The following is a 55,947-nucleotide window of genomic DNA, read 5'->3' on the forward strand; positions in this document are numbered from 1 at the left end:
TACATCTCCTGGGGCGGCCCGGGCGGACCCCGCCAGACCCGTGCCGCCGCCCGCGTCGAGCTGACCGGCCCGGACGACGGGGTGGACGCCCAGCGCCCGACCGTCGGCGACTTCAACGGCGACGGCCACCACGACCTGGCGCTGATCCGCGCGGACCGCCGTTCGCTGCTGGTGCTGTACGGACCGTTCAGCCGGGCGGGCAAGGCCGCCAGGACCGTTCCGTACCCGAGCCCGCTGGACGGCCACGGCGAGATCGGCGATCTCATCGCCGACACCATCGACGGCCACCGCGCCACCGATCTGGTGGTGCACGCCCTCAACGCCAACGAGCAGTCCGGCTCCGCCCTGCTCGTCGCCGGTCCCCACGGCCTCGGCCACAAGGCCCGCAAGCTGCGCGAGGGCAACTCGATCACCTTCGGCGACTTCGACGGCGACGGCCGCCGTGACGTCGCGGTCGGCGACAGCGGTACCCGCGACGACGAGCCCGGCGGTGAGACGGAGCGACCGGACATCGGCAAGACGGTGAGCGTCTACCCCAGGGGGGCGGCGGACACGGCGGGTTCCGTTCCCCGCCCCTTCAAGGTCCCCGGGATGTCGGGCGCGCTGGCCGCCGCCGACACGGACGGGAACGGCACCGACGAGCTGGCTGTCTCACTCGGCCGGGGCGGCGTCGAGCTGCTCACCCTGCGGCGGGACACCCGCACCGGCACGACCCGCGTCGCCGGACGCCACCTCCTGACCCGCACGGCACCCGCCGTCGTGGACGGCGAAACCGTCCGTAAGGGCGAGCGCGCGGCCCGGCTCTACGGCGTCGCGGACTTCGATCACGACGGTAAGGACGAGATCGTTCTGGCGTGGGGCCGCGGTCTGGCCTTCTCGCGGTACGGCGAACGTCCCGAGCGGTGGTGGATCACGGACGGCACCAGGGACAAGACGGCCTTCAGCAGCGAGCCCTTCGGGGCGGACGCGGGCTAGCCAGGCAGGCCGCCCAAGAACGCTGGTTACGACCGGACCGCCGGACGCCAACGACCGGACGCCAGACACCACCGGGCACCGACGCCGGACACCAGAGACACCGACGACGACCGGACGCCAGACACCACCAGACACCGACGACGACCGGACACCAGGCACCACCAGACACCACCAGACACCGGCATGACGCCAACGACCGGAGGACACCAGCTACCCCCCCAGCCACCCACCACGGGAAATCCCGTCAGGGACCCCCTAGGGGATGTCACAGCTCGGCCGCAATGCCCGGGACCGTCACACAGCTCCCGCACCCGGCCCGCGATGACCGGGTACGTTCACATGGTGGCTGGATTCAGGATCGGACGCGGACGGGACTCCCACTCCGCGCAACAGGGGCAGCAGCAGCGACCGCCGCAGCCGCCGTACGGGCAGCACGACCCGTACGGCGGTCAGCAGCAGCCGCAGTGGCAGCAGCCCGCCTCACAGGGAGAGCCGGAGTACTTCGGCGGCCAGGACCCGCACTACGGCCCCGGGCCCGGGCAGGGCCCCGGCCCCGGAGGCTATGGCCAGGGGCAGAGACCGTACGGACAGGGCGGCGGGTACGCCGACAACAACGCGGGCCATACGCAGCAGTTCAGCGTCGGCGAGGCGCCCGACGCGTACGACCCGTACGGCCAGGCCCCCGGCTCGTACGACGACGGCTACGCCGGGCAGACCTACCGCACCGGCTCCTCCACCGCCCCGCCCGTCGGCCCCCGGCTGCACTGGAAGCAGCTACTGAGCGGCATCGTGCTGCACCCGTCGGACACCTTCTGGCGGATGCGGGACTACGCGGTGTGGGGCCCGGCGCTGATCGTGACCTTCATCTACGGTCTGCTGGCGGTCTTCGGCTTCGACGACGCCCGTAAGGACGTCCTCAACGCCCCCATGTCCAACAGCATCCCGTGGGTCCTCACCGCCGGCGTCGCCATGCTGATCAGCGGGCTGATCCTGGGCGCCGTCACCCACACCCTCGCCCGCCAGCTGGGCGGCGACGGCACATGGGCGCCGACCATCGGCCTGTCGATGCTGATCATGTCCATCTCGGACGCGCCGCGGCTGGTGTTCGCGATCTTCCTGGGCGGTGACAGCTCGCTGGTGAAGGTGCTGGGGTGGGTGACCTGGCTGGCGGCGGGCGCGCTCTTCACCTCGATGGTGAGCAAGTCGCACGACCTGCCGTGGCCGAAGGCGCTGGGCGCGTCGGCGCTCCAGCTGATCGCGCTGCTGAGCCTGCTGAAGCTGGGGACGCTGTAAGGCCGACCCCGCGGTCGGCCGCGGTACGACCAACGCCGCAGACGACCGCGGCAAGGCCGTCACCACAGGCCGCACGACAAGGGGCCCGCACCGGCGGGCCCCTCATCGCATAGTCGTATCCCCGACGTCCCTGCGGCTGTATACCTGGCACCCCGGGCCGACCCCCTGGCACCCCGGCACCCCGGGCCCTACGGACCCTGGCGCCCCGGCCCTACCCCGGACCGTGTCTCACGCGTCCCGCACTTGCCCGTCCCGCCGCACGACGGGCGGTTCGACGCTCCACGGAAAGTTGATCCACTGATCGGTGCGCTGCCAGACGTACTCGCACTTCACCAGGGACTGCGGCTTCTCGTAGATCACCGCGCTGCGCACCTCGGCGACCGTGCCGATACAGAAGTCGCGGACGAGCTTCAGCGTCTTGCCGGTGTCCGCCACGTCATCGGCGATCAGCACCTTCTTGTCGGAGAAGTCGATCGCGTTGGGGACGGGTGCGAGCATGACGGGCATGTCGAGAGTGGTCCCCACGCCCGTGTAGAACTCGACGTTCACCAGGTGGATGTTCTTGCAGTCCAGCGCGTAGGCCAGCCCGCCTGCGACGAAGACCCCGCCACGGGCTATGGAGAGCACGATGTCGGGCTCGTACCCGTCGTCGGCGATCTTCAGCGCCAGCTCGCGGACCGCGACCCCGAACCGCTCGTACGTAAGGTTCTCCCGCTGCTCACTCACGGCGCTCACACCTTCGTCCGGTGGAAGTTCTGGAACGACCGCGAGGGCGTCGGCCCGCGCTGTCCCTGGTAGCGGGAACCGTAACGGGCGGAGCCGTAAGGATGCTCGGCGGGCGAGGTCAGCCGGAACATGCACAGCTGTCCGATCTTCATCCCCGGCCACAGCTTGATCGGCAGTGTCGCGACATTCGACAGCTCAAGCGTGACGTGCCCGGAGAACCCCGGGTCGATGAATCCCGCCGTGGAGTGCGTCAGCAGCCCCAGCCGTCCCAGACTCGACTTCCCCTCGAGCCGCGAGGCGATGTCGTCCGGCAGCGACACGACCTCGTACGTCGAGGCGAGCACGAACTCCCCGGGGTGCAGGATGAACGCGTCCTCGCCCTCGGGCTCCACCAGCCGCGTCAGATCGGGCTGCTCCACCGCCGGGTCGATATGCGGGTAGCGGTGGTTCTCGAACACCCGGAAAAACCGGTCCAGCCGCACATCAATACTCGACGGCTGCACCATCGCCGGATCGTACGGATCAATCCGCACCCGTCCTGCGTCGATCTCGGCCCGGATGTCCTTGTCTGAGAGAAGCACCCAAAGAGGATACGCACACCGGACCGGCCCCCACGGCACAGGCCCGGTCCCACCGGACCGGGCCCGCACCCTGCGACTTCATCGGCTGCCGCTTACCGCTTCCCGGCGGCCACCGGCACCGCGTGCCGGAGCCGGGCGCAACGCGGACACCGCAGCAGCCGGCCGGGGCCGATGCGGTCGACGGTGAGGTGCTGCATCGGGAACGAGGCGGTGCTGAACACGTGCCCTTCAGCACAACGGACGACGGTGCGCTCCATTGAGTCCCTTCCCCAAGAACGTGGACGGCGTGGACGACAAAAGCCACATTAGGGGATCAACCACCAGCCACTCCACGCGGCACTCCGCACCCTCACCGCACCCCCACCGTACGCCCAACTCCCGCACCCCAACAGCCGCTTCCGCCCCTCCCACACCACGGACAACCGCCCCCAAACCACCCGGAAACACCCCCGAATTCCGCCCCCATTCCACCCCGGACAACACAAAGACCCCACGACGAATGCGCCGGGGGTCAGCCATGGGGTAAAGTGTCCGACGATGCGGCGCCAGCGATCGGGCGCCTCTCGCGGGTGTAGTTTAATGGTAGAACATGAGCTTCCCAAGCTCAGAGCGCGGGTTCGATTCCCGTCACCCGCTCCACAGCGAAGGCCCAGGTCAGCGACCTGGGCCTTGTTTGTTGTCTAGACCTATTCAGCGCTTTCTAAGCGTCGCGCACCAGATCCGCACCAGATGCCGCCTCGGCGGCCTTCTGCCTGTCGGCGCGCACCCGGGCATCGATCCCGGCGGCGACCTCCTTCTGTCGCTCGATGGTCGAGTGCTGGTAGATCAGCGCGGCCCGCTCGGAGGACTGGCCGGCACGGACCATGGTGTCCTTGAGTGTCGCGCCGGACTGGGTCGAGAGGGTGTGCCCGGTGTGACGAAGATCGTAGAAACGGAAGTCATCGGGAAGTCCGACTTTCGCCCGCGCACGTCGCCATTTCCGCCCGAACGACGACCGTCGGAACGGGGCACCCTTCTCGCCGACGAACAGCAGCCCGTTCGGCTCCTTCTCGGCGAACCACTTCAGATGCCGCTCCAGGTCCTTCCGCATGAAGGCAGGAAGCACGATGAACCGCTTCCCCGCTTCCGATTTGGTCTCGCCGACGACGCGCCGCCCAGTCGTCAGCTCGGGCGCGGCCCGGCGGACCCACACGCCGACCGCATCGAGGTCCACGTCCGGCCGCCGCAGCTCGGCTTGCTCCTCGGGGCGGGCAGGGCCGTACGCGGCGATGTAGACCATGAGCCGCCACCGGGGCCCAATCGCGTCCGCCAAGGCGTCCACCTGCTCAACAGTGGCTATGGGCCGCTCACGGGCGGACTCCTTGCCCGCACCGCGTATCCGGCACGGATTGCGACGGATCAGCTCGTCCTCAACGGCCGTCTCCAGGATGGCCTTCAGCAGGCGGTACGACTTCGCCACGGTCGTCGCCCCGACCGTCCCCAGCCGCTCAGCGCGCCAGGTGCGGACGCGCGGAGGCGTGATCTCGTCCAGGTCCCAGGCCCGGAAGGTGGGAAAGATGTACAGCCGCAGGAGGCGCCGGTACAGCTCTTCGGTGGTGGGTGAAAGCCCGCGCTCCTTCACCCACCGCAAGGCGTACTCCTCGAAGTTGACGGCGCCCGCGTTGGGGTCCTGCCAGTCCCCGCGCGTCAGGTCCGCTTCAACCTGAGACAGCCACACCTCAGCGTCCTTCTTGGTGTCGAACGTTCCGGGCGAACGCCGCTCCTGCCCGTCCGGCGCCAGGTAGCTCGCGGTCCAACGCCCCGACCGGTACTGACGGACCGAGCCGAAGCGGCGCCGGGTGCCCTTCTTGTTGGCCATCAGGCAGCCCTCCCAAGGCGACGCCGCCGAGGCTGTACCGGCCGCACGGTGTTGGCGTCGATGTACTCCTGGATGACGCTCGCCGGGATACGGACGTGGCGACCGACCTTGACGTACGCGATGCGTCGCTCGGCGATCAGGCGCCGAGGGAAACGATCGCTGGTGCCCAGCAGCTCGGCGACCTCTCTGACGCTGAGGTACCGGTCACGCATGGGTGGGTTCTCCTTTCGTTCCAGGGGCGGGGGTGATGGTGGCGGCAAGCCATTCCTCGGCGGGGGTGAGGCCGGTCCCGGCGTAGACCCAATGGGCGAGGACCAACGTGGTCTCATCCGGGCCGGTGTCGGCAGCTTGGGCACGTCGCCAGGCGGCGCGGGCGTCGCGGAGTGCGCCGAGGGTGGTGGAGTAGCGACGCGACTTGGTGGAGAAGTGGCCCCGGAAGCCGAGCATGTGGGCCCAGGCGCGGAGCCGGAGGTGTTCGAGGTCGCTGCGGGCGCCGAGCGCCCAAGCGGTGCGGATGAGGCGACGGGCGTGCTCGCTGATGTCGAGCTGGGCGACTTCGGCGATGAGCCGTATCGGCCGATCCAGAGCCCCGGTCGCTGTCTCGGCACCCTTGGTCGCGTACTTGGCGATGTACGCGGCAACTGCCCGATCGGTCAGCTCCTTGCCACCGTTGAAGTCAGCGCCTCGGATGGGCCGTACGTCGAGCTGCCCGCCGAAGGCGAAGGTGTGAGCCCGGCCGTCGATGACCGGTCCGGGGACCTGTGCCTTGGAGGCAGCGGCCCGGATGGCGTCGGTCAGCAGCTCGACCGTGGCCCAGGCCGGGGGCGGGGTGTCTCCGCCGCCGGGGCCGTCGATGCGGGTTACGGCATGGAAGTGGACGGCGCCGCGCTTCTGGTACTCGGCGACCTTGGCGAAGGACAGCCGGGCGTGCTCGCGGAAGGCCCGTTGTGTGAGCCCGGCCCGCTTGGCGACCTCCCGCCGCAGGTAGATCGAGAACCGCCGCCACAGCAGGCCCGCGTGAGCGTTCCAGAGAACCGCGGATTCGTAGTCGTACCTGTCCGGGTCGAGCGGAGTACCAAGCGCGTCGTCGTCCTGGTCGTGGCGGACGCCGCACCGGCACGGACGGCGAACACCGGCCGGACCGGTGGGCCGGTTGTGGACCGGGCCGAAGCTGGGTGCGGTGAAGGTGGCGAAGACGCGAGGGTGTGTGGCGACCTCTTCCGGTGTGCCTTTGCCACCGCGCAGTCCGGCGGTGATCAGGTGGAAGGTGTCGCGGCGGTAGGTCTCGGCGCAGGCCGCACAGCGGGTGGTGCGGCGGTTGTTGCAGCGGACCAGGAGATGCCCGGCGGGCAGCTCGGCGGAGTCGAGGTGGTGGAGGACGCGGCCGATCTCGCCGGTGTCTTGGTTGAGGTGGTGTTCGGTGCGGTGGCCGTCGAGGCGGATGGGGTTGGTGCAGCCGCCGAGGCCGGAGAGTTGGCGGAGTAGTGCGGGCATGGTTCCGAGTGCTGCCAGGGTGCGGAGTTGGGGCAGCGGTGGCGGGGTGGTGCGGGTGATGATGGGGTCTCCTCTTTCGGCTCTTGGGTCGGGAAGGGGTTGGGCTGCCGGGGCGGCGGATGCTTGGCGGTATCGAGGCCGCCCCGGCAGTCGTGTTCGTGCGGGTCAGCGGCGGCGCTGGCTGGCCAGGAGCGAGCGCATGACGACAGCGGCCACCGCGACGGAGACGGCCGTCACGGCGACAGCGGCGAGCAGAGCGGTCAGGACGATGCCGACGGTGACCACGGCGCCGACCGTTCCGGCATTGAAGCCGCTCAAGGCCCCGGCCGGGTGAGCTGGGGCAGGCGCGGGGGCGTGCTGGCAGGAGCAGGCCGGGGCGTGGTTGTACTGGACAGTCGGGACGGGCGGTCTCCTCCCAGCTACTCGTCTAGTCGTGTTGCTCGTTGATGGAGTCGACGCCGGAGCGCGTACCGGACTCCACGGACGGCGCGATGGCGGTGTGGGCGAGCCAGAAGCCGAACAGCGCGATGACGACGGCGACCCACAGGCGGACGCCCATGAACTTGATCGCGATCCAGGCGATAGCGCCGAGGACGAGGACTAGGGGCAGGCTGACAGTCACGGGCGATCTCTCCTCTCAGTAGGCGGAGCAGCGGTGGGTGCGGGCCGCCAGCTCGGCGGCGGCGCGGGTGTCGTAGTCGGCGGAGAAGTCGCAGCGGGGAGCGGTGTACACGGCGGTGTGCTTCACCCGGCCACGCTGATCGTTAGCGGTGCCGACGCGGACCGGGCCGAGGCGGATGACGTTGCGGAAGCGGCGGAGCATGGTGGACTCCTGTCAGAGGCGGGAGGCGATGGCGTCGGCCAGCGGCGCGGGGACGCCGAGGCGGGCGCGCAGGATTTCGGGGTCGATGGGCGATCCGGTACGGGCGTGGTGGTCGTCGGCGAGCTTGCGCGCGTGAGTGACGAGCGCGGCCGGAACGTGCGGCGCAGGTTGCTTCGGCTCAGGCTCCGCGTCGTCGGGTGGTCCCGCGGTTTCCGGTGCCGGTACGGCTTCAGCGGGCTGGAGCGGGGCTGAGGCGGTTTCGGGTGTTGGTGTGGTGTGGGCGAGGAGCGTTCCGCCGAGGAAGGCGACGGCGGGCCATCCGGCGACGAGAATGCGCAGCCAGGCCGGTACGTCGGCTAAGTCGAGCAGCCCGGCCGTTGCTACGTTCGCCCCGAGTGAGGCAGCCAGGGCGACGACGAACCAGCACCAGCCCGCCGCCTTGGACACCCCCGACCGCAGCCGCTTCCAGGCCGCTACAAGCAGCAGGTCGACGGAGACCGGGTATGCCCACGCCTTCCACCCGTCCTGTCCGGCCGCCGAGGCCAGGTCATGCAGGTGGGCGAAGGACAACGCGGCAGCGATGACCGCTTGCACGAGCACCGCGTCAACCCGCGCCAGGTGAGCGCGCATGGGTGAATTTCCTTCCGGTTCGGTCAGCCGTCTGCGGTGAGTTCGTCGGCCCGTGCGCGAGCAGCGGCGGCGACCTCAGCGGCTTCGACGTCATCAGGCTGGGCGGCGGCGATGCGCTCCAGCAGGTTGGCTTTGCGGTTCATCAGCTCGGCGCGGCTCCCGGTCCCGCGTGTGCGGAAGTCGGCCAGGTCGGCCAGGAGCGCGGAGATCTCGGAGATGGTGGGACGGGACACAGGGACTCCCTTTCGGTTTCGGGCATGGCGGGGGTAGGGACACGGCGCGGGTACGGTCGCGCCAGCCGTCAGACGGGGTGGATTACTCGGCGGCCGGAAGCGGCTTGAGCAGGGAGGTTGGAGCGCTCACCGGTACGGCCGGCACGTCCGGCCGGAATAGCTCCAGCGCGGGCATGTCCGGAACGAGCTGGGCATGGTCGCGGCAGACGGCCGCAGCGTCGGCGAGCGAGAGATAGGGGGTGCGGATGCGGGACCAGCCGCCGGAGGTATCCCCGGCGACCGCGAGGCCGGGCCGTTCGGGAGCGATGGCGCAGGCCGCACCGACTGCCTCGGGGGCGATGTCGCCGAGCGCCATCTTGGCGGAGGCTTCATCGTTCACGCGGTGGCAGACCCGCCCGGTCAGCTGAGCCCGCAGCATGGTCGCGCCCTTGCCCAGCTCGGCGCCGAAGCGCTGCCCGCAGACCTCCAGGTAGATACCTGCCGCGCGGCCGAGTTGGGCGAGCCGGATGAGCTGGGTGACCATTTCGTCCCGCCGTTCCTCGTCCTTCCGGGTAGCGACGAGGAACAGCTCGGCCACCTCGTCCACGACCAGCACAACCGGCACCGGCCGCTCATCCTCCGGCAGGCCCCAGATGTCAGAGGTGATCTCCTCATCGGGCGTGCTGGGAGCGATGCCCTGCCGGGCCTTGATCAGGTCGTACCGGTCCTCCATCATCCCGACCAGCACCGGCAGCAGCTCCGCCGCTTGCACAGGATCAGTCGCCAACGCCGACAGCCGTGGAGCGAACGGCGCCAGCTCGACACCCCGCTTGCAGTCGATCCCGACCAACGCGACCGATTGCGGCGCGAGCCCGGCTATCAGATGCCGCAGGAACATCGACTTGCCCGACAACGTGGCGCCCAAGGTGAGCTGGTGCGGGATGGCCCGGTAATCCCGGACGAACGGCGTCGCGTCCTCCCGCAGCGCCACCGGCACCTTCAGGAAGCCGCCGCCGGTCTTGCGCGGCATCCGGACCTTCCGGAGCACGTCGAAGCCGATCAGCCGCAGCTCGACCACGCCCGGCTTGATCTCCTCTACGTACGCGCCGTGGACGCCCCAGGCGTGCCGCAGCCGCTCGCACGAGGCCGCCACGTCCGCAGGTTCCTGTCCCGGCGCCAGCCGCAACCGAACCCGCAGCCCCGTCGACGTCGGACGGATCAGCCCCCGACGCGGAGGCACCGGCCGGACCTCCCGATGCGTTAACGCTTGTACCGCCCAGGCCCGCAGTCGCGACGGCGGAACGGTCAGCCCGCACGCGTCCATCACGGACCCGTACGACCCCAGCAGCCGGGCAGTCGAGATGGGCATCCCAACGGCCGACCAGTAGGCGGCCGGGTGCCGGGCCCGGAGGTAGGCGGCCCCGCCGACCATTCCGACGACCGGACCACCCACCTCCATCAACGTCATCACGTCAGCCATCAGGCTCAGGCCCCCGCACCCACCGATATGGCAGCCGGGGCGATGGCCTCGGCCCGGAAGGCGATGCCGTGCCGCTGCTGCCCATTGAAAACGGTCTCCCAGGGCCGAGCGACCAGACCGATCAGCGTGACCGGCGAGCCGAGGGCCAGCCCCTCCGTCACGCCGCTCTCCGGCACAGTGACCTGAAGCAGCGAGGACTCCCCGCCGTCGATGTAGACGACGCCAAGCCGCATCAGCGCCTCACCACTCTGCGCGTCCTTGGCAATCTCGCCAGTCTGCCGATCCTTCACCTTCGGCTCCGGCGCCTCAGTCAGCAGAACCGTGGCACCGGAGGTCTCAACTCGAATGGAACGCAACTACTTCTCCTTCTCTCACAGACAACGCACCTAGTTGTGTAGATGAGTTGCGGTCTTCGAACCCGAACGGGCGGGAACGGGGACCACCATGCCACACAGCTTGCCCACTCGTCTATACGAGTATGCATCTTCGTGTGTACGAGTCAGAAGAAGCAGCCCGGGGCCACCACGCCCCGGTCATGCGTCAGTTGGCAGGAAGCTGGTAGGCGAGGACGTACGCGTCGGCGGCCATCACGGTGTCGCACACCTCCACCGCCCGCCCCTCAGCGTCGAAAGCAGTACGTACCAGGTGGATCACCGGCACCCCGGAGGCGAGCTGGAGCGTACGCACCTCAGCCGGGGAGGGCATCCGGGCGCGGATCTCCTCATCGAAGTGGTCCAAGCGGTGCCCCATCTCCTCCAGCCGGGCGTAGATGCCACCGGGGCCGGGGTTGGGCTGCGCGATCGGAGTGTTCCGCGCCAGGTCGAGCGGCAGATACGAGGTGGCGAACTCCACCGGCCGCCCGTCCAGCAGATACCGCCGCCGCCGGGCCAGCACCTTACGAGGCGAGCCCAGCCGGGCCGAGATGTCCTGCGACGGCCGCTCCTCCTTCACCTCCAGACTGTCCACCTCCGGACGGCTGCCCGCCGCTTCCGCCTCCACCGTGAAGGCAGCCTTCCCCTGATCCCGATGCCGCCGCGCGAACCGGTCCGAGGCCAGCCGCCGCACAGGCGGCCGGGGCCGCACGAAGACCCCCTTACCATGCTCGGACACGGCCAGGCCCTCTTGCTGGAGCAGCGACAAAGCGTTGCGGACGGTCATCCGCGAGACACCGAAGTGGTCGACCAGCTCCGTCTCGGAGGGCAGCTTGTCGCCCTCCCGGAAGCGCCCCTTGTCGATCGCTTCCCGCAGCGCGTCGGCGATCTGCCGGAACACCGCCCGGTCGCTCGTCGGGTCCAATACACCCAGGACGGAAGTCAGGGAAGGCATGTACACGTACTCCTTTAGGTATCTAGACGAGCGGCTGACCGGGATTGCTACGGTGGAGAGCCTAGCCAGTCGGGAGGGCCGAGGAACGTGAGCTATGAGCGCCCGCACTCCGTGAGCGTCGCCGGAGTCATCGTCGACGACGCGGGCCGTGCGCTGCTGATCAAGCGACGCGACAACGGTAAGTGGGAACCGCCCGGCGGTGTGCTCGAACGCGAGGAAACCATCCCCGAGGCCCTGCAGCGCGAAGTCCTCGAAGAGACCGGAATCAAGATCGCGCTTCCCGCGACCCTCACCGGCGTCTACAAGAACATGACCGGCCTGATCGTCTCCATGGTCTTCCGCTGCGAAGCGCTCGACGGCACCCCGACCACCGGAGCGGAAACCCGCGCCCTGCGCTGGGCCACCCGCGAGGAGGTTACCGAGCTGGCCGACGAGGCATACGCGATCCGCGTCCTGGACGCGCTCGACAACATCAGCCCGCCGGCCGTCCGCGCCCACGACGGCGTACGACTCATCTAGCACGCACCGACGACCCATAGCTCCTACCAGCACGAAGGAACTTGTATGGACGAGTATATGAGTGCTCCGCGAGTTTGGGGCCTGATGTGCCCAGGTTTCCGGGAAGAGGTCACCCGCGCCCGCCGCTGGACCCGCGACATCCTCAGCAACCACCCCTGCGCGGACGACGCCGAATTGATCGTGAGCGAACTCGGAAGCAACGCCCTCACCCACACCGCAAGCGGCACCGCCTACGGCACGTTTCAGCTCACGCTGTCGCTCTCCCCGCGCACTGTCGCGATCTCCGTCACCGACGAGGGAGGCCACCCCGAAGAAGTCAGCCCTACGGAGGCCGACGCAGACGACACCCACGGCCGCGGATTAACCATCGTCATGGCACTCGCCCGCCGCCTGGACATCACCGGCGGCCAGCACGGCCGCACCGTCACCGCCCAGCTCGTAGCAACCGAGCAGACAGGAGCCACCACATGCTGAGCCCCCTGCTACGCCCCGGCTACTGGTGCGAATGCTGGACGCGCTCACCAGCCACAGGACCCCGCTCAGTCCTACTCGCCTCCATCAAAACCAACAGCCCGAGCGAAGCCACCCGATGGATCCGCGTCACCGTGCGCACCATCGCCTCAGCACTCGACCGCGAAACAGCCCACAAGGCATGGGACTGGGTCACCTACGGCCACAAGGAAGCCGAAAACGCCCTCACCAACGGCGAAGCAGCCACGTTCGCCCTCACCCAGCAAGACACCCATATCGAATGGATCCTCCGGCCGGTCATCTTCCTACCGCTCGCCCACCGCGAGTCTCGACGTCTTCCGGCATGCGCCGAACAGTTCACATGCCCCACCACACACAAGATCGCCCGACACCAGCCCAACAGCCGCTGAGTTACAACCTTCTCTACGGGTTCAAGGCGCCGCGCAAGCGCGGCGCGCGCGGCCCGGCGGCGCGGGCCGCCGCTCCTGTCTCCGCCCCGCTCCGCCCCGACCGCCAAGCCGCGCGCCAACAGCAGGCACCTTGGCTGAGGAGAAGAGCACCGTCGTGGCTGGGGGTCGGCTCCACGGCTTTAGGCACCTCCCCGGTCCGGGTCCCGCGTCGGGCAAGGCCAGGGGGCCACTCGTGCTAATTGCGGGCAGGTCCAAAGCCTGCCCGAGTTGCCAACCAGCGTACGGCCCCCTGACCATGCCCGACCCCAGACCGGGCAGGCCACCGCCCAAACCCGCTCCGCCGACCTCGCATCCGTGCCGGAAGAGGACATGGCATGGGACGACCGAGAGGGTAGGTTAGCGTCACTCGACATGTGAACCGGAAGGTGTAATTCGTGGCCTGGAATGAGATACCTGCTAAAGACGACCCTAACCTGATGTTCCAGCCGTACTACGCCCGCACAAACATCCTCTATCCGCTTCTAGAGCCGACAGGGAAGATGATCTTTGACGCAATTGCAACTGCACCCGCCCGCGACGGGATGGCATCGTCCGAATTCAAGCAGAGCGCGCTGGTCAGCGTGATCGCATGCGAAATAATCCACGCACTCGCCCTTCGCGAGATCACGGAACACGAACCCGAAATTGGAGAGTGGTTCGTTCATTCTGGAACCACAATCTATCGCCCACTTGAATCCGGAACCAAGGAAGCTTCAATACCTCTGCCTGCTCGCACAATCGCAAGTACTGTGCGAGACGAGTGCAACATTACAGCCAGCGCTTATGCCAACATGACCGGCCACGATGATGTTTCCTTCGTGATCGGACGGTTGATCTCACATTCCAAATTTGACCTTGTAGTGGCCGGGTATCGCGAACCGTCACCTAACATAGCCAGGATTCACCAAGCAAAGACTCCACGGAACCGGTCCAGCTTGACAGACCTGGCGGCGCTCGCAACAGGAAATCATTGGGTCAACATGCTGCCAGAAGTTGACATCTTCGGAGCCACAGATCAGGACCTACTTCACCTGGCCATAATGGACACCATCTCTCGCTTCCAAACAACAATCGAGCATCAGGGGGGATGGAAGCTCCTTTACGACGACAACGGCAAAGTACTACACGAGCGCCAACACCAAGGAATGTTCCAAATCTTCTCGCGCCTAACCTTCGGCGCCTTGAGGATTCACCTGGACGCAAACCCCGATCACGGAAGCGGTCACACAGACTTCACAGCCAGACTCAATGACGCAATGGCGATTATCGAATTTAAGAAGGATGACAAAATTCAAGAAATACGTCACGGCATATTAACGCAGCTCCCCATGTATTTGAAATCAGCGCAAGCCACCCAGGGATACTACATCGTGATGTGCCACAGAAAAGATCCTGAGGAGGTTGCTGCGATCCTAAAAAGAGACTCAGAAGAGCATTTTGACCCAAGCTGCCCAGAAATCAAGGCAATTGTTGTGGACTGCCGACGCCGCGTCTCCGCTTCCAAAGCACTAACACGGTCCGGCATCGCCAATTAATCCCGACAATCTGCACGACGAGGAGCAGCAATGACCGCCAGCAGCAAACGCATCCACTTCCCGCCGATTCTCAACGGGTTGGACTACTTAGAAAGTACAGTCGATCTACTCGGCCCCAAGAACGGTGAACCGTCCGCATGAGATGTGAAGTACGCAGTCACCACTGCGCCTCACAACTTTTGAAGGGATCAGCTCACATTCCCCTTGCCTCCACGGTGGCCTCGTTGCTGGACAACTATGGAACTTGCCGCGCTGGTGGGAGGTAGAGCCCATTCGATGACATACAGTCCAGCCAGTTCTATAAGCTCTTCCGTCATACCTAGCCGATACAGGGGGGTTGCGGCATGCCGGCGAAGCCACTTCAGACGCCTTGCTTGTTCGGCTGGACTTACCTGAGCCCACACGTCAACGACGACTCCGACCGGATCGGTCCGAGCCGACCTAATACGAGACCGTGCCGATAAGCTGCGCACGAACGGAAGCTCCGCTGGATCGTAAGCGAGACTCACGAGACACCATGCTGTCCGGTAGTCGAGAGACGGACCGTGCGCAGCAATCAGGCGATACGTACGCCACTGACGCATCGGAGACAGCATCCATCGCAAGGCGCGAGCGTCCATCAGCCAGCTCGGTCTTCACGATTCGAGCTGGACTGCTCAAGCTGCAACTCCCGTTTTCGCTGCTCTTCCTTGAGTCTTTCCACATGTCTGGCGAAGAGGCGTAGCCGGTCGGCCTCCGGAAGGTGCCTGCCGTTTTGTGCAGCATACTCATCGAGCATGAATTGAGAGGCATTGTAGTGCTTCTCAATTTCATCGGCGCTGGATTGAAGGTTGTACCCACGTTCGCGGAATTTGAAGTAGCCGGTCACACCTGCAGAAATTCCGACTAAAGCACTAAGGGCTGAAGTGCCTATCCCGAGAGCTTTATTACTTCCCTGGTTCATCGCAGTCAGCGTTGAGGTGACAATGGATCCACTGATGATGGCCAGTTGAAAAAGGTTATGGATGCGCCTATTTCTGCCCGCACTTTTGCGATACTGCGCGATCAAATCGAGGGACGCTTCACGGTAAATACGCAGCCCGGAAGGTGAGTCTAGCGGTAGGCGCGCGGCGGCCGTTTGGCGGTCCTGCAGTGCGTTACGTAGGTTACCGGCCTGCGCCACAATCCTCTTACGATTTTTCCATATTCCCCAAGCCAGGGATATCCATAGGCCAAGAACGATGACGAGACTGGCCCATCTGGTAAATTCGGGTTTAGATTCCCATAACCCGACTATAACCGTATAACCCAAGAGAAAGGCGAGAACAATAGCGCCGACCAGGCAGAGTAAGAATATCCTCTGGAAAGTCTTTGACGCCCTAAGATCATCTTCGATCTCGTCAAATAACCTAACGCGCTGCCGATATTGCTCCTGCAGCCTTCTCTCTTGCTCTTCAGTCAAACCGATGGAGCTCGGGGCTGCTTGCCCCGTCACATTACCCAGGTCCCCTGAGTCGCTGGCTCCGTGTGTCATGGCCCCCCTTACACACTGGACACCCATACGGGTGCGATGCGCAGTGAGGGTAGAGTTTGCAGCCTTGGGGCCGCAATGCCGTGTTGGCACTGATGAGCTTTGATATGACTGATGTGTCTTGTGTTATCAAAGTTGCTTGAAGATGCCTGCATCTGTGCGGGTCCAGACCACCAAAATCGGCTCGTGTCAACCGCGCCTACTGCCGACCGAATCGGTTGCCGTACAACAGCGGAGCAGGGCAACCAGCTCGGCCAGTGCTGAGTGCCAGCCCCTCCAGTCAGTCAGCCGACCAGGCGAGGAGACCTCACCAACTGTGCCGCCTGTATCCCGGACTATGCGCAGCCCGCACCAGATGCGCACCAGATAGTGCGGTAAACAACGGTCAACGACGGGTGCTGCGGCAGACCCGGCAACTTGCCGCCAGTGCTCGTTTCCGCTGGTCAGCCGCGTAATCCGTGTCAGCCACCCCGTGATTCCCAAGCTCAGAGCGCGGGTTCGATTCCCGTCACCCGCTCCACCACAAAGCCCCAGGCCAGCGGCCCGGGGCTTCTTTGTTGCTCGGGACCGCTGGCGTCTCCGGGAACTCGCGACGACGCGCCGAGATCCGATTCAACGCGATCACACTTGGGCCAAAGCGAGCGAGACGGGTCGGGTGTGGTGTGGGGGACGAGGCGCGGGCGTAGGCTCAGCCCAGCGTCCGCAACAACGGCCATGCTCGTGGTGATCGCGTAGACCGCCGCCCAGGAGACGTTCCGATGACCGAGCAGCCCTCTGCCCCCGACGGGCCTCTGATCCCCATGCCGGCGCTCACTCCGGCAGCGCTCCGCGCAGCGGTCGCCCAGATCGCCCCCGCCCAGCTTCCGTCTTTCGTCGAGCGCCTCGACCGCGCGGTCGAACAAGCCGCCGCCCAGAGCACCATCGCTCCGCTGCGTACCTTCTTGCAGTGGTGGGGAGAGTTCGTCGCCATCCAGCGCTACCCGGCCCGCGCCGCGCGCCTGCGCGAACTGGAAGCCGAAGCGGAACAGGCCACCGACCGTGAGGCCGTGCGCTCCGCTCTCGCCGAGATGCGACAGATCACGGACTCGGCACAGCGCGAGATCTCCGCGTGAGCGATGCCTGGGACACGCCCCGATGCGGTCAGTGGCGACAACCGCGGAAAGGTCGGCGACTTGCAGCCAGCTCTCGTTTACGCTGGTCAGCAACCGCCTCAGCCCTTCACCGTGATTCCCGAGTTCAGAGCGCGGGTTCCCTTCCCGTTACCCGCTCCATGCCGAAAGCCCAGGTCAGTGACCTGGGCCTGGTTTCGTTTTCACGGGGCTGCCGTTCGCAGTCGACCCTAGGGCGAACATACTGGAGTATGCTCGACTCATGTCCGGCACAACACGCATCACCGTCACCCTGCCCACCGAGCAGGTCACCGAGCTGAGGAAGCTCACGGACAACGTGTCCGGGTATGTAGCTGAAGCGGTCGCCCGCCAGATCCGGCACCAACTCCTCGGCGACGATCTGCGGCGCCACCAGGAGGAGCAAGGCGCCTTCTCGGACGAAGAGCTGGCCGAAGCTCGCGCCAGGATCTTCGGCACCGTCGACGGTGCCGGTCATACGGACGCCGCGTGAGCACACGCCTTGAGACCGTCGTCCTGGACTCCCAAGGGTTGTCCGCATGGGTTGCCCAGGACCGGAAAGTTCTCGCGATGTTCCAGGTGTTCCACGAAATGGGAGCTGATCTCGTCGTCAGTGCCAACACCATCGTCGAAGTCAGCCATTCGCGAGTGAACCTCCCACGCCTGAACTGGACCCTCTCACGGGTCAAGGTCGAGCCCATCACCGAGCAGGCGGCCAAGGCTGCCGCCGAGCTGCTCAAGTCGGCAGGACTGCACGGGCACAAATACGCGCTCGACGCCACCGTCGCTGAGGCAGCACTACGCCAGCCGGCCCCAGTCGCCGTACTCACCTCCGACACCGACGACATGGCCAAGCTCTGCAATGACCGCGTGCGACTGATCGGCCTATGAGGTGCGGAGCTCTGACGACAGACAGATGCGCGGTGGACGACGCACCGGATGCGCACCAGATACGGCGGTAAACAGCGGTCAATGACGGGTGTGGCGGCAGGGAGCCCAACCCGCCGACAGCACTCGTTTACGTTGGTCAGCGGTATGAGCTGACCCCGGATTCGTGGAGTCCCTGAAGCCAGGCTTATGGTCCTGGCCCGAAGGAGAACTACGAGCAGTGCCAGCACCACGTAAATACCCGGACGAGCTCCGCGAGCGGGCCGTCCGCGAGGTCCGCGCCACGGGCCGGCCGATCGCGCATGTCGCCAAAGACCTGGGCATCCACAAGGAAGCCCTGCGTGGCTGAGTTCGCCAGGCCGAGGCGGACGCCGGCGAACGCGACGACCGGCTGACCACCGCCGAGCACGAGGAACTGAAGCAACTCCGCTAAGAGGGCGTGGAGTTGAGGCGGGCGAATGAAATCCTCAAAGCCGCGAGCGCGCTTTTGCGGCCGGACTCGACCGTCCCCGGACGAGGCCGACCAGGTGATCGAGCACCTCAAGGACAAGGGTCTCGGGGTCGGGTTCGCCTGCCGGATGCTGGGGCTGTCGGAGTCGGCGTACGACGCGCGCAAGACGAGTCACAGGCCGGGCACTACCGGCCGCGCCGGCCGCCGGACGGCGGTGGGCGCGGCTCCGCTGGCCTGGTTGGGGGTTACTTGCCGCCGGAGGCGCAGAGTGCCCGGTCGACCAGGGCGTTCTTGGCCTTTTCGGTGGACTGGTCGGGCGCCGTGTCGCCCGTCGTCGCCACCACGACGACCCGGCGGCCGTCGGCACTGGCGCCGGACCGGGTGGAGAAGCCCGGGATGTCCCCGCCGTGGGTGTAGTACGACCCGCCGCAGGACAGCGGGACCTCCTGCAGACCGAGGCCGTAGCGCGCACCGGGCCACACCGCGTCCAGTCCCTCGGCCCGTACGGTGGTCTTCATCTCGGACAGCTGAGCCGGGCGCAGCAGCCTGCCGCCCAGAAGTGCCGAGTAGAAGCGGGACAGGTCACCGGGCGTGCTGACCATGGCCCCGGCCGCGCCGGCCGCCGAGGGGTTGAGGTCGGTGACGTCCATCCTCTCGCCGGTGCCGTAGAAGTTGGAGTAGCCACGGAGGTGCGGGCCGGGGATCCGCGACTGGGTGGTGGGGGCGAGCGTGTTCCGCAGGCCCAGCGGGTGGATGATCCGCCGGGTCACCTCCTGCTGCCAGCTGTGGCCGGTCGCCTTCTCGATGATCAACCCTGCCAGGACGTAATTGGTGTTGGCGTACGCCCAGTTGGTGCCGGGCGCGAAGTTCGGCTTGTGCCGCGTGGCGATCGCCACGAGCTGCTCGGGGGTCCAGGTGGTGTACCGGTCGGCCTGGAAGCCGTTCGCGGTGGTCATTTCCGGGAAGTCAGCGGTGTAGTCGTACAGGCCGCTGGTGTGTTGCAGGAGCTGCCGCACGGTGATGTGGCGGCCGTCGTTGCCGTTGCCGGACACCACTCCCGGCAGCCAGTGGTCCACGGTGTCGTCGAGCGAGACGCGGCCCTCACCGACGAGTTGGAGCATCACCGTCGAGACGAACGTCTTGGTCGCGCTGCCGATCCGGAACCGGTCGCCGACCCGTGCGCGCTCCCGTGTGGTGGTGTCGGCCACCCCCGCGGCGGCGGAATAGTGACCGCGGGGGCCACTCGACTGGGCGATCACGCCGACCGATCCTGTTCGAGTGATCGCGTCCACGTCGTTCCGCAGTGCGGTCCGGGGCGCTTCCTTGGCCGATGCGGTCGCCGGGGTGGGGGAGGCGGCGGAGGTGGGGGAGGCGGCGGAGGCCGTGGGCGCCGCGACGCTCTGACCGGCCAGCCCGGTCAGTCCGGCCAACCCCGCCAGCCCGGTCACCAGCGCCGTCGCCACGATGCGGGAGGCGATCCGGGTCTTGGCGGGCGACGGACGCTGAGTCGATGTCATCGGTGGGACGCTCCTTGCGGATGAGTACTGGCGGTGATGAGTACTGGTGGTGTGCTTGCTGTGCTCACTAGGTGGGTGAGAAGCGCCGCCGGTTCGGTGGGGCTGGCCCATCTGGTGGGCGTCTCTGCGCGGATGCGGATCCGGGGCCTTGCGGCAGTCCGGTCGGGCTCGGGGGCAGCGTCCGTCAGGCCCTGCGGCAGTCCGGTCGGGCTCGGGGGCGATCCGTCAGGTCCTACGGCCGTCCGTCAGGTCCTACGGCAGGCCAGTCAGGCCCTGGGGTGGACGTCCTCCGGGCTGTGCGGGGCAGCAGCTGGGTGGCGGGACGTTCCTGTTGAACCCGTTGAGCCCGTCGTGGGCTCGTTGAACTCGTTGAGTTCGTTGGACCCCTGGGCTCGTCAGGCCCGCTCGGTCCGTCGGGGGCACATCGTGCGTGGGGAAGAGGCTGCGGATGACCGCTGCCGTCGAGCCGCTTCCGGTGACCCTCGTGTCGGCGTCGGACACAGCTCCGCCTCCCCGTTCCGCATTGCTATCAACTACGAGAACGTTATCAGATGTGAGAGCGTGCGGTGGTGCTCGGGCCATCCACGCCACGATCAGCCCGGCCCGTCCTGGCCATGCACGATCGCCAGTTGCCACGCGGCCTCGGGGGCCGACCCCGGTCAGCGCCGTTCTCCCCAACGGGCTGACGCGGACAGCACGGCGAATGACGGGCGGCCTGACTCGATTTGAGTGATGGGGTCAGCGGCAACGTGCCCGGCGCGCGTATGTGACGCCACTCGCGTAGGCACCGGCAGGTTGGCGAAACAGCCGCCGGTGCCGCCTTGCGGGCTTATGCGCCATATGTACTGGGTTGCCAGGCCAGGGGGATGGGGTCAGTCTCGAGGGTGGCATGGGGGCGGCATGAGGTGTGGCGCCCTGCGCGAAGCCGAAAAGAAGCCTTGGAGGAAGCCCTGGGGAAGCCTTGAAGGCAGTTCCCGAGGAAACCCTGAAGGAAGTCGCGAAGCAACGGGCGAAGGAAGCCGCGAAGCAACTCTGTAAGAGGTCGTCACAGGGAGGAGTGCCGCTGATGAGCACCGTTCCTGGATACGTCCGTGCCGCCGGTGCGGTCGGCTCGTCCGCTGTGTGCAGGGGGAAGAGACGGAGGGAACCGGGCGCGTCGGAGCGTGGGGCGCGGCTGGCGGCCGAGACCGCGTCACCGGCCGAGGAACTCGCTCAGCTCAGGGAGGCCATGGCGAGCCGCCCGGTGATCGACCAGGCGCGGGGCATGGTGATGGCCATGGTGCCGTGTCCGGCCGAGGCGGCATGGGAAGTGCTGGTGGAGACTTCGCAGCACACCAACACCAAGCTGCGCGACATCGCGTCCCGTCTCGTGGCCACGACCGAGGGCCGCCGCCTGCCGCCGGAGGTGGAGAAGGCCATGGCGGCCGCGTTCCGCCGTCACCGGCCCGACCGGGGGTGGTAGGCGACAGCACACCCCTCAGTGGCGGCAAGTCCCGCGCCCCGGACGACATCAAGCCGCCCGCGGGCGACAGCAAGCCCTCCTGGTCACGGCCTGGTCCGGCAATCCCCCCGAGCGACATCGATTCCCGCGAAACAGCGAGTCCCGCGCCCCGGGAGAGCGAGCCCGCGCCCCGGGAGGACGAACGGCGACAGCAAGCAGGACCGCCGCGAGAGAGCGAAAGGAGGACCGGTGGGCCCGTCCGCCGCGACGTCCGGCCCACCGGTCCTCCAGAGCGGCGGACAGGGTTATGGCTCCTGCCCATGCCGCACAGCGGGTGTTTCAGCGGGTGTTCAGCTACCGCGCCTGGCCGCCTCCGCTCTCGCGGCCGCCCTTCTGACCGGCCTCCGAGGCGCGCTGGGGATCGTTGGCGAAGTTGCCCCCGCTCTCGTGACCACCCTTCTGGCCAGCCTCCGAGGCCCGCTGCGGATCGTTGGCGAAGTTGCCCCCGCTCTCATGACCGCCCTTCTGACCGGCCTCCGAGGCGCGCTGAGGATCGTTGGCGAAGTTGCCGGGGTTGCCAGCCATGACTGATTCCTCCTCATTCGTGGAGATTCGATCGGTCTGGGGCTGCGGGTACCCGAGATCTCAGGGCTAAACAGGCCACCGGAACAAGGCTGTCGGAACCCGCGCCCGAGCCCCCGCCGGACCGCCCCACCGACGCCCTACCGCCCCCTCCGACGCCCCACCGACCACCGGCCCCACCAGCCGCCACCGGTCGCGACCAGCCGCCAACCAGCCGCCAACCAGTCGCAACCAGCGCCCGATCGGGATGGGAGATCCGTTGAGGGGTACCCAGGACGCCGGTAAGCGTCAGCGCGGGAAAGGACCCCAGTGGACGAGAAGAACATCTTTGTGATCGGCCTGGACGAGGCCAATGTGCCCATTCTGGAAAGTGGCCCCGGTGCCCACCGGTACCGGTTCCATCGGCTGCTCACGATCGAGGATCTGCAGGGCGGCGAGGTCTCCGTGGCGGATCTCATCGCCAAGGCGGAGGGTGTTCTGGACGCCTTCGAGGGCAGCGTCGACGCGATTGTCGGCTACTGGGACTTCCCGGTGAGCACGCTCGTGCCGATCCTGAGCGAGCGCTACGGGACCCGCAGCACGAGCCTGGAGTCGGTGGTCAAGTGCGAGCACAAGTACTGGAGCCGACTGGAGCAGCAGAAGGTGATCGACGAGCATCCCCGGTTCGGGCGGGTCGATCTGGAGGCGCGTGACCCACGGCCGCCGGAGGGTGTCCGCTATCCGATGTGGCTCAAGCCGGCCCTCGCCTACTCCTCCGAGCTGGCCTTCTCCGTCAAGGACGAGGCGGAGTTCCGGGCGGCGGTCGCCGAGATCCGGGAGGGCATCGGCCGCGTGGGCAAGCCCTTCGAGGCCATCCTCGAACGGCTCGACCTCCCGCCGGAGATGGAGGGTGTGGGCGGCCAGGTGTGCCTCGCGGAGGAAGCGCTGAGCGGGGTGCAGGTCGCCGTCGAGGGATACGTCCACCACGGCGAGGTCACCGTCTACGGCGTGCTGGACTCCATCGACTACCCCGACAGCCCGTGTTTCCTGCGCCACCAGTACCCCTCCACGCTGCCGGAGCCGGTGATCCGGCGGCTGCATGACATCTCCCGGCGGGTGATGCGGCAGATCGGCATGGACGGGGCGACGTTCAGCATCGAGTACTTCTACGACCCGGCGACGGACGAGATCAATCTGCTGGAGATCAACCCCCGGCACTCCCAGTCGCACGCCGAACTCTTCGCCTACGTGGACGGGGTGTCCAACCACCACTGCATGCTCAGCCTCGCGCTCGGTGAGGACCCGGCCCTGCCGTACCGCTCCGGCCCGTACACGATGGCCGCCAAGTGGTACTACCGGTGGTTCGCCGACGGTGTGGTCCACGACACCCCCGTCGAGGAGGAGATCGAGCGCATCGAGCGGGAGATCCCGGGCGTACGGATCGAGGTGGTGCCCGAGAAGGGGCAGCGGCTGTCGCAGATGGCGCAGCAGGACAGCTACAGCTTCGAATTGGCCCACGTCTTCACCGGGGGCGACAGCGAGCAGGACCTGCGCGCGAAGTACGACCGCTGCGTCGCCGCCCTGAGCCTCATCTTCGACGCCACCGCCCCCGACGACGCCACCGCCCCCGATGGTCAGGAGGAGACGGAGACAGAGACGGAGACGGCAACGGACGCGGTGACGGAGATGGAGACGCAGGGCGGTTGAGCCTCGATGTCCGTCCCGCCCCTGACGCGCCCGGTGTGCCAGTCGCGTCCAGGGGCACCCGTGACCCCGTGCCGCCACCGAAGCCGCCAGGGAAGGAGCAGGTCGGCCCGATGCGCCTCGTGAGCAATCTGCCGTGCGCGACCAAGGAAGAGGACCACGTCACGATCGCCATGTCCGACGGCGTTCGCCTGTCAGCGCGCATCTGGCGTCCCACGTCCTCGGACGAGGAGCCGGTGCCGGCGGTGCTGGAGTACATCCCGTACCGCAAACGCGATCTGACCGCCGTGCGCGACTCCATCCACCACCCCTACATCGCCGGTCACGGCTACGCCTGCGTCCGCGTCGATCTGCGCGGCACCGGTGAGTCGGAGGGCGTGCTGACGGACGAATACCTGGAGGGGGAACAGAGCGACGCCGAGGAGGTCCTGGCCTGGCTCGCCGAGCAGCCCTGGTGCGACGGCACCACCGGCATGATGGGCATCTCCTGGGGCGCCTTCGCCGCCCTCCAGGTCGCGGCCCGGCGGCCACCGAGCCTGCGCGCCATCGTGATCGCCTCCTTCACCGACGACCGGTACGCCGATGACATGCACTACATGGGCGGCGCCCTGCTGTCGGACAACCTCGCCGAGGCGGGCACGATGTTCGCGTACGCCACCTGTCCGCCGGACCCGGCGGTGGTCGGCGAGCGCTGGCGCGACATGTGGCACGAGCGGCTGGAGAACGCCCGCCCCTGGGTACTGGAGTGGCTGCGCCACCAGCGCCGCGACGACTACTGGCGGCACGCCTCGGTATGCGAGGACTACCGGGCCGTGCGATGCCCGGTGCTGGCCTCCAGCGGCTGGGCGGACGGCTACTCCAACGCGGTGACCCGGCTGCTCGGCCATCTGGACGTACCGCGCAAGGGCCTGATCGGACCCTGGTCGCACAAGTACCCGCACCTGGGCGAGCCCGGCCCCGCCATCGGCTACCTCCAGGAGGTGGTGCGCTGGTGGGACCACTGGCTGAAGGGCGTGGACAACGGCGTCATGGACGGGCCCATGCTGCGCACCTGGATGCAGGACAGCGTGCCGCCCTCCACCTCCTACGAGGAACGGCCCGGCCGCTGGGTGAGCGAACCCCAGTGGCCCTCCCCGAACGTCGAGCCGGTCGCGCACCCGCTCACCCGCCACCGCATCGGGGACCCCGGTGACACGCCTCCCGGCCAGGAGCCGCACGGCGCCGCGCTGACCGTGCAGTCGCCGCTTTCCGTGGGCCAGTTCGCGGGCAAGTGGGCCTCCTACAACGCGCCGCCGGACCTGCCGTACGACCAGCGGGAGGAGGACGGCGGCTCGCTGGTGTTCGACACCGAGGCGCTCACCGAGCGGGTGGAGATCCTCGGCTCCCCCTCCGTCGAGCTGGAGCTGTCGGTCAGCGAACCGGTCGCCATGGTCGCCGCCCGGCTGTCCGACGTGGCGCCGGACGGCCGCGCCACCCGCGTCACCTACGGTCTGCTCAACCTCACCCACCGCGACGCGATCGGCACCCCCGAACCGCTGGAGCCCGGCCGGCGCTACCGCGCCCGGGTGCAACTCAACGGCGTGGCCCAGGCGTTCCCGCCCGGCCACCGCATCCGGCTGTCGCTGTCCACATCGTACTGGCCGCTCGCCTGGCCACCGCCCAAGCCGGTCCTGCTGAGCGTGTACGAGGGCGCCAGCACCCTCACGCTGCCGGTGCGCCGGGACCGGGACCGGGACCGGAGCAGCGAGGACGAGCCACAGCGTCCGTTCGGCGAACCCGAGGGCACACCTCCCATCGCCACCACCCGGCTCACACCCCCCGAACAGCGCTGGGACGTCAAGCGCGACCTGGTCGGCTACCGGTCCGAGCTGGAGATCGTCAAGGACGCGGGCACCCAGCGCTTCGACGACATCGGCCTGGACGTCGGCCGCCGGGCGTACGAGCGCTACACCGCCGTGGCGGACGACTTCACCTCGGTCGGCGGCGAGTCCACCTGGACCATGCGCTTCCACCGCGACGGCTGGGAGACGCGCGTGGTGACGAGCACGGTGCTGCGGTGCGGCGAAACCGAGTTCACGGTCGACGCCACGCTGGACGGCTACGAGGGCGACCGGCGGGTGTTCTCCCGCAGCTGGAACGAAACGCTGCCCCGGGACTGCCTGTGACCACCGACGCTCTCGCCCAACTCGGCAGCGACGCGCCTCTGCACCGCCCGTCCCAGCCGGAAGAGATCGCGCCGACGTATGTGTACCTGGCCTCGGACGCGGACTGCAGCTACACGGTGGGCGAGGTGATCGCCGTTACGGGCGGGATCGTGGACACCCGCTGACGACCGCCCGCCGACCGCACGCCGAGACGTGTTCCCGATGCCGGTGGCGGCCCTGCCAGAGGGCCGCCACCGGCATCTGCCGTCGCGCGCACCCGCACCACGCCCGCGCCCGCGCCGCCCACGCCCGCCCACACCCGCCGCCCGCGCCCAGAATGATCCGGAAGGGATCCGAAAATTATCGCCACACCCGCCCGGATATTGATCCCCTGGACCGCCGTTTCAGCGATCAATCCCGGATCAGTTGCCATCGCTTTCCCTTTGAGCAGGTCTTATTCCTCATCGAGAGAACAGCAGCCACAACAGTACTTCCGTAATGCTTGCGGAAACTGTTGACACCCCACGGAGCCGGACCAACACTGTCGGCATCGACGGACCTCATCCACCGTCGATCCGGGCCGATCCCACGGCCCTGCCTCACCCCGGTCCTTCACGGCCTGCACGGCTGCACGGCCTGCACGGCCTGCACGGCCTTCATGACCTTCGCGGTCTTCACGACCTTCACGAGGAGGAAGCATGCACCGGGACCACACCCCCAACCACCCGATCAGCCGCCGAGGCTTACTCGGCCGGGCCGGTGCCCTGACGCTGGCGACCTCCGGGCTGATGCTGCCGGGCATCGGCACGGCCAACGCCGACACGACCATCACCACGAATCAGACCGGCACCAACAACGGGTTCTACTACTCGTTCTGGACCGACGGCGGCGGATCGGTCTCCATGACGCTGGCCTCCGGCGGCAGCTACCGCACCTCATGGACCAACTGCGGGAATTTCGTCTGCGGTAAGGGCTGGAGCAACGGCGGCCGCAGGAGCGTGCAGTACTCGGGCAGCTTCAACCCGTCCGGCAACGGATACCTGTGTCTCTACGGGTGGACCACGAATCCGCTGGTGGAGTACTACATCGTCGACAACTGGGGCACCTACCGGCCCACGGGTACCTACAAGGGCGCGGTGACCAGCGACGGCGGTACGTACGACATGTACCAGACCACGCGCTACAACGCCCCGTCGGTCGAAGGCACGCGCACGTTCAATCAGTACTGGAGCGTCCGGCAGTCGAAGAAGACGGGCGGAACCATCACCACGGGCAATCACTTCGACGCATGGGCCCGTTCCGGAATGAACCTGGGCAGTTTCGTGTACTACATGATCCTCGCGACCGAGGGATACCAGAGCAGTGGGAACTCGAATCTCACCGTGAGCGGATGACCATCCCGGACCATCCTCCGGACCACCCCGGACCACCCCGGTCCACCCCGGACCCATCCCGTCCGAAGACGGATCGCACCTGTCCCCCGCTCCACAACAAGCCCCGGGCCAGTAGCCCGGGGCTTTTCGTCTGCCCGGACCGACGAGACCCCGGAGTTCGCCTTCCTCTTCCCCGGCCCCCCGCCCTGGACCTCACCGCACCTCTCCCACCTGCGCGTTCGGGCCCCGCAAGGTTTCGGCAAGGGGTCGGCAAGCCTTCTGTCCGCCGGGGCGGGCAGAGGACCGACGCGAGACCCACGAGGGTCCACGTCCGAAATCCGCACGAGAGATGAACGGGGGCGCCATGTCGGCGTTGAACACGATCGCAGAGTCTTCCCACGACGAGCCCCGCCAGTGGCTCACGCTGGTGGAACGCAAGAAGGTACTGGCCGTCGTCCACACCGTCACCTACGCCAAGCGGCTCCTCGAGGTCCTGTCGCTCCTGGAGGCCGACTTCCGGATCCAAGTGGTCTTCACCACCCCTCCGCACGCCTTCGGGGACGACGTGCCGCGCTTCCTCCAACACCAGGGAAGCCCCTTACTTCCCTGGTCGGAGGCCACCCACATGACCTTCGACCTCGCCGTGGCGGCGGGGCCGCGCGGGGTGGAGCAGGTGCGGGCGCCGGTGATCACCATGCCGCACGGCGCCAGCTACCTCAAACGCCTGCCCGGAGCCACGGACCCGGGGGTGGCGGGGCTGCGCAGGCGGGACCTCATGCCCGGTGGCAAGCCGCCGGCCGCCGTGGTCGTACCGCACCACGCCGATCTGCGGGAGCTGGAGCGGCACTGCCCCGAGGCGCTCCCTCTGGCGCATGTGGTCGGCGACCCCGCGCACGACCGGATCACCGCGAGCCTGTCACGGCGCACCGCCTACCGCCGTGCGCTGGGGCTCGCGGACGGGGAACGGCTGGTGCTCGCCGTCTCCACCTGGGGTCCCCACTCGTTCTTCGGCCGTTTCGAGATGCTGCTGCCGCGCCTGGTCGGGGAGCTTGCGTCCGGGCGGTACCGGACGGCCGTCCTGGTCCACCCCAACGTGTGGTCGGGCCACGGCTCGTGGCAGGTCACGACGTGGCTGGCGTGGTGCCGCCGGCTGGGTGTCAGCGTGGTGCCGCCGGAGGCGGACTGGCGCAGTGTGCTGGTCGCGGCCGACTACATCATCGGCGACCACGGCTCGGTCACCCTCTACGGAACGCTCACCGGCGCCCCCATCCTGCTGACCGGGTCGCCGGAGCCGGAAATCAACCCGCATTCCCCGGCCGCCACGCTCGCCGTCACCGCGCCGGCGCTGTCCCCGGCGCATCCGCTCCCCGAGCAGCTCGACTACGCCGCCGCCGAATACCGCCCGGAGGAGTACGCCGCGATCGGCGCGCGCATCACCTCCGAGCCGGGCCGTTTCCACCGCAACATGCGGCGGCTGATGTACCGGCTGCTGCGGCTGGGCCAGCCCGCCCACGAACCGCGGGCGTTGCCCCTGCCGGATCCGCCGACGCTGCGGGCGTGGACGGCCGATCGTGGGCAGGCATCGGCATGAGGTGGCCGGCCTGGTGCTTCGTCACCGTGGAGTGGTGGGCCGCGGCTCCGCCGGAGCCGGCGCCGGCGCCGTCCTTGTGCCTCTGGACGGGCCGGGCGCCGGGCGGAGGCGTCCTGTTGGCCCGCACCGGCCGCGCGGACACCCGCCGGGGGCGCGTCCTCGACGAGCACCTGACGGTGGATGCCGATGCCTGCGCCGACGCACGCCGCCTGGATTGTGCCGACGTGCTGTGCGGAAGCCGCCCGCGGCCGGCCGCCGAGGCGGTGCGGTGGCTGGCGGAGGTCGGTTGCGCCAGACCGGCCTGCGGCCTGGCCGCCGTACCGCTGGCCGGTGGCGGCTGGATGGCGCGCGGCGGTACGGATCCGGGCGTGGTGGCCCTGCCGTGCCAGGTGCCGCCGCAGCACTGGCTCTTCGTGTCCTGCCTGCACGCATGGCTGGTGGCGGGGCTCCCGCTGAGCGCAGTGGTGGAGGCGCACCCGCGGTTCACGTACCGCCCGGCGCTTCCCTGAGCCGGCGGGCGTCGGCGGGGCTGGTGACCTCGAACAGCGCGCGGGCGCGGGCGCGGAAGTGCCGTGCTTCGGTCTCCTCCCCGCGTTCCCGGGCGCTGTCCCCGAGCATTTCCAGGGCACGGGCCTGCCAGTGGACCGCCCCGGAGGAGGTGAACACCGCGAGCGCCTCCTCCATCGCCGCCGTACCCGCCCTGTGCTCACCGGCGCGCGCACGGGCGCGCCCCAGGAAGACCAGGGCCCGGGCCGCGTCATGCGGGTCGTTGACGGCCAGCAGACCGGTGTGCGCGTGGGTGAAGTACTCGACGGCCCGGCCGGTGTCGTCCTGGGCGAGTGCGATCTCACCGAGGATGATCCTGGCCAGGGCCACACCGCGGGGGTAGCCGCACGCCTCCCAGCAGGTGATGGCCTGGTTCAGATACTCCACGGCACGCGCCGTCCGTCCGGCGTCGCGGTGGCAGCCGCCGAGGCCCAGCAGCGCCTGTCCCTCGTCCCGTACGTCACCCGCCTCGCGCGCCGCCCGGCGGGACCGCTCGTACCACTCGGCCGCGTCGTCGACGCGGCCGGCGGCGCTCAGGCCGATGGCGCCGGAGTTGAGCATCCGGCGCTCGGCCTCGGCGTCGCCGTCTTCCCGGGCCGCCGCCAGGCCGATCTCATGGGCCTCGATCCACAGGTCGTAGTGGCGCAGCCGCAGGAAAACCGGCCACATGGCGTCCACCAGCTGCCAGGTCATCGCATGCCACTCGGATGCCGCGGCGGCGCGTATCACCGCCATGAGGTTCATCCGGTGGGCATCGAGCCAGGCGAGCGCGCCCGGATCGTCGGCGAAGGGCACGGGGAGCCCGGCCGGGTGGGTCACGTCCCGGGCGAGGGTGAACTGCGCGGGCGTGATCAGCTTCTCGGCTTCGGTGGCCGTCTCCAGATACCAGTCGCAGACCCGCCGCAGTGCCTCCGCCCGAGCCGGAGCGCTCTCCTCCGCGGTCGCCCGGCCGTGGGCGTGGACCCGCACCAGGTCGTGGAAGCGGAAGCTGCCCGGCCCGGTCTCCTCCATCAGATTGGCCTCGACCAGCTCGTCCAACCGGGCTTCGGCCCACTCCAGGGAGGCGGCGCAGGCCGCGGCGGCGCTTCGCGCGTCGAAGGTCCGCAGGGGCAGCGGGCCGAGCCTGCGGTACAGCAGGGCGGCCTCCTCGGTCAGAACGGCGTAGGAAGCGTCCAGCGCGTTGCTCACCGTGTTCTCTCCCTCCACGTGCAGCGCGGCCAGCCGCTCCGTGTCCCGGGTCAGGGCGTCGGCCAGGGTCTTGACGGACTGTCGTGGCCTCGACGCCAGGCGCGCGGAGGCAAGGCACAGGGCAAGGGGCAGTCCGGCACACAGCGCGACGACCTGGCGCGCCGCGGACGGCTCGTTCGCCACGCGGTCGTCGCCGATCGCCCGGCTGAGCAGCTCGGCCCCGGCGTCCGGCCGCAGCGCCCGCAGCTGGTGCACCGCCGCTCCGTCCATGCGGAGACCGGTCAGCCTGCGGCGGCTGGTGACCACGGTGAGGCCGTGCGGACCCGCGTGCAGCAGCGGACGTACCTGGGCGGCGGTGAACGCATTGTCCAGTACTACCGCGATCCGGGCTTCAGCGGTCCAAGACCGCCACAGTGACGCTTTTTCGGCCATATCAGCAGGCACCGAGCCGGCCCCGAGCGCCCGCAGGAACTGGCTCAGGACCTCGCCGGGGCTCGCGGGGCCCTGGGCCGAGTGCCCGCGCAGGTCGGCGTAGAGCTGCCCGTCGGGGAACTCGGCCGCCAGGGAGTGGAGCCAGCCGCACACCAAGGTCGTCTTGCCGATCCCGGCCGGGCCGCTGACCACGATCAGCGACCGGGCCGGGCGGTCCCGCCCGTTCCCGGTCAGCAGTCCCTCCAGCGCCGTCATGTCGTCGTTACGGCCGGTGAAGTGGGCCGGGACCGGCAGGAGCTGCCGGGGTGGCGGCACCCTGGCGGCCGCCCCCGTGTGCACATGGATGCCGCCGTGCACGTCGCGCGCCTGGACCGCGGGACCGTCGATCCGGGCCCGGCCGCCGATCAGGTTCTCCTGGGCGTCCCCGGGTGCCTGGCCCATCCGTCCGTCCCCCCGGTCAGTCGGTCGCCGTTTGTATGGATCAGTCCGGTCCTACCCTCGACGGGACTTCGGCGATGCACCCGGGAACGCCCGATGACGTGATTCGGCCAGTGCGCCGCGAACGGTGTATGGCGGCCGCCCATCCCCCGTGCCATGCTCGCTCAAAACGGACAGACCAGCGGGAGGACGCTGGTGGACATCCACTTACTCGGACCGGTGGAGCTTCGGCTGGAAGGCCGGCGGCTGAAGCTCGGTTCGGACAAGGAACGGGCCGTGCTGGCCGCTTTGGCCCTGGAAGTGGGCCGCCCCGTCTCGATGAACGCGCTCATGGACCGGCTGTGGGACGGCGAGGCTCCACCGCGCGCCCGCGAGAACGCGCACACGTACGTCTCTCGGGTGCGCAAACATCTGCGCCTCGCCGGTACCGGTCCGAGCGCCCCGCGCATCACCGGCCGGGCCCACACCTATGTGCTGGAGGCCGACCCCGACTCGGTGGACCTGAACCGCTTCCAGCGCCTGGTCGATCTGGCCGGATCGGTGGCGGCGAGCGGCGACGACGAACGCGTCGTGGACCTCCTCGTCCGCGCCGAAGGCCTCTGGGAGGGGGAAGCCCTCGCCGGGCTGCCCGGCACCTGGGCCGAAACCGTGCGCGCGACGCTCGCCGAACGCCGGCTCCACGCGGCCACTTCCCGTATCGCGGCCCTGCACCGGCTCGGGCGTTTCGCGGACTCGGTCGGAGAGCTGTCGGCCATGGTGCGCCACCGCCCGGAGGACGAGACGCTGGCAGGCCAGCTGATGCTGGCGTACTACGGCAGCGGCCGCTACACGGACGCCCTGCGGGTGCACCAGCAGGCCCGTCACCTGCTGATGTCGGTGTTCGGCTGCCGCCCGGGGGCCGAACTGGAGCGCATACACCGCGGCGTCCTCGACCGGACACCGGTGGACCGGCTGGTCCGGAACGCCACCGCCGGGGCGTCCTCCGGCCCCGCTCCCGGAGGGCATGCCTCCGCCCAGCCGCCGCCGCGGAACCTGCCGTACCAGCCGCCGCTCATCGGCAGGCGCTCCGAACTCGAGGTCCTGATGGCGGCGGTCAGCACTGCGGCGCGGGAGGGCCCGGTGCTGACCCTGGAGACGGTCAGTGGTATGGCGGGGGTCGGCAAGACCGCGGTCGCCGTGGACGTCGCGCGGACACTGGCTCCCCGGTTCCCCGCCGGCCAGGTCTTCCTGGACCTGCGCGGCCACTCCCCCTCCCAGGAACCGCTGAGTCCGGGCGCGGCCCTCGCCACCCTCCTGCGGTTGTTCGGCACGCCCGCCGACACCATCCCTGTCCGGCTGGACGAGTTGACCGCCCTGTGGCGGACCACCATCGCCGACCGCCGAGCCGTGATCGTGCTGGACGACGCGGCGAGCCCGGACCAGGTCGCACCGCTGCTGCCCGGCAATTCACCGTCCCTGACCATCGTCACCAGCCGCCGCCATCTGACGGGGCTGCCCCATGCGATTCCGCTTCCGCTCGACGTCCTGCCGACCGACGACGCGATCAGTCTCTTCCGCAGTTTCGCGGGTGCGGCACGAACCCAGGACATCACGGAGACCGCCCGCATCGTGCGGCTGTGCGGTCATCTGCCGCTCGCCATCGAATTGGTGGCCAACCGCTTCCGTTCCCGCCCCTCCTGGACTCTGACCACCTTGGGCGAGCGCCTGGCGCGCAGCCCCGGGCCCCTCGGCGAGATCCGCAACGCCGATCAGGAGATCCTGCGCGCGTTCGCCCTGTCCTACCGCGCCCTCGACACCGACCAGCGCACAACGTTCCGGCGCCTGGGGCTGCATCCGGGGCCCGACTTCACGGCCGAATCAGCCGCGGCGCTCCTCGGCCGGTCACCCGGCGAAACCGAGCGCCTGATCGAATCCTTGCTCGAATGCCACCTTCTCCGTGAACCGGTACCGGACCGGTACCGGTACCACGACTTACTGGGCGATTACGCCCGGATGCTCGCCCTTTCGGAAGACGGTGAACGGGACCGCGAGCAGGCCCTGACCCGGCTGACCACTTTCTATCTGCGGGCCGCCGAACAGGCCGACCGCATGGCGTATCCGCGGAGAATCCGGCTCGCCACGGAAGAGCTTCCGGCCCTCCCCGGTATGCGCAACGCCGATGAGGCGCGCGCCTGGTTCACCGCCGAACGCGGCAACCTCCTGGCCGTCGAACGCCACGCCCGCACCCACGACTCCCGGCCGTCCGCCGCCCGGCTCGCCCACGCCATGGCGGGGTTCCTGGAGGCCGAGTGCCACTGGCAGGACGCGGCCGACATCCTTCAGCACGCCGCCGACCACTGGTCCCGCACCGGCGACCAGCCGGCCCTGTGCCACGCCCTGCTCTGCCTCAGCTCCAACCACGCCAACACGGGCCGCTACGCGCGGGCCGTGGAGGCGGGCGAACGGGCCCTGGAGATCGCGCGGGCGACGGGGGACCGGGAAGCGGAGTGGGAGGCGTATCGGAATCTTGGGGTGATTCATTGGCACATGGGGGAGAACGAGACAGCGGTGGTGCTGCACCAGAAGGCGCTGGCGATCAGCGTGGCGGCCGGGAACGTCCTCGATCAGGCCAGGTCCCGAAACAACACCGCGATATCCCTGCTCGCCCTCGGCGAACTGGACCGCGCTCTCGACCACTTCCAGAACGCCATATCCGGATTTCGGTCCGCAGGCGAAGAGACCGGCCTCATCAGAACTCTCAACAATGTAGGTGACCTGTACGCACAACGTGGGGACTACACACAGGCCCGGAAGGCTTTCGAGGAATTACTGCCCCTGACGGAGGCCACCGGAAACACCTATGCCCAGGCAATGGTGCGTACCAACTTGGCCGCAAATCTCGCCGAAACCGGAGAAATCACACAAGCACTCGCCCTGCACCAGCAAGCATTGACGGACTTTCGCCTATTAGGGGATAGAAAGAGTCAGGCGACGGCATACAACGGGCTTGGGGAAGCGCACTTCAAGAAAGGCTCTTTCGAGGCGTCCATCGAGAACCACCTGAAGGCCCTGGACATCGCCCATGACATCGGAACGACCCAGGAAATCACGCGCGCCCTGCGCGGACTGGGCCAGAGCGAACTCGCCAGTGGCCGACTCGAGACCGCAGCCGAGCACCTGGAGGCGGCCATAGCCGCCGCGGACAAGGCCAACGCCCGCGACGAGGGGGCCAGAGCGCGGGCGATACTCGCCGAGGTGCGGGCAACGGCGGGCGATGTCACGGAGGCCCGGGACCTGCTGCGCCGGGCGCTTTCCACGCTACGCGGACTGAACGGACGAGAAGCGAACAGATTGCATGCACTCCTGACCAAAATCGATCACGGAGAAACAGAATCCACGACTCGCCAGTAAGTTAATCGTCGGTAGCATGCGGCGGCCCGGCAACTACCGAACGCTCGTTCTTCGATCTTCCGTTTTGATCTTGGAGACGATCGGCACTAATCTCGCGTGCGCGGTGTCCACCGTGACACCACCCATCGAATTCGCGAGTACAGGTGCAAAAATTGAACAAGCCTACCGGTCGGCCTGGAGCAGTGACGTTTCTCTTGATAGTGTTGGCGTGCATGCCGACTCTGCTCAAGATATCGACATCCAGCGTTCCGGCACCCCCGGAGGATGACAGGAACCACCCCGGCGTGGTGCGGCATGCCGAGGACATCGCCGCCGCCATCATCACCCACCCGGCATACGTCAGGCAGCACTAGGATCGTCGGCCAGCCACCATATTCAAAGGCCCAGGTCATGGACCCGGGCCTTGTTCATGCCCATGCCGTCGGACACGCGTCCCATCGGTGGCGCACACCGCGATCGGTGGCGCACTTCGCGATCGGTGGCGCACTTGGTGGAGGCCAAGTCCTGGCGGACCCATTCCAACTCTCCCTGACACACTCCCCCGACAAAAACCCCGCGCCCGGTGACGGTCGCGACGTTAGGATCTGGCGCATGGCCACAGCCGACCACGCAGCCATCAATGTCCTTACGGGCTACCGGCCGAAGACCACCGCGGAATGCGTCGATATCGAGCGGGTGCGCGCCCTCATTGAGGCAGGCGCCCCCTGGGACCGGTCGAATTCCCTTCACATCACCGCCTCCGCCCTGATCGTGCACCCCGACAGCGGCCGGGTGCTGCTGCGCTGGCACCCGCGCCACGAGACATGGCTGCTGGTCGGGGGTCACGCCGACCCGGGCGAGAACGACCCGCTCGCCATCGCCCTGCGGGAGGGGCGGGAGGAGACGGCACTGCCCGACCTGGCGCCGTGGCCGGACGCGGAGGTACGGCACCTGGTGATCGTGCCGGTCCCCGCGAACAGCCGGGAGCCCGCACATGAGCACGCCGATGTGCGCTTCGTGCTGGCCACCAGCGCTCCCGAGGCGGTGCGGCCGGAGAACCCGGACGCACCCCTCCTCTGGCTGACGCCGGACGAGGCGCGAATGGCGACCACCGAGGCCAACATCCTGGACACGCTGTCCCGGGTGGAGCCCCTGCTCGTGCGCTGACCGGGGGTGGGGTGCAAGGGGGCACGGCACACCGCCCACGGTTCTGTTCGCCTGACGGGACGCCGACCAACCGTCCTGTGTCCTGACGGGACGCCGACCAACCGTCCTGTGTCCTGACGGGACGCCGACCAACCGTCCTGTGTCCTGACGGGACGCCGACCAACCGTCCTGTGTCCTGACGGGACGCCGACCAACCGTCCTGTGTCCTGCCCTACGGCGTGCCTACGGCGTGGTGAACGCCTGGGCGACGGCGAGGCTGTCCTCGTATACGTGGTGCCGGGTGACGAGGCCGTTTTCCAGCGTGAGGTGCAGGGCGAACCGCGCACGATAGGCGCGCCCGGTGGACCGGGCGGTCTGGCGGATCTCGCCCAGTACGACCGCGTCGTCGCCATCGACGAGGATCCGCTCGACCTCGGTGGCCGCCTGCTCGGGCACATGGTGGCGGGCCAGCTCCCGGAAGTGGTCGGCCACGTCCGCCCGGGTGGACCGGTGCCGGATCCACGGGGTGGCGGCGCGGCCGTGCTCGGCCTCCGGCCAGTCCAGCTTCCAGTCGCTGCGTTCCGCGTACAGCTCGGCGATGCGCTCGGGGTCGCCCTCACCGATACGGCGCAGTAGCTCCTCCACCAGCGCGCGGGTGGTCATGGGTGCGGCCAAGGACATGGTGATCCCTTCGATCGGAAACCCTGTGGGAAGCGATCACCATGCTGCCCGGGGCGGCGGACCAGCGCGATGACGTCACAGGTAATGCCGCCCCGGGCAGCGGCGGCCTGGGACGGCGGGGCCGGGGCCCCCGCCGCACGGGAGGTGGGCGCGCCCCGGTCCGACCGTTCTCGGCGAGGTCAGCTCTTCAGAGGGCAGCTTTTTCAGGAGGGCAGCTCTTCAGGAGGCAGCTGTTCGCGCGGTCAGCTCTTCACGATGCCCGTGGCGCGAGCGGCGGTCAGCCACTGCGGAAATTCCTGGAGCAGCTGATCGTAGAGGTCGGCGTCGGAGAGGGCCTTCGGGTCCGGCCCGGCGGCGAAGAACCCGGCGTTGTCGACCACGCGTCGGCCCGGCACCGACAGCTCGTCAAGCCGGCGGAGGAAGCGGAACTCATCGTCGCCGAAACCGATGAACTGCCAGAAGATCGGCAACTTCGCCGCCGTGCACAGCACGTGTTCCGCAGCCGCCTTGGAGGTGGGGGAGCCGTCGGTCTGGAAGACCACGAACGCCGGATCGTCGGATCCGCACGACGCGTAGTGGTCGATGACGGCCTGCATGGCAACGTGGTAGTTGGTGCGGCCCATGTGACCCATCGAGTCGTGCAAGGGGCCGATCCGGTCCCGGTAGGCGTCGAGGCTGATCTCGGCGGTCCCGTCGATGTCGGTGGAGAAGAAGACGACCGGCACGACCCCGTCGTCGTCAAGGTGGGCCGCGAGGGCGAGGGTCTGCTCGGCCAGATGCTGAACGGAGCCGTCACGGTAGTACCGGCGCATACTCCCGGAGCGGTCCAGGACCAGATACACGGCGGCCCGCTGCCCACCGACCCCGCGCTTGGTCAAGGAGACCGCAGCCGTCTTGTAGAGGCTGACCAGCGCGGGAGCCCGGGTGGTGACCTTCTCCAGGCTGATCGCGGCGGCGCATGCCGTGTCCGGCTCACGGTCGTCGATACGGGGGTGCTTGCGATAGTCGATGGCCATGCGCAGTGATTGTCCCCCAACCGGGCGGGCTCCATGAGGTACGGCCTCGGGCCACGCCTTTCGGCCGGTTTCGTCCGGGGAGGTCAAGGCCGGGCGGGCCGGTTCGACCCGGGTGGACGTGGCGGCCGGGGGTGGTGGCGGCGAGCGTTGAACGGGTTGGCCGCACCAGGAGGGCCAGGACCGAAGGAGGGTGGACGATGGCCGGTTCCACAACGCTCGATCGCGGGGAGTGGCGGACCACGCTCGATCAGATCACACACGAGCACCAGGGCGAACTCGTCACCATCGAAGTGCTGGACCCGTCGGCCGGGCATCAGTACGAAGCCGAGCGGCTGCCCTTCTCGTCGCTCGCGTACGACCCGAGGGACGACACGGTGATCGGCGCCGTCGGCGGGAGGCCGCCGCGGTATCCGGTGGTGTTGCGGCACATGGTGGCGCATCCGACCGAGGTCGACATCGCTACCGAGGACGTTCCGGAGGCGGCCGTGCGGGTCGTCGCCCCGGACGGCACCGCCACCTTGATCACCTTCTACCCGGAGGAGTCCGGGACGAGGGGGTGACGGCCGGGTGTCCCCGGCGGGGGCAGGAGCCGGGGTCAGGGACGTTGGGTCATGGGCGCCGAGTCACGGGCGCCGGGTCACGGGCGCCGGGTCACGGGCGCCGGGTCGGGCATCGGGTCATGGGCGCTGAGTCACGGGCATCGGGTCACGGGCGCCGGGTTGCGGGCGCTGGGCCACGGGCGCTAACCGATGCCCATCCGTTCCCCGCCCCTGTGCGTGTGCGCGCCGGTGTGCGCTGCGGTTCGGTGCTTCGGCGACGCCGCTTCGTCCGGCGATGCCGCTTCGTCCTCCGAGAGAGTTGTTTCATTGCAGGACGGAGTTCATGTATGCGGACATGCGACGGGGTCTGGCCAGGGCCTGCTGAGGGCGGGAGAGGCCGCGGGCGTGGCCGTGCGTCACCAGGACAGGGCGTCCTGCACATCCGTCTGCCAGTACGTGACCTTGGCGGCACCGTCGACGAAGACCGAGTCACCGGGCAGCTCGACCTTGACGGGGTCCTCGTTGCCGTCGACGAACACGTCGAGCGCATCGGCCGTTCCGCCCTCCGCGCCCGAGCCGTCCGCCCCGGAGGTGGTGATGCCCGCGTAGGTGCTCTCGCCCGGGGCGAGGACGACGGCGGACTGCGGCTTGCTGTCCTCGTACGCCGGGGTGGCGGCCTGCGCGTCGGCGCCGAACTTCAGGCTGGGGTAGCCGACGAGCTTGCAGTCCACGCCGGCCCCGTTGGTCGCCGTGAGCAGCAGGTGGTTGACCGGGCTCTTGACCTCCTGGACCGAGAGGGCCGTCTTGTTGACGTCGCAGTCACCGAGCGATTCGGGCCCGGAGTCTCCGGCGGGCTTCTGGGACTGCGCCTTCGCATCCTTGACGCCGGAGACGTCCTCCCCGCCGGTGCTGCCCCCGTCGGCGCCGGTGCTGCCGCCCTTGTCGGCGGTGCTGCCGCCCTTGTCGGCAGTGGCGTCCTCGTGGCCGGTGGCGTCCTTGTGGCCGGTGGCGTCCCTGTGGCGGGTGCCGGTGGCGTCCTTGTCGGCAGCGATGGAGGCCGAGGCCGACGTCTCCGCCTTGTCCGCCTTGCTGGAGCCCCCGTCCTCGCTGCACGCCGCGGTCAGGCCAAGAGCGGCGACGGCCAGCATCGAGGCGGCGATCGTACGGACGGTGCGGCCGCGGCGGTAAGCGGTGACGTGCATGGCGGGTTCCCCTGCGAGTCGGAGGTCGGCCGGTGCGCTCGCCACCGGCCTTCGGGTACGGCCATGAGCATTCCGTGGCCCGCTGGCGTGCCGGCACCGTTCCGCTAACGCGGTACTAACACCCCGCCCCGGTCCGCCGCCTGATCCCCGTTCCGCCCGTTGGCCCGGCCGCGGGTCACCGTTCTGCCACGGCGCGGGTCCCCTGGTCCACCAGCTCCCCCGCCGACCTACGCTAGTGCTCCGGTACGCCCGTTCAAGACGCGGACAACGGCGCGGGAGAGGGGATCGGCGATGCCGCTGGCCACCGGTGATCCGGAATCCATAGGCGGCTACGCCCTGGTCGACCGGCTCGGGTCGGGCGGCATGGGCGTCGTCTATCTCGGGCGTTCGGCCTCGGGGCGGCAGGTCGCGCTCAAGCTGGTTCACGAGCAGTACGCGCAGGACGAGGAGTTCCGGACCCGCTTCCAGCAGGAGGTCGCGGCGGCGCGGCGGGTGAGCGGGGCGTTCACCGCCCCCGTGGTGGACGCCGACCCGGAGGCCGACCGGCCGTGGATGGCCACGCTGTACGTACCGGGGCGCACGCTGTCCGAGGTGGTACGGAAGGACGGCCCCTTGGACGGGCGGGAACTGCGGACGCTCGGGCTCGGGCTGGTCGAGGCGTTGCGCGACATCCACCGGGCCGGGGTGGTGCACCGGGACCTGAAGCCGGCCAACATCCTGATGGCCGAGGACGGGCCGCGCGTCATCGACTTCGGCATCTCCCGCGCCGCCGACAGCCAGACGCTCACCGTCACCATCGGGCGCGTGCTCGGCACCCCGCCCTTCATGTCGCCGGAGCAACTGCGCAGCCCACGGGGGGTGACGGCGGCGTCGGACGTGTTCTCGCTGGGATCACTGCTGGTCTACGCGGCGCGGGGCAGCAGCCCGTTCGAGTCCGACAGCCCCTATCTGTCGGGCTACCAGGTGATGTACGAACATCCGACGCTGGACGGCGTCCCGGAACCGCTGCTGGGCATCGCCGAACACTGTCTGGCCAAGGAGCCGGACGCCCGGCCGGGGCTGGACGAACTGCACCGCATGCTGCGCACACTGCCGGACTTCCCCGCGGCCGAGCCGGTGAGCGGCGAGGGCGCGGAGGGACCGAGCGCCGGGGCGGGCCGCGCGGAGCGGCACGACGCCGGGGAAGCGAGTGCTGAGGGACCGAGCGGTAAGGGGCGACCCGATTCCGGGGCGACCGCGGGCGCCGAGGCGATTGGTGACACCGGAACGGCAGGCGGCACGAGGACGGTTGGCGGCCCGAGGACGGCGGGTGGCACGGGGACGGTTGGCGGCCCGAGGACGGCGGGTGGCACGGGGACGGCTGACGGCACGGGGACGGCGGGTGGCGCGGGGACGGCCCCCGGCACCGCGATCGCCGGCGGCACCGAGGCGATTGGCGGCACCGGAACGACCCCCGGCACCGGAACGACCAACGGCACGGGGACAGCCAACGGTACCGGGGAGGCCAACGGCACCGGGACGACCCCCGGCACCGGGACGATCGGCCGCACCGGAGCCGCCTCGGACGCCGGGACGGCCGCCGCCGAAGAACGTCCCCCCGCCTCCCCGGCTCCCGACCATGGCGACGATGGCGACGATGCCGACGACTCGAAGCGCACCCGGCCCGGACGCGGTGCCCGGCGACGGCTCGTCGTCAGCACCGCCGGGGTGGCCCTGGCCGTCGCCGGGGTGACCGTCGCGGCGGCGGTCTTCGCCCCGGACACGACGGTGTCGTCGGGCACCACGTCCACCACCGCGTCCTCCCAGCGGCCCGCGTCACTCCCCGCGGGCTGGCGGCCCTGGCGGACGAACCTGCGGGTCGAGGCCGAGGGGCCGCCCCTCGACTACCAGGAGGCCGGATGTGCCTCGGACGGTGGCAGGAACCTGTACTGCGGCGGAAACGGTTTCACGGTCGCCAAGGTCGACGCCGCCACCGGTCGCGTCCTGTGGCGGTGGGGCTCCAGGCCCCAGTCGGCCCGGCCGCTCGGGGTGCGGGACGGAACCGTCTACACCTACCGGGAGTCGGAGGCGGGTCTGCGGTGGGTGGTGGCCCTGGACGCCGCCACGAAGCGACAGCGGTGGGAGCGGAGGATCAGCGGCACCGCGTCGGTGCGCCTGTTCCGCGGCGGAGTGCTGACGATGTCTCCGGAGGACGGGGCGCTCGTCGCCTACGGGCCGTCGGGTACGCGGCTGTGGCAGTCGCCGCAGGCGTACGGAAAGTTCTGCGAGCCGACGGCGCTGGCCGACGCGCCGTACGCCCTGTGCTCGCCCGTCACCTCCGACGACCTGGCCGCCGAGGGCCCCTACGACCTGCTGCGGCTCAACCCCTCCGACGGCACGCAGCGCGAACTCACCACCCTCCCGCGGAAGACGCTGACCCTGGGCGCGATCCGGGGGAAGCCGCTGTTCGCGGTGGCGAAGACCACGAAGGAGGTGTACGACTCGGGGTACGAGCGCCCGTACAACGCCTTGGTCCGGGTGGATCCGCGCACCGGCCGGACCACGCGGCTCCCGCTGCGGCGCTCCGTCCTCGGCACGCCCACCCTGCTGGGCGGTGTCGTCTACTTCGTCCGGACCAACGGGACGGTCACCGCGGTGTCGGCGGACAGCGGCCGGGAGCTGTGGCAGCGGGCGACGGACACGGAGAGCCTGTCCGCGCCCGTGTTGTCCAAGCGGTACGGGCAGCTGTACTTCACCAACCGCTTCGGCCGTCTGCTGGCGCTGAAGGTGAACGACGGCGCGGAGGCGTGGCGCACGGCCGCGCTGGACGACCCCGGCACCTCGGCGCCGGATACCGAACCGAAGGTGATGCTGGTCAAGGATGCGATCGTGGGGACGGCCGGGGACACGGCGTTCTCGGTACGCCCGGACCGTCCCTCGGACCGGCCCTAGCCCCGCCCGGGGCCCTGGCCCCGCCCCTCGGACCGGGGCCCGGGCCTCTTGTCCTCGTCGGCGTTCACGTCGTGGCGGGGCCGACGAGCTCGTCCAGGACGTCCGTCATCGTGACGAAGCCGAGGACGGGGGCGGTGGCGGGGCCGGTGGCGGTAGCGGTGGCGGCCGTCACGGCGGCCAGGTGGGTGCCGGTGGCGCGCATGGCGGTGAGGGTGTCGTCCAGAGGAGTGTCGGCCGGGACACGGGTGATGGTGTGCACGGCGGTCCGAGGGAAGGGGCGGTCCCGGTCGGTGACGCCAAGGGTGTCCTTGATGTGGAGGTAGCCCAGGACGACGCCGTCGGGGCCGGTGACCGGGAGGCGGGAGTACCCGGAGACGGCCGCGGTGCGTTCCAGTTGGTCGGGGGTCACGCGGTGGTCGACGGTGACCATCTCGTCGAGGGGGACGAGGATGTCACCGACCCGCCGGGTGCCCAGTTCCAGGGCGTCGCGCAGCCGGTCGCTGCCGGACTTGTCGAGCAGCCCGGCATCGCTGGAGTCCCTTACCAGCCGGATGAGTTCGGCGTCCGTGAAGACCGACTCGACCTCGTCCTTGGGCTCGACCCTCAGCAGCCGCAGTACCGCGTTGGCGAAGGCGTTGACGCCGAAGACGACAGGGCGCAGGAGGCGGGTGAGGGCCACCAGCGGCGGGCCGAGGAGGAGCGCGGTGCGCTCGGGGGCGGCGAGGGCGATGTTCTTGGGGACCATCTCGCCGATGAGCATGTGGAGATACGTGGCCGCCGTGAGCGCGACGACGAAGGCGATCGGGTGCACCAGGGCGTGCGGGACGTGGACGGCGTCGAAGACCGGCTCCAGCAGATGGGCGATGGCCGGTTCGGCGACCGCGCCCAGGACGAGGGAGGAGATGGTGATGCCGAGCTGGGCCGTGGCCATCAGCGCGGACAGGTGCTCCAGCGCCCACAGCACCCCGCGCGCCCGCTTCTCCCCCGCCTGCGCACGCGGTTCGATCTGGCTGCGGCGCACGGAGATCAGCGAGAATTCGGCGCCGACGAAGAAGGCGTTGGTCAGGAGGGTCAAGGCGCCGATGGCGAGTTGGAGGAGGGTCATCGGGCGTCCCGGGTGACGTCGGCGGCGGGGGAGTCGGTTCCGTTCGGGGAACCGGCGGAGGGGGCGGTCGGGGAACCGGCGGAGAGGGCGGTCGGGGGAGCGTCGGTCGAGGGGGCCTCGGTCAGGGGAGCGGTGATCCGTACGCGGTCGGCCCGGTGGTGGTCCACCTTCAGGACCGTGAGCTGCCAGCCGTCCGTCTCGATGGCGTCCCCGGCCGCCGGGATCCGCTCCAGCGCGGTGGCCAGGAGACCCGCGACGGTTTCGTACGGGCCCTCGGGCGCGGTCAGGCCGATGCCGGTCAGCTCGTCCAGCCGTACGCCGCCGTCCGCCTCCCAGGTGCCGGGGCCGATGGGCACCAGGCCGGGGACCTCGTCGCCGTCGTGTTCGTCACGGACGTCGCCGACGACCTCCTCGACGATGTCCTCCAGGGTGGCGACACCGGCGGTGCCCCCGTACTCGTCGATGACGACAGCCATGGTGCGCGCACCGCGCAGCCGGTCCAGCAGCCGGTCCACCGGGAGACTGTCGGGGACCAGGAGCGGGGGTGTGGCCAGGTCGGTGACCGGGGTGGTGGCGCGGTGGGCGGCGGTCAGGGCGAGCACATCGCGGATGTGCACGGTGCCGACCACCTCGTCCAGGGTGTCGCGGTAGACGGGGAAGCGGGACCGGCCGGTGGCCAGGGTGAGGTTGGCGGCGTCGGCGGCGGTGGCGTGGGCCTCCAGCGCCTGGACGTCCACGCGCGGGGTCATCACGTTCTCGGCGGTCAGCTCGCTCAGGCGGAGCGTACGGACGAACAGCTCGGCCGAGTCCTGTTCCAGCGCGCCCTCGGCGGCCGAGTGGCGGGCCAGCGCGACCAGTTCGTCCGGCGTACGGGCGGAGGCCAGCTCCTCGGCGGGCTCCAGGCCCATCCGGCGGACCAGGCGGTTCGCGGTGTTGTTGAGGTGGTGGATCAGCGGGGCGAAGGCGGCGGTGAAGGCGCGCTGCGGGGAGGCGACGGCCTTGGCCACGTGCAGCGGGCGGGAGATGGCCCAGTTCTTGGGCACCAGCTCCCCGGCGACCATCAGCACCACCGTGGAGACGGCCACGCCCAGCACCACCGCGGTCGTCGACGCCGCGCCCGCGGGCAGGCCGACCGCCGTGAGCGGACTCTTGAGCAGGGCGGCCAGCGAGGGTTCGGCGAGCATGCCGATCACCAAGGACGTGACGGTGATGCCCAGTTGGGCCCCGGAGAGCTGGAACGTCAGCCGGCGCACCGCCGCGAGCGCGCTGTCGGCCCCGCGCTCACCGGCTTCGGCGGCGCGCTCCAGGTCACCCCGTTCGACGGTGGTGAGGGAGAACTCGGCGGCCACGAACACCGCACACGCGAGCGTGAGGACCACGGCGAGGAGGAGCAGCAGGATCTCGGTCACCGTGCCACCCCCGGCTCCCTGATCAGGGACGCCCCGGTGAGGGGCGGGCGGGGCGTGGCACGGGTGGTACTGGGAGGTTCACCCATTGCGGGTCCGGTGCTCCTTCATCGCTGGGAGGTCGCTGGTGGGTCGTGGTGACTCGTGGTGGGTCGTGGTGAGCCGCCGGAAGGTCCGGTGACTCCCCACATGCCCGGGTAAGGCAGTGTCCCTGGACCCATAGTAAAGGGAGAGTAAAAGGGTACGGGTGGGAGTACCGGTGCCGTACCGTCCGGCGGCCCGCAGGAGGACTCATTGATCCCTCGCACCCCACCTGCGGCTTTCGTGGGCGGGCCGGATTGGGCACGGGGTTGCCTGTCGTCGGCACAGGTTTATCGGCAATACTTCCGGCCGTGGAGCAGAGCACTGGACCGATCATCCCGCCCATGCACACAGCCGGGACGGATCCGGGGTACATCCCCGGCCTGACGTCCCCGCGCCCTGCCGAAGTGAAGGAGGACGCCCCGGACAAGGCAGCCGAACGGCCACCGGAGGGAGCCGCCGCCGAGGAAGAGGCGGCCCGGGAAGAGGCCGTCGGCGCCGAGGAGGCGTCCGGCGCCGAGGCCGACACGGCGGCCGAGACGAAGGCAGGCGCGAAGGCCGATACCGAGGCCGACGTCGCGTCCGACGGGGAAGCGGACGACGACGGCGAGGAGGAGGACGGCGGGGTCGCCTTCGAGGTGTCCGACCGGCGCGGTGCGATCCGGGCCGCGCGCCGTGGGGTCACCTTCGAACTCGACGGCGAGAAGGCGGAGTTCGGGTGGGACGAGATCGGCGCGGTGGAGGTCGACACCCCGCGGTTCGGGAAGCGGTTCGGGATCACGGTCTACACGACGAACCGGCGGTGGTACACGGCCGATGTCGAGGCCCCGGCCCGGAAGCTGCTCAAGGAGTGGACGGCTCAGCTCGACGCGGTGCTCGACGTGTATTTCGAGGACTCAGCGGAGGGCGGGGCCGAGGCCGAGGACGGTGGCGAGGCCAAGGACCAGGCCGCCGCCGGGGCCGAGGACCAGCCCGGCGCCGGGGCCGAGGGTGAGGCTGGCGCCAAGGGCAAGGCTGACACCAAGGCCGACGCCGACGCTGACGTCAAGGCTGACACCGACGCCAAGACCGACGCCAAGGCTGACACCGAGGCCGACACCGACGCCGAGGCTGACACCGACTCGGACGCCAAGGGCAGCGACACCGAAGGCCAGGGCAGCGACACCGAGGACGGCGACACCAAGAACAGCGGCGCGAAGGACAGCAGCGCCAAGAAGGGCGACGCCGAGAACGCCACCCCATAGCGGAACGACGGCGCCGACGCGATCCGTTGGCCCGTTCGGCCGGATCAGCGGGCCGGGGGCCGGGGAGGCCGACTCCTCGGTCATGCGCCCCCGGCCACCGTCCAGGGCCTCGCCACCATGCGGAACCCCGCCAGCCGAGCGGGCCGAGGAGCGCGACCTCCGACCGCCCGCACCGCATCGGCCTCGGCGTCGGCGTCGGCGTCGGCGTCGGCGTCGGCGTCGGCGTCGGCGGAGTCACACCATGGTGGACAAGCGCGGCCGAACGCGGACGAGCAGCTGTTGGTCAGGCGCCATGGCAGCGGCATCTGGGAGCCGCCGGGCGGCGCGCTCGACCCCGGCGGCGGCCTCCCCCGACGCTTCACCGCGCGACCCACGCCTTGCGGCACGAAGTCCCCAGGGAGACGGAGTCACGATCGTGCTCCCGGCCGCGCTCACCGGTGTCCACAGGACTGGAGACCGTCCGCATCCGGACTGCCTCGACACGGCCGGTCCTCCCGCGGTCCGCGCCCACAACGGCGTCACGCTGATCCGAGTCCCACCGCCGCCGGAGTCCCCGGTCGGGGCAACAGCGCTCAGACGAAGAACGCGTTCATGCCGGGGACGTCGGACAGGTAGGTCTCGATGCTCGCGATCTTTCCGTCGCGCAGACGGCAGACGGTGGACAGGTACTCGTCCAGCCGCACCTCGCCCCGGCGGGCGGTGTTGTGCAGGGACAGGGCCATGTTCTCGCGGCTGACCAGGATGTGCAGCAGTTCGAAGTTGAGACCGTAGGAAGCGATCTTCTTCGCCCGCTCCACGACCGCGTCGGCGCCCTCCGCCGTACCGGAAATGGTGTTGTCACCGGGGAGCGTCCAGGTGGCGTCGTCGGCGAGCAGCGTCCGGATGCCGTCCCAGTCACCGGCGGCGAGGAAGGCGTGAAACTTCTTGCCGAGCTGGTATGCGGTCTCGTACTGGGACATGACTCCTCCACGGGAAGCACTTAAAGCGTTGATCTATGCCTTAAGGCAGATTAGCCAGCCCAGCATTAAAGCGCAACTCATTGCTTTAATATGAGAGGATGCCCGCTAAAAGCAAAGACATCCGCCCCGGCGGCCGGAGCGCCCGTGTACGCGCCGCCGTACACCGGGCGACGGTCGACCTGGTGCACGAAGTCGGCGCCGACAAGGTGACCGTTCCGGCGGTAGCGCGCCGCGCCGGCGTCAATCCCAGCTCCGTCTACCGCCGTTGGGGAAACATCTCGGCCCTCCTGGCGGACGTGGCCGCCCAGCGTCAGGAGGAGGGGGCACCGCAGCTGCTCGGTGATCTGCGGAAGGACCTCGAGCAGGTGGCGGTGTGGACGCTCACCGATCTGTCCCGGCCCGGAGGCGTGGCGTTCTTCCGCGCCGAGGTAGCACCCGACGTGGACGACCGCCGGGCCGGGTTGCGTGAGTGCCTACAGCGGGTCAGCACCCGGTTCGAGGCCGCTCTGGAGGCCGCGGCCCGGCGGGGCGAAGCGACGCCCTCGCTGGAGCGGGTGCTGGATCGCGTGGTCGCTCCCCTCTATTTCCGGGTGGTGTTCTCGATCCCGGAAACGGACGAGCACTACGCGAGGGCCCTCGTCACCGAGCTGTGCGACCCCGGGCCCGCCGCCTCTCCTGCTCACCCCGCCTGAGCCCACCGCGGTCCCGGAGCGCCCGCCGGGCGGGGCGCCGCGTCGGAAAACAGCACGGCACCGGGAAGAGACACCGCGCCAGGTAGAGACGCCACGCCGGGAAGGGACTCCTGGGTCCCAGCCTTCCCCGGACGTCCCGTGGCGGGCTCAGACCGGGCGCGGAGCCAGGGACGCGTGGACCTGGTACGCGTGGACCTGGGACGCGTGGACCTGGGACGCGTGGACCTGGGACGCGTGGACCTGGGACGCGTTGAGGGGAGCCCCTGGCCGTTGCCGTCCTTGCGGCTCCGCCACCGCCCGCGCGACTCCGGTGCCGCCCACGACTCACCGGACAGCCCGCGCAGGCCCCGCGATACCCTGCAACCTTCGCCGGTTGTCCGGACGGAGTCCCGGCAGGTCGCCATGTCCTCCTCCCCGCAGCAGCTCACCACGGCCCTCGACGCCATGGACCGCGCGTTCGCCCGCGAGGCGCCCTTCCCCGTTGAGGGATGCACCTTCTGTTACACCGAGGAGGACCTCGCCGAACTCTCCGGGCCACTGCACCTGATATCGGACGACGTGGTCACTTCCGTCGCCATGGAGGTGCCCAGCCACTGGGACGACTTCCCCCGCCTCTACCGCCGTCTGACCCCGCGCATCATCCGCCCCGTCGTCGCGGGCCGGTTCCACGTGGACGAGAACCTCATCGCCTCCCGTCTGCTGGAGGCAGGCTGGACCACGTGGGACGAGCCCTTGGCCGACGCCCTCCACGACGTCTGGTCCGCGTGGTGGACGGCCACCCTGCACACCCACCCCAACCCCGTCCCCGCCAGGGAAACCCTCAGCCTCATCACCGTCGCCACCAACAGCTTGCGCCCCTGGCTGGACAGGTGGGCCGCCACCCGTACCCCGGCCGCCGACGCCCACCTGGCGGACCTCGTGGACGACGTGATGTTCGAGTTCGAGATCACCGACCTGCGCATGGGTTTCTACAACGAGTACCACGCCACCGAGGAGCTGCTGGGCTGGCTCCTCACCGAGGCGCGGGGCCGCGTCGACGACGCGCGCCTGAACGATCCGGGGCTGCTCGCCCACTACCGGGCGGCGTTCCCCGGCCGGAGCGGGCTCGGACCGGATGCGCGGGGGCATGGGACGACGTCCTGAGCGGCCCGGACGGCTCGAGCGGCCTGAGCGGCCTGAGCGGCGCCGGCTCGCCCCGGACCGGCGGCACCGCGTCCGTGCCCGCTCCGGCTGACTCCCGACCGCCCCGACCAGACCAGACCAGGCCAGAACTCCCAGCCACCCCGACCAGGCCAAAACCCCCAGCCACCCCCGACCGGGCCAGAACTCCCGGGCGCCCCGATCAGGCCGGGTACGCGTGCGTCTGGGCCGCCTTGAGGGTGGCCCAGACGGTGCGGCCCGGGTGGAGGTCGAGTTCGGCGACCGCGGCCGTGGTCAGGTCGGCCAGCAGGGGGAGTTCGCCGGTGAGGTCGACGCGGATCTGGTCGCCGTGGGATTCCAGGCCGGTGACCTCCAGCCGCCACAGGTTGCGCGCGCTGGAGTCGGGGCGGTCGCGGTGGAGGGTGACCGCGGCGGGCGGGAAGGCGACGAAGACCGGGCCGGTGAGGTCCTCGGTGGTGGTGATGGTGGCGCCGCCGTCGAGCGCCACGGTGTGGCCCTCGGCGCGGCCCTGGTAGAGGTTGAGGCCGACGAGGCTGGCGATGTAGTCGGTGCGGGGGCGGCGGGAGACGTCCGCCGGGGCGCCCTCCTGGACGATGCGGCCCTCCTCGACGACCACGAGCCGGTCGGCCAGCACCATCGCGTCCAGCGGGTCATGGGTGACCAGGACGGCCACCGCGGGGAAGTCGGCCAGATGGCGGCGGAGCCCGGCGCGCACCTCGAGGCGGGTGCGGGCGTCCAGCGCGGCCAGCGGCTCGTCCAGCAGCAGCAGCCGGGGACGGGTGGCCAGGGCGCGGGCGAGGGCGACCCGCTGGGCCTGTCCGCCCGACAGCGCGCGGGGTTTGGCGCCGGCCCGGTCGGCCAGGCCCATCCGGTCCAGCCAGTCGGCCGCCTGGGCGCGGGCCACCGCCTTCGGCGTCCCGTGGCAGCGCGGGCCGAAGGCCACGTTGTCGAGCGCGGTGAGGTGGGGGAAGAGCAGGTAGTCCTGGAAGACGACGCCGACCGGACGGTCCTCGGGCGGCACCCTCAGCCGGTGCTCCGGCTCCTCCAGGGTCCGGCCGTCCAGCCGCAGCGCCCCCGCGGTGAGCGGGGTGAGCCCGGCCAGGGCGCGCAGCGCGGTGGTCTTGCCCGCCCCGTTGGGCCCGAGCAGGGCGAGCACCTCCCCGGGGGCGGCGGACAGCCGCAGGTCGAGCCGGAAGGTGCCACGGTCCACGACGAGTCGGGCGTCGAGGCCGCCGGTGCGCACCGCGGTGTCCTCGGTGGTGGGGGTGTCCGTGGTCATGAGGCGGCCATCCAGCGGTCGCGCAGCCCGGCCAGGACCGCGATGGAAACGGCGAGGAGGACGAGGCTGAGCGCGATGGCGGCGGCCGGGTCGCTCTGCAGGGCGAGATAGACCGACAGCGGCATCGTCTGCGTACGGCCGGGGAAGTTCCCCGCGAAGGTGATGGTGGCGCCGAACTCGCCCAGCGCCCGCGCCCAGGCCAGCACCGCGCCCGCGGCCACGCCCGGCGCGACCATCGGCAGGGTGACGCGGCGGAAGGCGGTGAAGCGCGAGGCGCCGAGGGTGGTGGCGGCCTCCTCGTAGCGCGGATCGGCGGCGCGCAGGGTGCCCTCGACGCTGATCACGAGGAACGGCATGGCCACGAACGCCTCCGCGACCACCACTCCCGCGGTGGTGAACGGCAGGGTGACGCCGAACGCCGAGTCCAGCCAGCGGCCGACGATCCCGTTGCGGCCCAGCGCGAGCAGCAGCGCCACCCCGCCCACCACCGGCGGCAGCACCAGCGGCAGGGTCACCAGGGCGCGCACCAGGCGGCGGCCGGGGAAGCGGGTCCGGGCCAGCAGCCAGGCCAGCGGCACGCCCAGCACCAGCGCCACGGCGGTGGCGGCGGTCGCGGTGATCAGCGAGAGCCGCAGCGCCTGCCACACCGCCACCCCGGTCAGCTGGTCGGGCAGGCTCCGCCAGGGTGCCCGGACCAGCAGCGCGACCAGCGGAAGCACCAGGAAGACCAGGCCGCCGAGGGCGGGCAGCAGCAGCGGCAACGGGACCCCGGCCCGGAGCCGTGGCCGGGGCCGGGGCCGGGAAGTACGGGGCCGACGCCGCGTGTCCTCCAGGACCTCCGCCGGGCCGGTCTCCGTGTCCGGCTCGGTCACGGCTTGAGGAAGCCGGCCTGGCCGAGCGCCTTCTGGCCCCGCGCGGACGTCACCAGGTCGATGAAGGCGGTGGCCGCCTCCGCGTTCGGGGCGTTCTTCAGCAGGGCGATCGGATAGTCGTTGATGGCCTTCTTCGACTCCGGGAACTCCACGCCCTCGACCTTGCCGCCCGCCGCCTTCACATCGGTCCGGTAGACGACGGAGGCGTCGACCTCCTTCAGCTCCACCTTGGTCAGGGCGCCCTTGACGTCCTGCTCGTACGAGACCGGGGTGAGCTTCAGCCCGGCCCCGTCCAGCGCCGTCTGCGCCGCCGAGCCGCAGGGCACCTCCTTGGCGCACAGCGCGACCTTCAGCCCGGAGCGGGTGAGGTCCTTCAGCGTGGCGATCTTCTTCGGGTTGCCCGGAAGGGTCGCGATCTCGAGCTGGTTGCGGACGAAGGTGGCCGGGTCGCCCTTGGCGGCCTTGGCGTCGGTGACGGTCTTCATGGTCTTCGGGCTGGCGGCGGCGAAGACGTCGGCGGGCGCGCCGGAGGTGATGCTGGCCGCGAGGGAGTCGCTGCCGCCGAAGTTGAAGGAGACCTTGGTGCCGGGGTGCTCCTTCTCGAAGGTCTTGCCCAGCGAGGTGAAGCTCTCCTTCAGCGAGGCCGCCGCGAACACGGTCACCGTGCCGGACAGCTTCTCCGCGGAGGAGCCGGAACCGGAGCCGGACGCCGTGGCGGAGCCGGACGCCGTGGCGGAGTCGCCGGAATCGCCGGAGTCCCCGGAGGAGCAGGCGGTGAGCGTCACGGCGGCGAGGGCCAGGCCGCCCACGAGACCGATGGTCCGGCGAGCGCCGGGGCGGGGCCTGGATACGGAACGGGTCGTCATGGGGTCTGTCTCTCCCTCTCTGCCTCTGCCGCTCCCGGCACGCGCGCTCACGGCGTTTCCACGACCACGTTGGTCGACTTGATCACGGCGACGGCCGGAACGCCGGGCTCCAGCTTCAGCTCCTCCGCCGACTCCCGGCTGATCATGGACACCACGCGGAACGGTCCCGCCTGGATCTCCACCTGCGCGGACACATCGCCGAGGATCACCTCGGTGACGATTCCCGAGAAGCGGTTGCGGGCCGACGAGCCGGGGTTGTCGCGCTCCGCGCCGCTGCTGACCTCACGGGCGAACGCGGCGAGCGCCGGGCCCGGGATGATCCGGCGGCCCTGCTCGTCCCGTTCGGCGGCCAGCCGTCCGCTGTCGACCCAGCGCCGCAGGGTGTCGACGCTGACGCCCATCAGGGCCGCGGCCTCACCGATCCGGTACGTATGCATGCGCTGATGGTAACGCCGCATATGCGAGGTCGTACAGGTGTTCAGGGCGGCATTCATCCAATCGTTCGGCCATGGAGGCTGGTATCTGCGCGAGCCGTGGCGGCGGCCCGCGGCACCGGACACCGACCTCTTTCGCACGCCACCGTGAACGCACCGGAGTTCACCTGGCGAACGGTTCGGCCCGGCTCGCACCCACGACTTATCAGGTGGGTCACAAACCCGGGCCGGGACTCCCCGACGTCTCTTGTCAGCCTGGTCACGGGCGTGAAAAGCTCAGCGCGCCCCGTACGGGGAACCCCCAACTCCCCGGCAGTCCCGCACTGTTGGCCGCCCGCCTCGCGGCCCGTGGTGAGAGGGTTGTCCCCCCGCGGGGGCGCCGCTGTCCGTGAGTGAGGAATCACCTCCATGCCCGACCACGCATCTCCCCGGGACGGCTTCCCGAGGCGCCCCGGCCCCGCCGAAGGGCCAGCCGAAGGGCCCGCCGAGGGGCCCGCCGAGGAAGCCGATGGCGCCGCCTCCGCGACGGCGCTGCTGGGTGCCTACTGGGACGCGGTCGCCGATTACGCGGAGCTGTGCACCACCAGCCCCGAAGACGGGATGCGGCTCGCCACCGAGGCGTTCCGGCGGGGCATCCGGGAGACCCGCAACCGCCGCACCCGGGGCTTCGGCAAGCGCCTCCCGTGGCTTCCGCTCTTCCTGACCTCCGTACGGAAGACCGCCGCCGACTGGGACGCCCACCGGCACGGAGACCGGCTCGACCCGGAGCTGCGGGCCTGGCTGGCGTCCGACCGCGCCGCCCGCTTCGCCGCCCCGCCCCGCGACCAGCCGCTCGCCCTGCGCGCCCTGCGGGACCTGCCGGAGGCGGACGGGGAGCTGCTGTGGCTGGTCGAGGTGGAGGGGCGGTCCACGGCGACGGTGGCCGGGCAGCTGGGCTACGACCCGGAGTTCGCCACCGAGGAGATCGCCCGGGTCCGGGCGGCCTTCCGCGAGCGGTGTCAGCGCGCCCATGTGGACACCCTCACCGACGAGGAGTGCCGCAGCTACGCCAAGCTGCTGGACGCCGCCACCCGGGCGCCCGACTCCCCCTCACCCGCCGACCTGTGGCAGCACCTCGCCCGTTGCCGCTCCTGCCGGGACGCGGCCACCTGCATGTATGTGGAGGGTGACGGGCTGCCCGGCGCCCTGGCGGGCGGCGTCATCGGCTGGGGCGCACGCCTCTACGTCGAGCGGCGCCGCGCGGTCGCCGACCGGGCCCCGGGCACCGCCCGCACCGCCGCGCCCACCGCGCACACGGTCCGCGCACCGCTGTGGGAGCGGCTGCGCGACCGGCTCCTGGACGGGTCCGGCACACGGCGGAGCAGACGGGCCGAGGGCGCGCGCAGACGGGCCGATGACGCGGACCGCGGATACGGGCCGGGCGACGGAACCGGCGCAGGCGGCAGAACCGGCGCGGGCGGCAGAACCGGCGCGGGCGGCAGAACCGGGCCGGACGGCACATACGGTGCGGACAGCGAAGGCGGTACCGACGGGGAAGGCGGTACCGACGGCGGAAGCGGCGGGTCCCGCCCCGTGGGGCACCGGGGCGGCCGTGGCCGACCCGGCCGCCGCGGGTTACGCAGGCCCCGTACGACGGTCCTCCTGGCGGTGATCGCCGTCGTCACCCTCGCCGCCCTGGTCGCCCTGACCAGAACCGCCGCGAACTCCGACGACCGCAGTGACGGGCCCACGGGACCGGAGGTGACGCCCGGCAGCCTGGTCCCCGCCACCTCCTCGCCGCGCAACCCCGGCGCCCCCAGATCCCCAGCCCCCACGCAGGGCGGAAACGGCTCCGGCGAGCACACCGGCAACGACTCCGGAAACCACTCCGGCAAGGGCTCCGGAAACGACTCCGGCAAGGGCTCGGAACAGAAGCACGGCCACTCCCCAGCCCCCTCCCCCTCGTCCTCCGGAAGCGGCTCCGGCTCCACCTCCGGCCACGGCGGCGGGCCGCCCGCCGACCGCCCGCCCGGTGCGAAGGCCGACTGCACGGCCCGCTTCCGGCTGGTCACCACATGGCCCGACGGCTACCAGGCCGCCGTCACCCTCACCTCCCGCAAGCCCCTCGACGGCTGGCGGGTCACCTGGACCTTCCGCGGCTCCCAGCGGGTGACCCGGATGTGGGACGGGAGGTTCACCCAGCGCGGCGCCAAGGTGACCGCCACCCCGGCCGACTACAACAAGCGGGTCAAGGCGGGCGGCACCCTCTCCATGGGCTTCCTCAGCACCGGGAACGACGGCGACCGGTCGCCCCGGTCCTTCACCCTCAACGGCCACCCCTGCGCGGGCTGACCGCTCCATACCTCCCGTTCCCACCGAAACGGAGCGGCGTATGGACGGGTACGGACGACGTACGCACGGCGTACGCACGGCGTACCACCCGAACGGCGGAACAGGACGCCCGGCCCATGGGGAACCCATGGCGGAATGAGCAGTGTCCTGAGCGGCATCGTGACCCTGCCCCCCGACGCCCCCGCAGGGCGGGCGGCGCGGGTGGTGGTGGAGGTGCGCAACGTGTCCCGCTCCGATACCCCCGAGTCGATCGTGGCGGCGCAGGTCCTCACCGATGTGCCGCTGAGCCCGGGAGGCCATGTCCCGTTCAGCGTCACCGTCCCCGGCGAGCTGGTCCCGGGCGACAACTACGGGCTGCGGGTCCATGTGGACGTCAGCGGCTCCGGTGTCATGGAGCGCGGTGATCTGGTCAGCGCCGAGGCCAGCCCGGTGCCGGCCCGTTCCACCGCCGGTCTGATCGCCCAGGTCACCCACGTCTGAGGGACGGGGCCGGGCGCCCGGCCGACACCGGGCCGTCACCAGGCGTTTGCCGCGTTTGGTGATGTACCCATTCAGTCACGGCAGGCCCAGTGGTTACGATCTGGCGCGATGGGCAGAGGGCGGGACGGAGAGAGCCACATACGGAGGGGACTGGTGCTCGGCACCGTGCCGTCCGTCCTGTGGCGTGCCGTGCTGCTGCTCGCCGCGGCGATATGGGTGGCGCCCGCGTGCCTCCACCCGGCCATCGACCACAACACCCCGACGACGGGATGTTCCCACCGCCCGACGGACAACCGCCTGCCGGACAACGGCCCGCCGGAAAACGGCCTGCCGGACGGCCGTCCGCCGGACGACCGCGGGGCGGGCGCCCTCACGGGCATCCTCCTCACGGGCATCCCCCGCACGGACCGCTCCCTCACGGGCGCCCCTCTCACGGACAACCGCCTGGCGGGCACCGGGCCGCTGCGGCCGTCCCAGGAGCCGGTCACCTTCCCGGCTCCGTGGCACGGCCCGGCCGACGCCTTCCGCGCCGAACCCGGACGCGCCTACTGCGTCGCCCGCTCCGGCAGCGGGGGCGACAACTGTGTCGCGGGCCCCTGTGCGGGGGTCCAGGCCCTGGTGCCCACGCCCGTATCCCCGCCCTCCCTCGCCGAGCTTCCGCCGCTCGACGGCCCCCGGGACCCGGACTCCGCCCGGGCACCGCCCGGTCACCCCGTCCGCGCCCTCGGCCTCCATCAGCTCCAAGTCCTGCGTACCTAGGCCGACACCGGTAACCGCGATGCACCGTTCCACCCATCCAGTGTGCGAACTGCGAGTACTGCGACAACTGCGAGGACAAGGACAGCCATGGGCTCCAAGGGATCGAAGACG

56 protein-coding genes, 1 tRNA gene and 1 pseudogene (1 of these 58 only partly in view) are annotated in these 55,947 nt (G+C 70.0%); 30 read left to right on the forward strand and 28 right to left on the reverse strand.

The window, feature by feature from the left end; translation table 11 throughout:
• Both AXW62_RS02405 and AXW62_RS02410 read left to right on the forward strand, forming a co-directional pair.
• Positions 1-975: pseudogene (locus AXW62_RS02405) on the forward strand (VCBS repeat-containing protein); the annotation flags it as partial.
• A gap of 339 nt (positions 976-1,314) precedes the next feature.
• Positions 1,315-2,268 carry a Yip1 family protein gene (locus AXW62_RS02410; protein ID WP_060943015.1) on the forward strand — a complete coding sequence of 318 codons (954 nt, stop codon included), beginning with the start codon at positions 1,315-1,317 and terminating at the stop codon, positions 2,266-2,268.
• Positions 2,269-2,496: 228 nt separating this feature from the next.
• Here AXW62_RS02410 and AXW62_RS02415 read toward each other — a convergent pair whose 3' ends face one another.
• The 3 genes from AXW62_RS02415 to AXW62_RS46570 form a co-directional block, all read right to left on the reverse strand.
• The gene (locus tag AXW62_RS02415) at positions 2,497-2,994 is read right to left on the reverse strand and encodes a phosphoribosyltransferase (RefSeq protein ID WP_060943016.1); all 498 of its coding nucleotides are present in this window, start codon (positions 2,992-2,994) and stop codon (positions 2,497-2,499) included.
• A gap of 5 nt (positions 2,995-2,999) precedes the next feature.
• On the reverse strand, positions 3,000-3,575 hold the full coding sequence (gene dcd / locus AXW62_RS02420; protein WP_030836249.1) for a dCTP deaminase: 576 nt from the start codon (positions 3,573-3,575) through the stop codon (positions 3,000-3,002).
• Between the two features lie 92 nt (positions 3,576-3,667).
• A complete protein-coding gene (locus tag AXW62_RS46570; protein WP_285498266.1) occupies positions 3,668-3,796 on the reverse strand; it encodes a hypothetical protein in 129 nt (42 codons plus the stop codon).
• Between the two features lie 344 nt (positions 3,797-4,140).
• Here AXW62_RS46570 and AXW62_RS02425 point away from each other — a divergent pair.
• Positions 4,141-4,214: transfer RNA gene (locus tag AXW62_RS02425), tRNA-Gly, on the forward strand.
• A 61-nt stretch (positions 4,215-4,275) separates the two neighbouring features.
• Here the strand turns inward: AXW62_RS02425 and AXW62_RS02430 are convergent.
• From AXW62_RS02430 to AXW62_RS02475, 11 genes are all read right to left on the reverse strand, one after another.
• Positions 4,276-5,433 (reverse strand): tyrosine-type recombinase/integrase, encoded by a 1,158-nt coding sequence (locus AXW62_RS02430; protein ID WP_079115437.1) that lies wholly within the window; start codon positions 5,431-5,433, stop codon positions 4,276-4,278.
• Positions 5,433-5,645, reverse strand: coding sequence for an excisionase family DNA-binding protein (locus AXW62_RS02435; RefSeq protein WP_060943017.1), 213 nt, complete (start codon positions 5,643-5,645; stop codon positions 5,433-5,435). The genes AXW62_RS02430 and AXW62_RS02435 overlap by 1 nt, the downstream gene beginning before the upstream one ends.
• Positions 5,638-6,927: a replication initiator gene (locus AXW62_RS02440; RefSeq protein WP_060943018.1), complete on the reverse strand. Its 1,290-nt coding sequence runs from the start codon at positions 6,925-6,927 to the stop codon at positions 5,638-5,640. Before AXW62_RS02440 ends, AXW62_RS02435 begins: the two co-directional genes overlap by 8 nt.
• A 165-nt stretch (positions 6,928-7,092) precedes the next feature.
• Positions 7,093-7,245, reverse strand: coding sequence for a hypothetical protein (locus AXW62_RS43700; protein WP_159060791.1), 153 nt, complete (start codon positions 7,243-7,245; stop codon positions 7,093-7,095).
• A 109-nt stretch (positions 7,246-7,354) separates the two neighbouring features.
• Positions 7,355-7,549 carry a hypothetical protein gene (locus AXW62_RS02445; RefSeq protein ID WP_060943019.1) on the reverse strand — a complete coding sequence of 65 codons (195 nt, stop codon included), beginning with the start codon at positions 7,547-7,549 and terminating at the stop codon, positions 7,355-7,357.
• A 15-nt stretch (positions 7,550-7,564) separates the two neighbouring features.
• A complete protein-coding gene (locus tag AXW62_RS02450) occupies positions 7,565-7,750 on the reverse strand; it encodes a mobile element transfer protein (protein WP_060943020.1) in 186 nt (61 codons plus the stop codon).
• A gap of 12 nt (positions 7,751-7,762) precedes the next feature.
• Positions 7,763-8,380: a DUF2637 domain-containing protein gene (locus AXW62_RS02455; protein WP_060943021.1), complete on the reverse strand. Its 618-nt coding sequence runs from the start codon at positions 8,378-8,380 to the stop codon at positions 7,763-7,765.
• Positions 8,381-8,403: 23 nt separating this feature from the next.
• The gene (locus tag AXW62_RS02460) at positions 8,404-8,613 is read right to left on the reverse strand and encodes a hypothetical protein (protein WP_060943022.1); all 210 of its coding nucleotides are present in this window, start codon (positions 8,611-8,613) and stop codon (positions 8,404-8,406) included.
• An 82-nt stretch (positions 8,614-8,695) separates the two neighbouring features.
• A complete protein-coding gene (locus AXW62_RS02465) occupies positions 8,696-10,072 on the reverse strand; it encodes an FtsK/SpoIIIE domain-containing protein (protein WP_060943023.1) in 1,377 nt (458 codons plus the stop codon).
• Between the two features lie 5 nt (positions 10,073-10,077).
• On the reverse strand, positions 10,078-10,428 hold the full coding sequence (locus AXW62_RS02470; protein ID WP_060943024.1) for an SCO3933 family regulatory protein: 351 nt from the start codon (positions 10,426-10,428) through the stop codon (positions 10,078-10,080).
• A 184-nt stretch (positions 10,429-10,612) separates the two neighbouring features.
• A complete protein-coding gene (locus AXW62_RS02475) occupies positions 10,613-11,398 on the reverse strand; it encodes a GntR family transcriptional regulator (protein WP_060943025.1) in 786 nt (261 codons plus the stop codon).
• Between the two features lie 111 nt (positions 11,399-11,509).
• On the opposite strand from AXW62_RS02475, the gene AXW62_RS02480 reads away from it, so the two are divergent.
• The 4 genes from AXW62_RS02480 to AXW62_RS43705 all read left to right on the forward strand — a co-directional run bounded on the left by AXW62_RS02480 (position 11,510) and on the right by AXW62_RS43705 (position 14,372).
• On the forward strand, positions 11,510-11,917 hold the full coding sequence (locus AXW62_RS02480) for an NUDIX hydrolase (RefSeq protein WP_060943057.1): 408 nt from the start codon (positions 11,510-11,512) through the stop codon (positions 11,915-11,917).
• 45 nt (positions 11,918-11,962) lie between these two features.
• On the forward strand, positions 11,963-12,391 hold the full coding sequence (locus tag AXW62_RS02485; protein ID WP_060943026.1) for an ATP-binding protein: 429 nt from the start codon (positions 11,963-11,965) through the stop codon (positions 12,389-12,391).
• 131 nt (positions 12,392-12,522) lie between these two features.
• The gene (locus tag AXW62_RS02490) at positions 12,523-12,798 is read left to right on the forward strand and encodes a hypothetical protein (protein ID WP_252368477.1); all 276 of its coding nucleotides are present in this window, start codon (positions 12,523-12,525) and stop codon (positions 12,796-12,798) included.
• 434 nt (positions 12,799-13,232) lie between these two features.
• Entirely contained in the window at positions 13,233-14,372 is a 1,140-nt protein-coding gene (locus AXW62_RS43705) for a DUF8371 domain-containing protein (protein WP_159060792.1), read from the forward strand.
• A gap of 619 nt (positions 14,373-14,991) precedes the next feature.
• Here the strand turns inward: AXW62_RS43705 and AXW62_RS40310 are convergent.
• Positions 14,992-15,885, reverse strand: a complete 894-nt coding sequence (locus AXW62_RS40310; RefSeq protein ID WP_107406204.1) for a DUF4231 domain-containing protein — start codon at positions 15,883-15,885, stop codon at positions 14,992-14,994.
• 755 nt (positions 15,886-16,640) lie between these two features.
• Between AXW62_RS40310 and AXW62_RS02495 the strand changes: the two genes are divergently transcribed.
• The 4 genes from AXW62_RS02495 to AXW62_RS42325 all read left to right on the forward strand — a co-directional run bounded on the left by AXW62_RS02495 (position 16,641) and on the right by AXW62_RS42325 (position 18,246).
• Positions 16,641-16,994 carry a DUF6247 family protein gene (locus AXW62_RS02495; RefSeq protein WP_060943028.1) on the forward strand — a complete coding sequence of 118 codons (354 nt, stop codon included), beginning with the start codon at positions 16,641-16,643 and terminating at the stop codon, positions 16,992-16,994.
• A 259-nt stretch (positions 16,995-17,253) separates the two neighbouring features.
• The gene (locus AXW62_RS02500; RefSeq protein WP_060943029.1) at positions 17,254-17,502 is read left to right on the forward strand and encodes a type II toxin-antitoxin system CcdA family antitoxin; all 249 of its coding nucleotides are present in this window, start codon (positions 17,254-17,256) and stop codon (positions 17,500-17,502) included.
• Positions 17,499-17,900 carry a PIN domain-containing protein gene (locus tag AXW62_RS02505; protein ID WP_060943030.1) on the forward strand — a complete coding sequence of 134 codons (402 nt, stop codon included), beginning with the start codon at positions 17,499-17,501 and terminating at the stop codon, positions 17,898-17,900. Before AXW62_RS02500 ends, AXW62_RS02505 begins: the two co-directional genes overlap by 4 nt.
• A gap of 217 nt (positions 17,901-18,117) precedes the next feature.
• Positions 18,118-18,246 carry a transposase gene (locus AXW62_RS42325; RefSeq protein WP_159060793.1) on the forward strand — a complete coding sequence of 43 codons (129 nt, stop codon included), beginning with the start codon at positions 18,118-18,120 and terminating at the stop codon, positions 18,244-18,246.
• Between the two features lie 347 nt (positions 18,247-18,593).
• Here the strand turns inward: AXW62_RS42325 and AXW62_RS02515 are convergent, their stop codons facing one another.
• Positions 18,594-19,865 (reverse strand): serine hydrolase domain-containing protein, encoded by a 1,272-nt coding sequence (locus tag AXW62_RS02515; RefSeq protein WP_079115439.1) that lies wholly within the window; start codon positions 19,863-19,865, stop codon positions 18,594-18,596.
• Between the two features lie 1,066 nt (positions 19,866-20,931).
• Here AXW62_RS02515 and AXW62_RS40320 point away from each other — a divergent pair.
• Positions 20,932-21,327: an ANTAR domain-containing protein gene (locus AXW62_RS40320; protein WP_079115440.1), complete on the forward strand. Its 396-nt coding sequence runs from the start codon at positions 20,932-20,934 to the stop codon at positions 21,325-21,327.
• Between the two features lie 333 nt (positions 21,328-21,660).
• On the opposite strand, the gene AXW62_RS46575 is transcribed toward AXW62_RS40320, so the two are convergent.
• Positions 21,661-21,891, reverse strand: a complete 231-nt coding sequence (locus AXW62_RS46575) for a con-10 family general stress protein (protein WP_060943032.1) — start codon at positions 21,889-21,891, stop codon at positions 21,661-21,663.
• Between the two features lie 306 nt (positions 21,892-22,197).
• Here AXW62_RS46575 and AXW62_RS02530 point away from each other — a divergent pair, with 306 nt between their 5' ends.
• The 6 genes from AXW62_RS02530 (at position 22,198) to AXW62_RS02550 (ending at position 29,188) form a co-directional block, all read left to right on the forward strand.
• Positions 22,198-23,574, forward strand: coding sequence for an ATP-grasp domain-containing protein (locus AXW62_RS02530; protein WP_252368478.1), 1,377 nt, complete (start codon positions 22,198-22,200; stop codon positions 23,572-23,574).
• A 110-nt stretch (positions 23,575-23,684) separates the two neighbouring features.
• The gene (locus tag AXW62_RS02535; protein WP_060943033.1) at positions 23,685-25,736 is read left to right on the forward strand and encodes a CocE/NonD family hydrolase; all 2,052 of its coding nucleotides are present in this window, start codon (positions 23,685-23,687) and stop codon (positions 25,734-25,736) included.
• The gene (locus AXW62_RS45380) at positions 25,733-25,900 is read left to right on the forward strand and encodes an SDR family oxidoreductase (protein WP_244502961.1); all 168 of its coding nucleotides are present in this window, start codon (positions 25,733-25,735) and stop codon (positions 25,898-25,900) included. Before AXW62_RS02535 ends, AXW62_RS45380 begins: the two co-directional genes overlap by 4 nt.
• A gap of 513 nt (positions 25,901-26,413) precedes the next feature.
• Entirely contained in the window at positions 26,414-27,109 is a 696-nt protein-coding gene (gene xynA / locus AXW62_RS02540; protein ID WP_030840094.1) for an endo-1,4-beta-xylanase XynA, read from the forward strand.
• A gap of 343 nt (positions 27,110-27,452) precedes the next feature.
• Positions 27,453-28,679 carry a hypothetical protein gene (locus AXW62_RS02545; protein WP_244502963.1) on the forward strand — a complete coding sequence of 409 codons (1,227 nt, stop codon included), beginning with the start codon at positions 27,453-27,455 and terminating at the stop codon, positions 28,677-28,679.
• Between the two features lie 116 nt (positions 28,680-28,795).
• Entirely contained in the window at positions 28,796-29,188 is a 393-nt protein-coding gene (locus AXW62_RS02550) for a hypothetical protein (RefSeq protein WP_060943034.1), read from the forward strand.
• Here AXW62_RS02550 and AXW62_RS02555 read toward each other — a convergent pair.
• Positions 29,163-31,286, reverse strand: a complete 2,124-nt coding sequence (locus AXW62_RS02555) for a tetratricopeptide repeat protein (protein ID WP_079115441.1) — start codon at positions 31,284-31,286, stop codon at positions 29,163-29,165. The two genes, AXW62_RS02550 and AXW62_RS02555, sit on opposite strands and share 26 nt — an antisense overlap.
• A 153-nt stretch (positions 31,287-31,439) precedes the next feature.
• Here AXW62_RS02555 and AXW62_RS02560 point away from each other — a divergent pair, with 153 nt between their 5' ends.
• From AXW62_RS02560 to AXW62_RS02565, 3 genes are all read left to right on the forward strand, one after another.
• Entirely contained in the window at positions 31,440-34,673 is a 3,234-nt protein-coding gene (locus tag AXW62_RS02560; protein ID WP_252368479.1) for an AfsR/SARP family transcriptional regulator, read from the forward strand.
• 212 nt (positions 34,674-34,885) lie between these two features.
• Entirely contained in the window at positions 34,886-35,026 is a 141-nt protein-coding gene (locus AXW62_RS43710; protein WP_159060794.1) for a hypothetical protein, read from the forward strand.
• Positions 35,027-35,264: 238 nt separating this feature from the next.
• Entirely contained in the window at positions 35,265-35,819 is a 555-nt protein-coding gene (locus AXW62_RS02565; RefSeq protein ID WP_030840081.1) for an NUDIX hydrolase, read from the forward strand.
• 222 nt (positions 35,820-36,041) lie between these two features.
• On the opposite strand, the gene AXW62_RS02570 is transcribed toward AXW62_RS02565, so the two are convergent.
• Positions 36,042-36,479, reverse strand: a complete 438-nt coding sequence (locus AXW62_RS02570) for a nuclear transport factor 2 family protein (RefSeq protein WP_060943035.1) — start codon at positions 36,477-36,479, stop codon at positions 36,042-36,044.
• Positions 36,480-36,721: 242 nt separating this feature from the next.
• Positions 36,722-37,495, reverse strand: a complete 774-nt coding sequence (locus tag AXW62_RS02575) for a vWA domain-containing protein (RefSeq protein WP_060943036.1) — start codon at positions 37,493-37,495, stop codon at positions 36,722-36,724.
• A 197-nt stretch (positions 37,496-37,692) separates the two neighbouring features.
• On the opposite strand from AXW62_RS02575, the gene AXW62_RS02580 reads away from it, so the two are divergent.
• The gene (locus AXW62_RS02580; protein WP_030840072.1) at positions 37,693-38,055 is read left to right on the forward strand and encodes a DUF5335 family protein; all 363 of its coding nucleotides are present in this window, start codon (positions 37,693-37,695) and stop codon (positions 38,053-38,055) included.
• Between the two features lie 395 nt (positions 38,056-38,450).
• On the opposite strand, the gene AXW62_RS02585 is transcribed toward AXW62_RS02580, so the two are convergent.
• Positions 38,451-39,236, reverse strand: a complete 786-nt coding sequence (locus tag AXW62_RS02585) for a DUF4232 domain-containing protein (protein ID WP_060943037.1) — start codon at positions 39,234-39,236, stop codon at positions 38,451-38,453.
• Positions 39,237-39,527: 291 nt separating this feature from the next.
• Between AXW62_RS02585 and AXW62_RS45385 the strand changes: the two genes are divergently transcribed.
• Positions 39,528-42,167 (forward strand): serine/threonine-protein kinase, encoded by a 2,640-nt coding sequence (locus tag AXW62_RS45385; protein ID WP_252368480.1) that lies wholly within the window; start codon positions 39,528-39,530, stop codon positions 42,165-42,167.
• Between the two features lie 64 nt (positions 42,168-42,231).
• Here AXW62_RS45385 and AXW62_RS02595 read toward each other — a convergent pair whose 3' ends face one another.
• Complete coding sequence (locus tag AXW62_RS02595; protein WP_060943038.1) at positions 42,232-43,272, reverse strand: hemolysin family protein; 1,041 nt, start codon at positions 43,270-43,272, stop codon at positions 42,232-42,234.
• The gene (locus AXW62_RS02600; protein ID WP_079115442.1) at positions 43,269-44,681 is read right to left on the reverse strand and encodes a hemolysin family protein; all 1,413 of its coding nucleotides are present in this window, start codon (positions 44,679-44,681) and stop codon (positions 43,269-43,271) included. The genes AXW62_RS02595 and AXW62_RS02600 overlap by 4 nt, the downstream gene beginning before the upstream one ends.
• Before the next feature lie 422 nt (positions 44,682-45,103).
• Between AXW62_RS02600 and AXW62_RS42335 the strand changes: the two genes are divergently transcribed.
• Positions 45,104-46,003 (forward strand): hypothetical protein, encoded by a 900-nt coding sequence (locus AXW62_RS42335; protein ID WP_063817513.1) that lies wholly within the window; start codon positions 45,104-45,106, stop codon positions 46,001-46,003.
• A 572-nt stretch (positions 46,004-46,575) separates the two neighbouring features.
• On the opposite strand, the gene AXW62_RS02610 is transcribed toward AXW62_RS42335, so the two are convergent.
• Positions 46,576-46,962: a nuclear transport factor 2 family protein gene (locus tag AXW62_RS02610; RefSeq protein ID WP_060943039.1), complete on the reverse strand. Its 387-nt coding sequence runs from the start codon at positions 46,960-46,962 to the stop codon at positions 46,576-46,578.
• 98 nt (positions 46,963-47,060) lie between these two features.
• Here AXW62_RS02610 and AXW62_RS02615 point away from each other — a divergent pair, with 98 nt between their 5' ends.
• Together AXW62_RS02615 and AXW62_RS02620 are read left to right on the forward strand one after the other, a co-directional pair.
• Positions 47,061-47,654 carry a TetR/AcrR family transcriptional regulator gene (locus AXW62_RS02615; protein WP_060943040.1) on the forward strand — a complete coding sequence of 198 codons (594 nt, stop codon included), beginning with the start codon at positions 47,061-47,063 and terminating at the stop codon, positions 47,652-47,654.
• Positions 47,655-48,056: 402 nt separating this feature from the next.
• Positions 48,057-48,797 carry a hypothetical protein gene (locus tag AXW62_RS02620; protein WP_060943041.1) on the forward strand — a complete coding sequence of 247 codons (741 nt, stop codon included), beginning with the start codon at positions 48,057-48,059 and terminating at the stop codon, positions 48,795-48,797.
• A 199-nt stretch (positions 48,798-48,996) separates the two neighbouring features.
• On the opposite strand, the gene AXW62_RS02625 is transcribed toward AXW62_RS02620, so the two are convergent.
• From AXW62_RS02625 to AXW62_RS02640, 4 genes are read right to left on the reverse strand one after another with little or no spacing between them, the layout of a single operon-like run.
• The gene (locus AXW62_RS02625) at positions 48,997-50,094 is read right to left on the reverse strand and encodes an ABC transporter ATP-binding protein (RefSeq protein ID WP_060943042.1); all 1,098 of its coding nucleotides are present in this window, start codon (positions 50,092-50,094) and stop codon (positions 48,997-48,999) included.
• Positions 50,091-50,966 (reverse strand): ABC transporter permease, encoded by an 876-nt coding sequence (locus tag AXW62_RS02630; RefSeq protein WP_060943043.1) that lies wholly within the window; start codon positions 50,964-50,966, stop codon positions 50,091-50,093. The genes AXW62_RS02625 and AXW62_RS02630 overlap by 4 nt, the downstream gene beginning before the upstream one ends.
• Positions 50,963-51,832, reverse strand: a complete 870-nt coding sequence (gene modA, locus AXW62_RS02635; protein WP_060943044.1) for a molybdate ABC transporter substrate-binding protein — start codon at positions 51,830-51,832, stop codon at positions 50,963-50,965. Before modA ends, AXW62_RS02630 begins: the two co-directional genes overlap by 4 nt.
• Positions 51,833-51,879: 47 nt before the next feature.
• The gene (locus tag AXW62_RS02640; RefSeq protein ID WP_030840035.1) at positions 51,880-52,269 is read right to left on the reverse strand and encodes a TOBE domain-containing protein; all 390 of its coding nucleotides are present in this window, start codon (positions 52,267-52,269) and stop codon (positions 51,880-51,882) included.
• A gap of 405 nt (positions 52,270-52,674) precedes the next feature.
• On the opposite strand from AXW62_RS02640, the gene AXW62_RS02645 reads away from it, so the two are divergent.
• The 4 genes from AXW62_RS02645 to AXW62_RS02660 all read left to right on the forward strand — a co-directional run.
• A complete protein-coding gene (locus tag AXW62_RS02645) occupies positions 52,675-54,597 on the forward strand; it encodes a cellulose binding domain-containing protein (protein WP_060943045.1) in 1,923 nt (640 codons plus the stop codon).
• A gap of 135 nt (positions 54,598-54,732) precedes the next feature.
• Positions 54,733-55,077 (forward strand): hypothetical protein, encoded by a 345-nt coding sequence (locus AXW62_RS02650; protein ID WP_030840029.1) that lies wholly within the window; start codon positions 54,733-54,735, stop codon positions 55,075-55,077.
• 108 nt (positions 55,078-55,185) lie between these two features.
• Positions 55,186-55,836 carry a hypothetical protein gene (locus AXW62_RS02655; protein ID WP_159060795.1) on the forward strand — a complete coding sequence of 217 codons (651 nt, stop codon included), beginning with the start codon at positions 55,186-55,188 and terminating at the stop codon, positions 55,834-55,836.
• Positions 55,837-55,923: 87 nt separating this feature from the next.
• Positions 55,924-55,947, forward strand: the beginning of a protein-coding gene (locus tag AXW62_RS02660; RefSeq protein ID WP_060943047.1) for a thioredoxin-like domain-containing protein. Its footprint extends 645 nt past the window's final position; 24 of the gene's 669 nt are visible here — the first part of the coding sequence; the start codon lies at positions 55,924-55,926; its stop codon lies beyond the right edge, outside the window.

The organism is Streptomyces hygroscopicus subsp. hygroscopicus (assembly GCF_001553455.1).
GTDB classification, from domain to species: domain Bacteria; phylum Actinomycetota; class Actinomycetes; order Streptomycetales; family Streptomycetaceae; genus Streptomyces; species Streptomyces hygroscopicus.

Excerpts from the sequence above, each read along its gene's own strand:
- AXW62_RS02410 (WP_060943015.1), top strand. The coding sequence starts at position 1,315 with ATGGTGGCTGGATTCAGGATCGGACGCGGACGGGACTCCCACTCCGCG.
- AXW62_RS02560 (WP_252368479.1), top strand. The coding sequence starts at position 31,440 with ATGCTCGCTCAAAACGGACAGACCAGCGGGAGGACGCTGGTGGACATC.
- AXW62_RS40320 (WP_079115440.1), top strand. The coding sequence starts at position 20,932 with ATGAGCACCGTTCCTGGATACGTCCGTGCCGCCGGTGCGGTCGGCTCG.
- AXW62_RS02485 (WP_060943026.1), top strand. The coding sequence starts at position 11,963 with ATGGACGAGTATATGAGTGCTCCGCGAGTTTGGGGCCTGATGTGCCCA.
- AXW62_RS02650 (WP_030840029.1), top strand. The coding sequence starts at position 54,733 with ATGAGCAGTGTCCTGAGCGGCATCGTGACCCTGCCCCCCGACGCCCCC.
- modA (WP_060943044.1), bottom strand. The coding sequence starts at position 51,832 with ATGACGACCCGTTCCGTATCCAGGCCCCGCCCCGGCGCTCGCCGGACC.
- AXW62_RS02655 (WP_159060795.1), top strand. The coding sequence starts at position 55,186 with ATGGGCAGAGGGCGGGACGGAGAGAGCCACATACGGAGGGGACTGGTG.
- AXW62_RS02645 (WP_060943045.1), top strand. The coding sequence starts at position 52,675 with ATGCCCGACCACGCATCTCCCCGGGACGGCTTCCCGAGGCGCCCCGGC.
- AXW62_RS02435 (WP_060943017.1), bottom strand. The coding sequence starts at position 5,645 with ATGCGTGACCGGTACCTCAGCGTCAGAGAGGTCGCCGAGCTGCTGGGC.
- AXW62_RS02585 (WP_060943037.1), bottom strand. The coding sequence starts at position 39,236 with ATGCACGTCACCGCTTACCGCCGCGGCCGCACCGTCCGTACGATCGCC.
- AXW62_RS02440 (WP_060943018.1), bottom strand. The coding sequence starts at position 6,927 with ATGCCCGCACTACTCCGCCAACTCTCCGGCCTCGGCGGCTGCACCAAC.
- AXW62_RS02620 (WP_060943041.1), top strand. The coding sequence starts at position 48,057 with ATGTCCTCCTCCCCGCAGCAGCTCACCACGGCCCTCGACGCCATGGAC.
- AXW62_RS40310 (WP_107406204.1), bottom strand. The coding sequence starts at position 15,885 with ATGACACACGGAGCCAGCGACTCAGGGGACCTGGGTAATGTGACGGGG.
- AXW62_RS02475 (WP_060943025.1), bottom strand. The coding sequence starts at position 11,398 with ATGCCTTCCCTGACTTCCGTCCTGGGTGTATTGGACCCGACGAGCGAC.
- AXW62_RS02495 (WP_060943028.1), top strand. The coding sequence starts at position 16,641 with ATGACCGAGCAGCCCTCTGCCCCCGACGGGCCTCTGATCCCCATGCCG.
- AXW62_RS02640 (WP_030840035.1), bottom strand. The coding sequence starts at position 52,269 with ATGCATACGTACCGGATCGGTGAGGCCGCGGCCCTGATGGGCGTCAGC.
- xynA (WP_030840094.1), top strand. The coding sequence starts at position 26,414 with ATGCACCGGGACCACACCCCCAACCACCCGATCAGCCGCCGAGGCTTA.
- AXW62_RS43710 (WP_159060794.1), top strand. The coding sequence starts at position 34,886 with ATGCCGACTCTGCTCAAGATATCGACATCCAGCGTTCCGGCACCCCCG.
- AXW62_RS02450 (WP_060943020.1), bottom strand. The coding sequence starts at position 7,750 with ATGCTCCGCCGCTTCCGCAACGTCATCCGCCTCGGCCCGGTCCGCGTC.
- AXW62_RS02595 (WP_060943038.1), bottom strand. The coding sequence starts at position 43,272 with ATGACCCTCCTCCAACTCGCCATCGGCGCCTTGACCCTCCTGACCAAC.
- AXW62_RS46575 (WP_060943032.1), bottom strand. The coding sequence starts at position 21,891 with ATGGCTGGCAACCCCGGCAACTTCGCCAACGATCCTCAGCGCGCCTCG.
- AXW62_RS02465 (WP_060943023.1), bottom strand. The coding sequence starts at position 10,072 with ATGGCTGACGTGATGACGTTGATGGAGGTGGGTGGTCCGGTCGTCGGA.
- AXW62_RS02555 (WP_079115441.1), bottom strand. The coding sequence starts at position 31,286 with ATGGGCCAGGCACCCGGGGACGCCCAGGAGAACCTGATCGGCGGCCGG.
- AXW62_RS02615 (WP_060943040.1), top strand. The coding sequence starts at position 47,061 with ATGCCCGCTAAAAGCAAAGACATCCGCCCCGGCGGCCGGAGCGCCCGT.
- AXW62_RS02610 (WP_060943039.1), bottom strand. The coding sequence starts at position 46,962 with ATGTCCCAGTACGAGACCGCATACCAGCTCGGCAAGAAGTTTCACGCC.
- AXW62_RS45385 (WP_252368480.1), top strand. The coding sequence starts at position 39,528 with ATGCCGCTGGCCACCGGTGATCCGGAATCCATAGGCGGCTACGCCCTG.
- AXW62_RS02515 (WP_079115439.1), bottom strand. The coding sequence starts at position 19,865 with ATGACATCGACTCAGCGTCCGTCGCCCGCCAAGACCCGGATCGCCTCC.
- AXW62_RS02500 (WP_060943029.1), top strand. The coding sequence starts at position 17,254 with ATGTCCGGCACAACACGCATCACCGTCACCCTGCCCACCGAGCAGGTC.
- AXW62_RS02570 (WP_060943035.1), bottom strand. The coding sequence starts at position 36,479 with ATGTCCTTGGCCGCACCCATGACCACCCGCGCGCTGGTGGAGGAGCTA.
- AXW62_RS02535 (WP_060943033.1), top strand. The coding sequence starts at position 23,685 with ATGCGCCTCGTGAGCAATCTGCCGTGCGCGACCAAGGAAGAGGACCAC.
- AXW62_RS02580 (WP_030840072.1), top strand. The coding sequence starts at position 37,693 with ATGGCCGGTTCCACAACGCTCGATCGCGGGGAGTGGCGGACCACGCTC.
- AXW62_RS02565 (WP_030840081.1), top strand. The coding sequence starts at position 35,265 with ATGGCCACAGCCGACCACGCAGCCATCAATGTCCTTACGGGCTACCGG.
- AXW62_RS02455 (WP_060943021.1), bottom strand. The coding sequence starts at position 8,380 with ATGCGCGCTCACCTGGCGCGGGTTGACGCGGTGCTCGTGCAAGCGGTC.
- AXW62_RS02575 (WP_060943036.1), bottom strand. The coding sequence starts at position 37,495 with ATGGCCATCGACTATCGCAAGCACCCCCGTATCGACGACCGTGAGCCG.
- AXW62_RS42335 (WP_063817513.1), top strand. The coding sequence starts at position 45,104 with ATGCACACAGCCGGGACGGATCCGGGGTACATCCCCGGCCTGACGTCC.
- AXW62_RS02430 (WP_079115437.1), bottom strand. The coding sequence starts at position 5,433 with ATGGCCAACAAGAAGGGCACCCGGCGCCGCTTCGGCTCGGTCCGTCAG.
- AXW62_RS02625 (WP_060943042.1), bottom strand. The coding sequence starts at position 50,094 with ATGACCACGGACACCCCCACCACCGAGGACACCGCGGTGCGCACCGGC.
- AXW62_RS02545 (WP_244502963.1), top strand. The coding sequence starts at position 27,453 with ATGTCGGCGTTGAACACGATCGCAGAGTCTTCCCACGACGAGCCCCGC.